The organism is Clavibacter rahimiani (genome assembly GCF_052654495.1).
Genome location: NZ_CP199790.1, coordinates 834,313 through 891,983, shown reverse-complemented (window position 1 = coordinate 891,983; position 57,671 = coordinate 834,313). Strand labels below are relative to the sequence as shown.

Below are 57,671 nucleotides of genomic sequence, written 5' to 3'. Positions count from 1 at the left end.
TGTGCAGCGACTCGATGGCCGCGTGCACCTGGCCGCGGTGCGCGCGGCCGGCGGAGACGACGAGGATCGCCCCGCCCGCGCTCTTCGAGAGGACCGCGCTGTCGGTGACGGGCAGCAGCGGCGGCGCGTCGATGAGCACGGTGTCGAACTCGGCCTCGAGCTCCTTGAGCAGGGCGACCATGGTGCGCGACCCGAGCAGCTCGCTCGGGTTCGGCGGGATCTGCCCGGCCGGCAGCACGAACATGTTCCGGTTGCCCCAGGGCTGGAGGACGTCCTTCAGCTCCGCGCGGCCGATGAGCACGTCGGTGAGGCCGACGGCGCCCTCGAGCCCGAGGTAGGACGCGAGCTTCGGGCGGCGGAGGTCGGCGTCGATGACCGCGACCCGGGCACCCGCGTCACTCAGCGCGATGGCGAGGTTGGCGCTCGTCGTGGACTTGCCCTCGGACTCCACCGCGCTCGTGATGACGAAGCTGCGCGCGCGGCCGCCGAAGTCGAGGAACTGGAGGTTGGTGCGGAGGCTGCGGAAGGACTCGGCGCGCGGGCTGCGCGGGTCCGACTGGACGATGAGCGGGCGCTCCTTGGCCTTCGGGTCGAAGGCGATGCCGCCGAGGATGGGCGCGTGCGTGACGAGGCGCAGGTCGTGCTCGCCGCGGATCCGCGTGTCGAGCGTCGAGCGCAGCACGGACACGGCGACGCCGAGGGCCAGGCCGATGAGCGCGCCGAGCGCCAGGTTGAGCGGCACGCGCGGCGACACGGGGGCCCCCGGGATGCGCGCCTCCTGCAGCGTCGTGATCTTCACCTGCGGCTGGCCGTTGGCGTCGAGCGGCGTGAGCTCGGCGACGACGTCGGTGAAGCTGCGCGCGACGGCGTTGGCGATGGTGGCGGCCGACTCGGCCACCTCGTCCTCCACGGAGATCTGGATGATGACGGTGTCGGCCGCGGCGGTGGCCGTGATCTTCGGCGCGAGGGACTCCGCGGTGACGTCGAGCCCCAGCTGCGCGATGACCGGCTCGAGCACGACGGGCGTCGCGACGACGTCGGCGTAGCTCTTCACGGCCTGCTGCGTGAACGTGCTCCCCTGGCTGAGGTCCTGCACGGTGCCCGCCGACTGCGTCGAGACGAAGACCTTGGACGAGGCCCGGTACTCCGGCGTCTGCACCAGCGAGTAGCCGGCCGCGGCACCCACGCCGAGCAGGAGCACCAGCAGGATGAGGATCCACGATCGTCGCAGGATCCGGATGTATTCACGCAGTTCCACAGGCGATCCCCCTCGTCGATGGCACGCCCCCCGGTGGCGTCCGTGCCCATGCTCCCACAGCCGCGGACCCCCTCCTGTTCCCCGGCACCGGGAACGACCTTCCGCGGACGGCGCCCCAGCATCTGGGGCGGCGGCGGGGTCGGATGGACCGGCTAGCGTGGGGCCGGGGAACGGCCACCCACCGCCCCGCTCGTGGAACCCCGCCCGACCGCTCACCCGAAGAGAAGATCCGGACCCCGATGCTCGACGTCTGCGCCGCCCTCGTGCCCCTCGCCACCCTGCTCATCACCGGCGCGCTGACCGCGTACGGCGTCCGCTTCCTGCGCGACTGACGCGACGCGGGCCGTGCGCGGCAGGATCGCCGGCCGCGCGTGTCCCGCCTGCCGGCCCGTCCGCGGATCGGGTCAGGCGAAGTCCGCGTCGGGGCCCGCGGGGTAGCCGAAGACCGTCGCGCTCGTCTCCACGGGCCGACCGCTCGTGAGCGCTCCCCCGCTCTCCGCGAGGTAGCACGCGCCGCAGAGCGACATGTAGGTGACGTCCGCGCCGTCGATGGCGACCTGGTCGCCGTCGAAGATGAAGCGGTCGCCCACCTGGCGCGCGTTGAACACGGCCTTGCGCCCGCAGCGGCAGATGGTCTTCATCTCCTCGAGGCTGTGCGCGATCTCCAGCAGGCGCCGGCTCCCGGGGAACGCGACCGTCTGGAAGTCCGTGCGGATGCCGTACGCGATGACGGGCACGTCCTGCAGGATCGCGATGCGCAGGAGGTCGTCCACCTGGGACTCGCGGAGGAACTGGGCCTCGTCCACGAGGAGGCACGCGGTCGGCCCGCCCTTGTCCTGCAGCACCCGCTCGCGGTGGATCCCGAACTCCTGCCAGACGTCCGCCTCCGGCTCGAGCAGGAAGTCGACCGGCCGGCTGACGCCCAGCCGGGAGACGATGTCGCGGTCGCCCTTGGTGTCGATGACGGGCTTCGTGAGCAGCACGTGCTGCCCGCGCTCCTCGTAGTTGTAGGCGGCCTGGAGCATCGACGTGCTCTTGCCGCTGTTCATCGCACCGAAACGGAAGTAGAGCTTGGCCATCTACCGAAGGTAGCCGTCCTCGGCGGCGCGCTCGATCAGGTCGGCCCGCCGCCCGGCGACCCGGCCGACCACGCGGTACTTCGCCCGGGCGCGGCGCAGGTAGGTCTTCGCGGTCTCGTACTGCACGTTCATCGCCTGCGCCACGTCCTGCGTGGACCGGCCCGTGACGTAGAGCCGGAGCGCCTGCTCCTCGCCCTGGCTGAGGCGCGGGCTCACGAATGCTCGGGCGGCCGCGCGGGCCGCGTCGTCCGCCGCGTCGTCCGCGCGCCGGTGGCCGGATCGCGCGCCCGCGGCGACACCGCGGACGGCGGTGACGATGTCGCCCGCCGCCATCGGGCCCGTGACCAGGGCCGCGGCGCCCGCGTCGAGCAGGCGCCGTCGGACGGCCTCCGCGCCCGAGCGCGACAGCACGACGACGGCGGCCCCGGCCGCGCGGCAGGACCGGATGCGGCCCTCGATGCTCACGGCGTCCGGGAGGTCGTGGTCGACCACGACGATGTCGGTCGGGAACCGCGGCGACCGGATCAGCTGCAGCCAGCCCGTGGTGCTGACGACCACGTCGACCTCGGGCGCCCGGGCGCGGAGGATCGCGCAGACCTCGTCGAGCGCCGACTCGTTGCCCATGAGCACGCCGACGCGCACGGGCCGCGGTGCCTGGCGCCGGGTGGCGCCGCGCGTGCCCGCCCCGGGGTCGCGCAGGGTGGTCATGTCAGAACTGTAACCAGGGGCCGGACCAGCGGGACACGCGGGTGCGTCCCCGGACAGCCGCAGCGGCGACGAGCGGGCGGCGGGCCGGAGCCCGGGTCAGAAGAGCGTGGCCTGCGTGGCGGGGCCGGCCGGCAGCGCCGCGGCGACGAGCGGGCCGGGCGCGGGGGCCTCGGTCCAGCTGCCGCGGCCGCGGCTCGTGACCGCGCGGCTGTCGGCGCCCTCCTGGCTCCAGCCGGGACGCGGCCGGCCGCCGGGGGCGCGCCCCTCGAGGCCGGGCAGGTCCGCCCGGGACAGGACGCCGCCGGTGCGGGGATCCACCCGGCCGCCGCCGAGCCCGTGCCGCCGCACCAGCGGGTCCATGCGCGCCTTCAGCCACTGCCGGTACGCCGCGGGTGCGTAGGCGCCGCGCGCGTACAGGTCGAGGTAGCGGCCCACGAGCTCCGGCCGCTCCCGCTCGAGCCACTCGAGGTACCACTCCTTGACGCCCGGCTTCAGGTAGAGCGCCGAGTAGAGGACCCGCGTGCCGCCGGCCGCGCGGATGCGGGTGAGCGCGTGGTCGAGGTGCTCGACGGAGTCGGTGAGCATGGGGAGGATCGGCATCATGAAGACGGTGCAGTCGAGGCCCGCCTCCCGGATCGCCGTGACGGTGGCGAGGCGCGCGGCGGTCGTGGGCGTCCCCGGCTCCACCGACTGCTGCAGGTCGTCGTCGAGCACGGCGATGCTCATGGCCAGGTCGACGGGCACGGCCGCCGAGGCCTCCCGGAGCAGCGGCAGGTCGCGGCGGAGGAGCGTGCCCTTCGTGAGGATCGACAGCGGGGTGCCCGACGACGCGAGCGCGGCGATGATGCCCGGCATGAGCGCGTACCGGCCCTCCGCCCGCTGGTACGGGTCGGTGTTCGTGCCGAGGGCGACCGCATCATGCGTCCAGGTGGGCTTCGCGAGCTCACGCGCGAGGACCTCCGCGACGTTGACCTTCACCACGATCTGGTCGTCGAAGTCGCGTCCGCCGTCGAGGTCGAGGTACTCGTGCGTGGGGCGGGCGAAGCAGTAGACGCAGGCGTGGGTGCACCCGCGGTAGGGGTTGATGGTCCAGCCGTACGGCATGACCTTCGACTCCCCCGGCACCCGGTTGAGCGCCGACTTCGCCAGCACCTCGTGGAACGTCACGCCCTGGAACTCCGGGGTGCGGACGCTCTGCACGAGGTTGCTGAGGCGCGCGAGCCCCGGGAGGGCGTCGGCGCTCGCGTCGGACAGCTTCTGCGCGCTCCATCTCATGCGCCCATTCGAACACACATTCGAACGGAGCGCGAACGGGTGGACGGGGCGTGCCCGCCCACCCGTCTCGTCAGTGCTGGAGCTCGAGGACCTCGGCGGTCTCGGCGACGATCCGCGGCGTCTTCCGCGGGTCGGAGGCGACGAGCGTCCCGTAGTTCGGGATCATGCGGACGAGGGGCTTCCGCCACCCGTCCATGCGGTCCGGGAAGCAGCGCTCCAGGACGTCGAGCATGATCGGCACGGCCGTGGACGCGCCCGGCGAGGCGCCCAGGAGACCCGCGATGCTGCCGTCGGCCGCGGCGACGACCTCGGTGCCGAACTGCAGCACGCCGCCCTTCTTCGCGTCCTTCTTCATGACCTGCACGCGCTGGCCCGCGGTGATCGGGTACCAGTCCTTCGGATCCGCCGTGGGCATGAACTCACGGAGCGCGTCGAACTTCGTCTCCTTGGAGGCGAGCAGCTGGCCGACCAGGTACTTGATGAGGCTCAGGTTGTCCTTCGCGACCGCGAGCATCGGGATGATGTTGTGCGGGCGGATCGACGTGAAGAGGTCGAGCAGCGAGCCCTTCTTGAGGAAGCGCGGGCTGAAGCCGGCGTACGGCCCGAACAGCAGGGACGCCTGGCCGTCGACCACGCGGGTGTCGAGGTGCGGGACCGACATGGGCGGGGATCCGACGGCGGCCTTGCCGTAGACCTTCGCCTGGTGCTGCGCCACGATCATCGGGTCGTCGGTGCGGAGGAACTCGCCGCTGATGGGGAAGCCGCCGAAGCCCTTGATCTCGGGGATGCCGGCCTTCTGCAGCAGGTGCAGGGCGCCGCCGCCCGCGCCGATGAAGACGAACTTCGCGTCGACGCGCACGGTGGAGCGGCCGACCTCCTTGCGGACGTCGAGGTGCCAGGTGCCGTCCGCGTTCCGCGAGATGCGCCGGACGTCGTGGTTGAGGTGCAGGGCCGCGCCGTGCTCGGTGAGGTAGTCGACGAGCTTGTGGGTGAGGGCGCCGAAGTCGACGTCGGTGCCGCCCTCGAAGCGCGTGGCGGCGATGACCTCGGACTTGTCGCGCTGGAGCACGAGGAGCGGGGCCCAGGAGTGGATGACCGCGGGGTCCTCCGAGTACTCCATGTCCGCGAAGAGCGGGTGCGCGCGGAGCGCGTCGAAGCGGCGGCGCAGGTACTGCGCGTTCTCCTCGCCGCGCACGAAGGTCATGTGCGGGGTGGGGTTGATGAACTCCTTGGGCTCCGGCACGGCGCCCGCGGTGACGAGGTGCGCCCAGAACTGGCGGGACAGCTGGAACTGCTCGTTGATGCGGGTCGCGGACCCGATCTCGATCTTCCCGTCCTTCTCCGGCGTGTAGTTCAGCTCGCAGAGGGCCGCGTGGCCGGTTCCCGCGTTGTTCCACGGGTTGCTCGACTCCATCGCGACCTCGCCGAGGCGCTCGAAGATCTGGATGGTCCAGTCGGGCTCGAGCTGCTTGATGAGGGTCCCGAGCGTCGCGCTCATGATCCCGCCGCCGACGAGGACGACGTCTACCGGTTCCGCTGATTCACTCACCGGATCAGTGTACGCCCGCCCTCCCGAGCCCCTCCGGAGCCGCGAGGGGTGGTACGGGCACCCTTCCGTGCGCTTGTTGGGGAGGGATCAGCGGCGGGCCGCGACGACCTCGGCGATCTGCACGGCGTTGAGCGCGGCGCCCTTGCGGAGGTTGTCGTTGCTGATGAACAGCGCGAGCCCGCGGCCCTCCGGCGCGCCCTCGTCGGCGCGGATGCGGCCGACGTAGCTCGGGTCGGTGCCGGCCGCCTGGAGGGGCGTGGGGATGTCGGAGAGCTCGACGCCGGGCGCGGTGGACAGCAGCTCGGTGGCGCGCGCGACGCTCAGCGGCGACGCGAATTCGGCGTTGACCGACAGCGAGTGGCCGGTGAACACGGGCACGCGGACGCAGGTGCCGCTGACGAGGAGCTCCGGGAGGCCGAGGATCTTGCGGCTCTCATTGCGGAGCTTCTTCTCCTCGTCCGTCTCGAACAGGCCGTCGTCGACGATGCTGCCGGCCAGCGGGATCACGTCGAACGCGATGGGACGCTGGTACACGGCGGGCTCGGGCATCTCGACGGCGCGGCCGTCGTGCACGAGGCGGCGGAGCGCATCCGGCCCCTGCGCGATCGCGGCCTCCGTCTGGCCCGCGAGCTCCTCGGCGCCGACGAGGCCGGATCCGGAGACCGCCTGGTACGTGCTCACCACGAGGCGCGTGAGGCCGGCCTCCTCGTGCAGGACCTTGAGGACCGGCATCGCGGCCATGGTGGTGCAGTTGGGGTTCGCGATGATGCCGCGGCGGGCGTCGGCGATGGCCTCGGGGTTGACCTCGGAGACGACGAGCGGGACGTCGGGGTCCATGCGCCAGGCGCTCGAGTTGTCGATGACGAGCACGCCCGCCTCGGCGAAGCGCGGCGCCTGGGCGCGGGAGGTGGTGGCGCCCGCGGAGAAGAGAGCGATGTCGAGGCCCGTGGGGTCGGCGGTGGCGGCGTCCTCCACGACGACGTCGCGGCCGGCGAACGGCAGCGTGGAGCCGGCCGAGCGCGCGGAGGCGAAGAACCGGATCTCCGCGATGGGGAACGCGCGCTCCTCGAGCAGGCGGCGCATCACGGCGCCGACCTGGCCGGTGGCGCCGACGACGCCGACGCGGAGGCCGGCTCCCTCGGCGGCGGGGGTGGCGGATCCGGTGGGGGCGGTGTCGGTCACGGGTGTCTCCTCCTGGCGGGCGTGCGGATCAGCGGCCGGTGCCGGCGTGGACGACGGCGACGTCGTCCGCGTCGAGCCCGAAGGCGTGGTGGACGACGCGGACGGCCTCGTCGATGGTGTCGGCACGGGTGACGACGGAGATGCGGATCTCGCTGGTGGAGATCATCTCGATGTTGATGCCGGCGTCGGACAGCGCGGTGAACAGCTGCGCCGAGACGCCCGCGTTGGTGCGCATGCCGGCGCCGACGAGCGCGAGCTTGCCGATCTGGTCGTCGTGCTGGAGTCCCGTGAACCCGACCTCGTCCTTCTCGGCGGCGAGGACCGTGAGGACGCGCTGCGCCTCCGATTTCGGCAGCGTGAAGGAGATGTCGGTGAGGCTCGTGGCGGCGGCCGACACGTTCTGCACGATCATGTCGATGTTCGCGCCGGTCTTGGCGACGATGGTGAAGATCTGCGCGGCCTTGCCCGGGACGTCGGGGACGCCGACGATCGTGACCTTGGCCTCGCTGAGGTCGGCGGCGACGCCGACGATGACGGGCTCTTCCACATTCTCTCCATCCGTGGGGTTGTAGACGATGGTGCCCTCGTTGTGCGTGAACGAGGAGCGGACGTGCAGCAGGACGCCGTGCCGGCGGGCGTACTCGACGGCGCGGATGTAGAGGACCTTCGCGCCGGACGCCGCGAGCTCGAGCATCTCCTCGCTCGTGATCCGGTCGATCTTGCGGGCGAGCGGGACGACGCGGGGGTCGGCGGTGAAGATGCCGTCGACGTCGGTGTAGATCTCGCAGACGTCGGCGCCGAGGGCGGCGGCGAGGGCGACGGCCGTGGTGTCGGATCCGCCGCGGCCGAGCGTGGTGATGTCGCCGGTGCCGCGGTTGAAGCCCTGGAAGCCGGCGACGATGGCGATGGCGCCCTCGCCGAGCGCGTCGCGGACGCGGCCGGGGGTGACGTCGACGATGCGGGCCGCGCCGTGCTGGGCGTCGGTGATCATGCCGGCCTGGCTGCCGGTGAAGGAGCGGGCGTCGTAGCCCATGCTCTTGATGGCCATGGCGAGCAGCGCCATGGAGATGCGCTCGCCCGCGGTGAGGAGCATGTCGAGCTCGCGCGGAGCGGGGATGGGCGTGACCTCGTGCGCCAGGTCGAGCAGCTCGTCGGTCGAGTCGCCCATGGCGGAGACCGCGACGACCACGTCGTTGCCGGCCTTGCGGGTGGCGACGATGCGCTTCGCGACGCGCTTGATGCTCTCGGCATCGGCCACCGACGATCCGCCGAACTTCTGCACGATGAGGCTCACGGGCGACTCCTGGGTCTCGGGTGGGCGCGGGCGGCCCGGATGTCGATTCTAGGGCGGGGGTCCCGGTGGGCCCGCCGTGTGACGGTGCGCGCCGGGCGGCGTGCCGCCGCGGTCACTCCCCCACGAGGCGCCGGCCCTCGAAGGCGCGGCCGAGGGTGACCTCGTCGGCGTACTCGAGGTCGCCGCCGACCGGCAGGCCGGAGGCGAGGCGCGTGACGCGGATGTCGAAGGTGGAGAGCAGCCGCGAGAGGTAGGTGGCGGTCGCCTCGCCCTCCAGGTTCGGGTCCGTGGCGATGATGACCTCGGTGACCGTGGCGTCGGCGAGGCGCTGCATGAGCTGGCGGATGCGGAGGTCGTCCGGTCCGATGCCGTCGATGGGGCTGATGGCCCCGCCGAGGACATGGTAGAGCCCGCGGAACTCCCGCGTGCGCTCGATGGCGACGACGTCCTTGGCCTCCTCTACCACGCAGATGGTGGCGGGGCTGCGGCGGGGATCGCGGCAGATGCCGCAGGTCTCCTGCTCGCTGACGTTGCCGCAGATGGCGCAGAAGCGCACCTTGTCGCGGACGACCGTGAGCACCTCCGCCAGGCGCGAGACGTCGAACGTCTCCGTCTGCAGGATGTGGAAGGCGATGCGCTGGGCGGACTTCGGGCCGATGCCCGGCAGGCGGCCGAGCTCGTCGATCAGCTCCTGGACGATTCCCTCGTACATGCGGCGCTAGTCCTGACCTGTGGGGCGGATGGTGGGGCGGGCCTTGCGCTCGACGGGCTTCTCCTCGATGAAGCTGGCCTGCAGGATCTCGCGGACGACGGACTCGCCGTAGCGCTGGGGTGCGGCGGCGGGTGCGGGCGTGGCCGGGGCGGGCGACGTGGCGGGGGCGCGGTCCGGACGGGCCGTCGGGCCGGACGCATCGGCACCGGGGGCCGATTGCCGCTGCGGGGCCGGTGCGGGGCGCGACACCGGCGGGGCCGCGTCCGGCGTCGCCTCGCCCGTGGCCCAGCCGGGCTCGGCGGGGCCGAACTCGTCGGGCTCGGGCTCCTCGAAGTCGGGGACGTGCGCGTCGGGGACGACGGCGGATCCGCGCGCGGGAGCGGCGGACGCGCGCGTCGGAGTGGGCGATGCGGCGGGGGCAGCGGGAGAGGTCGCGGCCGGGGGCGTCGCCCGCTCCGGCCGGGAGGCGGGTGCGCGGCGATCCGCAGGGGCCTCCGATGCGCCGGGGTCGGAGGTGGGGATGGCGACGGTGGCCCATCCGCCGCCCGCCGGTGCGGTCTTCGCGGGGGCCTTCGTTGCGGGCGCGGCGGCAGGTGCGGCGCCCGCGGATGCCCGGGCCGCGGGCGGGGCGGACCGCGGGGCGGGGGCGACGCCGTCGCTGCCCGTGCGCAAGCCGCCCGCGGCCGGCCGCGAGGCCGGGGCACGGGAGGCGTCCGACGGGGACGAAGCCGGGGCCGTGGGCGCGGGTCCGCCGGTGGACGGGGAAGCGGTGCCGCCGTGCGGCTCGACGCGCGCGATGAACTTCACGCGGAGGCCGAGCACGTCGAGGATCGCGGTGCGCAGGATGTCGCTGACGCCCTGACCCGGGGCGCCGCGTTCCTTGAACTTCTCGGCGTCGTTGGCGCTGATGAACCCGAGCGTGAGCACGTCGCCGGCGAGGGCGCGCGGCGTGGCCGTGACGGCGACGAGCCAGGCGCTCCGCTTGGCCTTCTCGACGGCCTCGACGACCGACGGCCAGGAGTCGCGGAGCTGCTCGAACGTGACCGGGCCGACGGGCGCCGCGGGGGCAGTGGGAGCGGCAGCCGCGGGCGCTGGGGAGGCGGGCGGGCGGGAGGGAGCGGCAGGCGGGGCGGCAGCGGCAGGAGCCTCGACGCGCGCGGCGGGCGTCGGCGCGGCGGATGCCGGAGCGGTGACGGCAGGCGCGGCGGCGGGCGCGGCGGCGGGCGCGGCGGCGGGAGCGGGCGCCGCGGCAGGAGCCGTCGCGCGGGCGGCCGGGGCCGCGGGCACCGGATCCGCTCCCGCGTCGGCCACGCCCACCCGGCGCTCGAGGCGCTCGACGCGCGCGAGGGCGCCGCGGTGCGTGTCGTCGCTGGCGGGCACGAGCACGCGGGCGACCAGGAGCTCGAGGTGGAGGCGCGGCGAGGTGGCGCCGGTCATCTCGGTGAGCGCGGCGTTGACGACGTCGGCCGCACGGGACAGCTCGACGGCGCCGAAGGCGACGGCCTGCGCGCGCATGCGCTCGAGCTCGTCCTCCGGGGTGCCGCGCAGGACGGCGGCCGCGCCCTCGGCGGAGGTGGCGCCCACGATGATGAGGTCGCGCAGGCGCTCGAGGAGGTCCTCCACGAAGCGGCGCGGATCCTGGCCGGTCTGGATGACCCGGTCGACCCCGGCGAACGCGGCGGCCGCGTCGTGCCGGGCGACCGCGTCGATGACCTCGTCGAGCAGGGCGGCGTGCGTGTAGCCGAGGAGCGCGACGGCGCGCTCGTACTCGACGCTCTCGTCCTCCGAGCCGGCGATGAGCTGGTCGAGGAGCGACAGGGTGTCGCGCACCGATCCCCCGCCGGCGCGCACGACGAGCGGCAGGACGCCCGGCGCGACCTGCACGTGCTCCTCCTTCGAGAGGTGCTCCACGTAGTCGAGCATCTGCGCGGGCGGCACGAGGCGGAACGGGTAGTGGTGCGTGCGGGAGCGGATGGTGCCGATGACCTTGTCGGGCTCGGTGGTCGCGAAGATGAACTTCACGTGCTCCGGCGGCTCCTCCACGATCTTCAGCAGCGCGTTGAAGCCCTGCGGCGTGACCATGTGCGCCTCGTCGAGGATGAAGATCTTGTAGCGGTCGCGCGCCGGGGCGAAGACCGCGCGCTCGCGGATGTCGCGCGCGTCGTCGACGCCGTTGTGGCTGGCCGCGTCGATCTCGACCACGTCGAGCGACCCGCTGCCGTCGCGGCTGAGCTCGACGCAGCTGGGGCAGACGCCGCACGGGGTGTCGGTGGGGCCCTCGGCGCAGTTGAGGCAGCGCGCGAGGATGCGGGCCGACGTGGTCTTGCCGCAGCCGCGCGGACCGCTGAAGAGGTAGGCGTGGTTGACGCGGTTGGTGCGGAGCGCCGTGCGCAGCGGATCCGTCACCTGCGTCTGGCCGATGAGCTCGGCGAAGTTCTCTGGCCGATAACGGCGATACAGGGCGGTGACCACGTTCCCGAGGATACCGGGCACCCCCGACCGTCCTGCCGCCCCGGGTCAGCCCTCGGCCGGGGCCTCGATCGACGCGGCTGGGGAGGAGCGGCGGGCGCGCGCGTCGCGCAGGCCGCGGATCCGGTCGGGGGCGCCCGTGCGCCAGCGGCCGAGCAGCACGAGCCCCTCCCGCCAGGTGGCGTCGCGCACGAACAGGAAGTCGAGCGCGATCATCGCGAGCGAGAACGGCCAGAGCCCGAGCAGGACCCCGATCATCACGTGCATGCCCGTGATGACCACGAGCGCGACGATGCGGGTGGGCCGCCACAGGATCAGCAGCGGGAAGAGGCCCTGGAACGCCATGGCGGCGAAGCTCGCGAGGACGACGCCGATGCTCGCCTGCGCGAGGAGGTCGCTGAGCCACGGCCAGGGGCGGTACCCGTCGATGACGAGCGAGTAGTAGGTGGCGGAGCCGTCCCGCCACTCCTCCCCCTGCAGCTTGAGGATCGCGGAGTTCACGTAGATGAGCATGATCTGGTACGCGCAGAGCACGAGTGCGGTGTTGTGCAGCAGCACCTTCACGAGCCTCGGGATCCGCGCGGCGACGCGTCGGGCGGCGACCACGGCGGCGGACGGACCGCGTGCTCCCGGCTCCGCCTCGCGACGGCGCCGGACGGCGTCGAGCGAGAAGTGGCGGGACAGGTCCGCGAAGAGGGCGAAGAACAGCGTGAGGCGCATGACGGTGTCGCCGCCGTTGGTCAGCAGAGTGCTGTTCGTGGAGAGGCCGATCCAGAGGAGCAGGAGGAAGGGCGTCACGATGCGCGCGCGCCAGCCGAGCGTGAAGAGGACGGCGAGCACGGCCAGCGCGAGGTACGCGAGGTCGAACAGCGTCGCGTCCGTCTTCGAGAACAGGCCCGTGAAGAAGGGGGGCCAGGCGCGGCGGGTGGACTCCGGGTCGATGAAGCGGGATCCGACGCCCCAGAGGTAGTGCCGGTCGGCGAAGCACGTGACGAGCACGAGGAGGATCACGGAGCCGAGCGTGATGCGGAGCGCGGCGAAGCTGTAGGTCGCGTGCTCGCGCTCGGTCATCCAGGTGGCGACTCCGCGGGGCCAGCCCGCCGGGCGACGGAGCGCCCGGATGAGCTCGCGGTCCTGCATCACCTGCCGGACGCGGGCCGCCGCCTGGGCCCGGGGGCCGGGTCGCGCGGAGGCGGGGACGGGGGTGTCCACGGGTCGGGTGTCGTTCGTGCGGGTGCTCATCGTGCGTACCTCTCCACCACTCCCTGGTAGGCGCTGAGCGCCTGCGGATCGATGATGTCGTCGACGTGCCGCCACCCGAAGGTGCGGGCCGACGGCGTGTACTGGCGCTCCTCGTCGAGCCGGTGGTCGTAGTCGTTCGGCCGCGTCGTGACCACGCGCCAGCGGACCCGCTCGACCTCCCGGCCGAAGTACGCGGTGCCCCAGTAGGTCGCGAACTCCTTCATCACGTAGTCGTAGCGGAGGAACGAGACGACCCGTCCGGTCGTGCCGTCGGCGAGGCCCGTGAGCTGCTCGACGAGGGACGCGGGCGTCTTGGCCGCGAAGCCGTCGTCGGTGCGGCGGATGAAGGTGTCCTGCACCACGCGGCGCTGCTCCTCGGAGAGCGCCTGGTAGCGGGTGCTGTAGGTCTTCAGCAGGTTCGCGCTCTGCTTGTTCGTGCGCGACGGCTGGACGTGGCCGTCGCCGGACTCGTACTCGGCGTCGGTGATGTCCACCCACTCGCTCTTCACCAGGGCGCCCGAGGAGTCGCGCCACTGCGCCTGCATCTGGAGGTAGCGGTTGGTCTTCTGGATCGACGGGGCGAACACGTTCCACTGCTGCCCGAAGTAGGGGCGGGCCGGAGCCGTGAGCGCGCGGGTCGTGCTGCTCTGCGGGATGACCATGAGGATCGTCGTGGCGATGTAGACCGCGACGACGAGGGCCGCGACGGCCGATCCGATGCGGGCCCCGCGGGTCAGCGGCGGACGCGCCGCCGGCTCGGTCGGAGCGGGAGGGACCGGCGGATCGCCCTGGGGATCCTGGAGGTCCGCCTCGGTGTCGTGCGGGTGGGTCGTGTCGGTCATGTTCGCCGTCCCCCTGGTGCGTCGGGTGGGTCCTGCTGGTGCGGGATGCGGGTGGTGCCCGGTGTCGTCGTGCCGGGCTGTCGTGCTGTGCGCGTCGTGCTGTCGTGCTGTCGTGCTGTCGTGCTGGTCCTGCGGGAGAGGACGGGGCGGGCGACCCGGCTGATGCCGGGGCGCCCGCCCGTCCTGTCATCCGCGGTGCGTCACGCCCGACGGCTGCGGCCGCGGTGCAGGGCACCGGCGCCCGTCAGCATCATCAGGAGCGCGATGCCGCCGAGGAGGAGCATCCCGTCGGCCTCGCCGCCCGTCACCGGGAGGATGCCGCCGCCGTAGCCGCCGTTCCCGCCGCGGATCGGGGTGCCGGGCTGGCCGGCCGGGACCGTCTGGCCGATCACCGAGAACTGCGTGTTCGGCAGGTCGGCCGGTCCGGACTGGCTGCCCGTGACGTCCACCGAGTGCTGTCCGAGCTCGAAGTCCGCGCCGATCGGGAAGGTGAAGACCACCCGTCCGTCGGTCGGCGCGATCTGCGGCGTCAGCGCCATCGGCGTGGAGTTCACCGTGGCGGAGACCGTCTCACCGGGCGTGAACCCGGTCGCGGTCACCTGCTGCACGACGCCCGTTCCGCGGACGATCTGCGTGAACAGGACCGTGGCCACGGTGGGGACGTCGCCGCCGTCGGATCCGCCGTCGGCGTCTCCGTCGGTGCCGTCGGCGTCGGCTGCGTCGGCACCGTCAGCGTCGACCGCGTCGGTGCCATCGGCGTCGACAACGTCGGCACCATCCGCATCGGCTGCATCGGCTGCATCGGTCGCGTCGGCACCGTCAGCGTCGGCTGCGTCCGTGCCATCAGCGTCGACAACGTCGGCACCATCAGCATCGGTCGCATCCGCACCATCAGCGTCGACCACGTCAGCGCCATCAACATCGGTCGCATCCGCACCATCAGCGTCGACCACGTCAGCGCCATCAACATCGGTCGCATCCGCACCATCAGCGTCGACCACGTCAGCGCCATCAACATCGGTCGCATCCGCACCATCAGCGTCGACCACGTCAGCGCCATCAACATCGGTCGCATCCGCACCATCAGCGTCGACCACGTCAGCGCCATCAACATCGGTCGCATCCGCACCATCAGCGTCGACCACGTCAGCGCCATCAACATCGGTCGCATCCGCACCATCAGCGTCGACCACGTCAGCGCCATCAACATCGGTCGCATCCGCACCATCAGCGTCGACCACGTCAGCGCCATCAACATCGGTCGCATCCGCACCATCAGCGTCGACCACGTCAGCGCCATCAGCATCGGTCGCATCCGCACCATCAGCGTCGACCACGTCAGCGCCATCAGCATCACCTGCATCGACCGCGTCCGTGCCGTCGGCATCGGCGTCGACCACGTCAGCACCATCAGCGTCGACCGCGTCGACCACGTCCGCGCCATCCGCGTCGACGGTGTCGGTGTCGGCCCCGTCGAGGTCCGTGGCGTCCACGTCGAGGGCGTCCACCACGTCGACCACGTCGGCGTCGAGGACGTCCAGGTCAGCAGCGTCCGCGTCGAGCACGTCGACCGTGCCGTCCAGGTCCAGGACATCCGCGTCGGCATCCACGAGGTCGGTGTCGACCCCGTCGAGGTCCGTCGCGTCCACGTCCAGCGCGTCCACCACGTCGACCACGTCCGCGTCCAGCACGTCGAGGTCAGCGGCATCCGCGTCCAGGACGTCCAGGCCACCGTCGATGTCGAGGACATCTCCGGCGTCGGCCACGTCCACGACCACATCGGCGTCCGTGTCCACCGCGTCGGTGTCCACGCCGTCGAGGTCCGTCGCGTCCACGTCCAGCGCGTCCACCACGTCGATCACGTCGACATCCACCGCGTCGAGGTCCGCAGCATCCGCGTCCAGCACGTCCAGCGTGCCGTCCAGGTCCAGGACATCCGCGTCAGCATCCACGAGGTCGGTGTCGACCCCGTCGAGGTCCGTCGCGTCCACGTCCAGGGCGTCCACCACGTCGATCACGTCGACATCCAGCGCGTCGAGGTCCGCAGCATCCGCGTCCAGCACGTCCAGCGTGCCGTCCAGGTCCAGGACATCCGCGTCGGCATCCACGAGGTCGGTGTCGACCCCGTCGAGGTCCGTCGCGTCGACGTCCAGCGCGTCCACCACGTCGATCACGTCGACATCCAGCGCGTCGAGGTCCGCAGCATCCGCGTCCAACACGTCCAGCGTGCCGTCCAGGTCCAGGACATCCGCGTCGGCATCCACGAGGTCGGTGTCGACCCCGTCGAGGTCCGTGGTGTCGACGTCGAGAGCATCGATCACGTCGATGACGTCGGCGTCGAGGACATCGAGGTCGGCAGCGTCGGTGTCGAGGATGTCAAGCGCACCGTCGATGTCGAGGACATCACCGGCGTCGATCACATCCGCACCGGCGTCCACGACCACGTCCGCAACGTCGACGACATCGAGGATGTCGGCGTCGGTGTCGATCGTGTCCGCATCCGTGCCGTCGAGGTCCGTCGTGTCCACGTCCAGGGCGTCGACCACATCGATCACGTCGATGTCCAGCGCGTCCAGGTCGGCCGCGTCGGTGTCGAGGATGTCGAGCGCACCGTCGATGTCCAGGACATCACCGGCGTCGATCACATCGGCACCGGCGTCCACGACCACGTCCGCCACGTCGACGACATCGAGGATGTCCGCGTCCGTGTCGATCGTGTCCGCGTCCGTGCCGTCGAGGTCGGTCGTGTCGACATCGAGCGCGTCGACCACATCCACCACGTCGATGTCGAGGGCATCCAGGTCGGCAGCGTCGGTGTCGAGGATGTCGAGCGCACCGTCGATGTCGAGGACATCACCGGCATCGATCACATCGGCACCGGCGTCCACGACCACGTCCGCAACGTCGACGGCATCGAGGATGTCCGCTCCGGTGTCGATCGTGTCCGCATCCGTGCCATCGAGGTCCGTCGTGTCCACGTCCAGCGCGTCGACCACATCGATCACGTCGATGTCGAGGGCATCCAGGTCGGCAGCGTCGGTGTCGAGGACGTCGAGCGCACCGTCGATATCCAGGACATCACCGGCATCGATCACATCCGCGCCTGCGTCCACGACCACGTCCGCCACATCGACGACATCCAGGATGTCCGCGCCCGTGTCGATCGTGTCGGCATCCGCGCCGTCCAGGTCGGTCGTGTCGACATCGAGCGCGTCGACCACATCGATCACGTCGATGTCGAGCGCATCCAGGTCGGCCGCGTCCGTGTCCAGGAGATCGAGGGCACCGTCGATGTCGAGGACATCACCCGCGTCGATCACATCCGCACCCGCGTCCACGACCACATCCGCCACGTCGACGACATCGAGGATGTCCGCTCCGGTGTCGATCGTGTCGGCATCCGTGCCGTCCAGGTCCGTGGTGTCGACATCGAGCGCGTCGACCACATCGATCACGTCGATGTCCAGCGCGTCCAGGTCAGCGGCGTCGGTGTCCAGGATGTCAAGGCCACCGTCGATGTCGAGGACATCACCGGCGTCCACCACGTCCACGCCCACATCCGCGCCGGCACCCGCGTCCACGAGGTCGGTGTCGACCCCGTCGAGGTCGGTCGCGTCCACGTCCAGCGCGTCCACGGCGTCGATCACGTCGATGTCGAGCGCGTCGAGGTCAGCCGCGTCCACGTCGAGGACGTCCAGCGTGCCGTCGAGGTCCAGGACGTCCGCGTCCGCGTCCGTCAGGTCCGCGTCCGTGCCGTCGAGGTCCGTCGTGTCCAGGTCGAGCGCGTCGATCACGTCCACCACATCGGCGTCGAGGACGTCCAGGTCCGCGGCGTCCGCGTCGAGGATGTCCAGGCCGCCGTCGATCAGGTCGAGGATGTCGGCGTCCGTCGTGTCCGCGTCGGCGGCCGGAGCTGCGACGGAGAAGGTCACCGAGGTGGGGAGGCCGACCGCGGCTCCGTCGACCGTCTGCCGCGCGGTGGCGGAGAAGGTGCCGGACGGGAGGCCCGTGAAGGCCACCGAGTAGGTGCCCGAGACCGTGTCCGCGGTGTCCGTGAGCGTCTGGTCGCCCGCGGTCACGGTGACGAGGGCGCCCGGGGTCGCGGTGCCCGAGACCGTCACCGAGGCGGTGCCGGCCGGGAACGCCTGTCCCGGGGTGGGTGCGGTGATGACGATCTGCTCATCCGGGGCCACGGCCGCGGCGTCCGCTCGGACGGTCGCGGTGGACAGGTCGAGCGTCGCGCCGTTCGCGAGCGGCAGGAGGGCCACGCGGAGGGCGCTCACGGAGAAGGATCCCGCGTCGAGGCCGTCCGGGTCGGCGAAGTCGCCCGGGGTCGACTGCGCGTTGACCGTGAGGCGCACGACCGAGTCGACCGCGGCGAGGACCGGAGCGACCGCGGTGAGGACGCCGGCCGTCGCGCCGGTCAGGCCCGTCACGACGCCGGCGCGGGTGAGGACGCCGCCGTTGTCGGTGCCGAGCTGCGGGAGGAGGCCTGCGGTGAGCCCGGAGATCAGCGGCTGCGTGAGGTTCGCCAGGTTGAGCGTGAGGAGCTGCGTGCCCGTCAGGTCGATGACCGGCGTCGAGTTGCCCGGCCCCGTGGGGTTCACCAGGTTGGCCAGCGTCGTGTCGAGGTTGATGACGACGGCGCCGAGGTCCACGGCTCCGACGAGCGGGAGCGGCGGCAGGCCGATGTTCGCCGTGATCTTCGCCTGCACGCGCGTGGAGTCGAGCACCGCCTCGAGGAGCCGGTCCGGGAGGACCTGCGTGAGGATCGTCGTGAGCGCCGCGTTCACCGCCTGGGTGAGCACGGCGGTGGTCAGGACGCGCGTGTTCGGCGCCTGGCCGTCGAGGGTCTGGATCGCGTCCAGGTCGAGCGTGATGGTGCCCGTCCGGATGTCGAGGGTGACCGGGCCGCTGACGAGCGGCGTCGCGATGGCCGCGTTCACCGCCGCCTGGGTGTCGACCGTGGCCGTGATGGTCTGCGTGGATCCGGTGACGTCGAGGAGCGGCGTGCCGAGCGCCGTCGACAGGATCCCGTCGAGGAGACCGGTCGAGGCCGGCGAGATGTTCACGCCCGTCTGGATCCCGGGGACGAGGCCGTTCACGACGGTCGTCAGGTTCGTCGTGAGTCCGCTGACGGCCGGGCTGACGATGCGCGCGCTGCCCTGGCCGACGCTGTACGCCGAGGTGGGGGTGCCCGCGCCGCCGTCCGTGGCGCTGGCGGCGATCGCGCCGAGCTCGAGATCGAGGTCGGAGAGGATCGTGGAGACCCCGGCCGCCTGGAGCGTGGGGCCGAGCTCGAGGGTCGCGCCGCGGCCCGTGCCGTCCCCGACCGAGATCACGCCCGTGTCGGAGACGGCGCCGGCGGCGGCGGTCGCGCCGTCGGTGCCGCTCGAGGAGTACTGCTGCACGGCACCGACCTGAGCCGCCTGGTCCAGGCGGAGGATCTGGCCGAGCTGCACGTTCGCGCCCACCTGGGCGGTGAGCAGCTGGTCGAGGACCGACGCCTCGAGCGGGCCGTCGAGGCTCGTCGGGTTCGGCGTGCCGCCGGGCGCGTACGCCGTGTAGGCGCCGCCCGTGTCGACGAGCGGCGCGAGGCCGGACAGCGTGATCAGACGCGCCTCCGCCTCGGACTGGTCCCCCACCGCGGCGTTCGCGGGCAGGGCGCCCCCGAACGTCACGAGGGCCGCGGTGAGCCCGAAGGCCGTCGCGGTCGCCAGGCTGCTTCTGCGCCTGGGCATGTGTAGTGCCATGAGTGATCCCCTCGATTGCATGGCCGGCCGGCGACGCCCGAAGGGCGTGCGGACGTGCGTCATCACCGAGAGGTGGCCCCCACCCGTCCCCCCGGACCCCACGAGCGTGACATCCGCGTTCCGGGGCGACAACACTGCGGGGCACTGGTCTGCGGGTCGGTGGGGACTGGGTGGCGGAACCAGTAGCGGCCCCAGTGGCGCTACCGGGTCGCATGCGCGGGAGGGTGCGCCGGAGGCCCGCGATCCGGTCGGATCGCGGGCCTCGGGGACATGCGACGGACGGCTGCGAGGCGTCCGCGGAGGGGCGGAGCGGGCCGGTCAGCCCGCCGTCGCCGCGAGCGACTGCCGGGCGATCTCGAGCTCCTCGTCCGTGGGGATCACGAGCACGGCGACGGGCGAGCCCTCGGGGCTCACGAACCGCGGCTCGGACGAGATGAGCTCGTTGCGGTCGTCATCGATCCCGATGCCCATGAACTCCAGGCCCGCCAGCGAGCGGCGGCGCACGAGCGGGTTGTTCTCGCCGACGCCCGCGGTGAACACGACCGCGTCCACGCCGCCGAGCTGCGCCGCGTACGCGCCGACGTAGTGGCGGATGCGGTGCCGGTAGACCCCGAGCGCGGTCTGCGCGGCCTCGTCGCCGTCGGCCGCGGCGCGCTGCACGTCGCGCATGTCGCCCAGCCCGGTGAGGCCGAGGAGCCCGCTCCGGCGGTTGAGCAGCGTCTCGAGGTCGTCGAGGCCGAGGTCGGTGTGGCGGGCGAGGTGGAAGAGGATCGCGGGGTCGATGTCGCCGGAGCGCGTCCCCATCACGAGGCCCTCGAGCGGCGTGAGGCCCATGGACGTGTCGATGGAGCGGCCGCCCTGCACGGCCGCGGCCGATGCCCCGTTGCCGAGGTGCAGCACGATGATCCGCGTCTCCTCGAGCGGCTTCCCGAGCAGCCGGGCGGCCTCCTCGGAGACGAACTTGTGGCTCGTGCCGTGGAACCCGTAGCGGCGGATGCGGTGCGCGGCCGCGAGCTCCCGGTCGATCGCGTACGTGTACGCCTCGGCCGGCAGCGTCTGGTGGAACGCGGTGTCGAACACGGCGACGTGCGGCACGTCGGGGAACGCGGTCTGCGCCGCCTCGATCCCCTGCAGCGCGCCGGGGTTGTGCAGCGGCGCGAGCGCGGAGAGGTCGTCGATGTCGGCCTTGACCCGGTCGGTGACCACGGTGGGCTCGACGAACACGTCCCCGCCGTGCACCACGCGGTGCCCGACCGCGACCGGCGGGTTCTCCTCGAGCGACGGCCCGTGCGCCTCGAACGCGTCGAGCATCGCCTGGAACCCGGCCGTGTGGTCGGCGATGGGCAGCTCGCGCACGGACGAGTCGCCGCCCGCCTTGTGACGGGTGGATCCGGTCCCCTCGCCGATGCGCTCCACGAGGCCGGACGCGAGCACGGACTCGGTCTCCATCTCGATCAGCTGGTACTTGAAGGACGACGATCCGGAGTTGACGACGAGGACGACGGGCACGGGGGCTCCTGACGGGTGCGGCGGACGGGGAGGACGGCGGCGAGGACGGGACGGGCTCAGCCCGCCTGGATCCCCTCGGCCTGGATGGCGGTGATGGCGACGGTGTTGACGATGTCCTGCACGAGCGCGCCGCGCGAGAGGTCGTTGATGGGCTTGCGGAGCCCCTGCAGCACGGGCCCGATGGCGACCGCGCCGGCCGAGCGCTGCACGGCCTTGTAGGTGTTGTTGCCCGTGTTGAGGTCGGGGAAGATGAACACCGTCGCGCGGCCGGCGACCTGCGAGTCGGGCATCTTCGTGGCGGCGACCGCCGCGTCCGCCGCCGCGTCGTACTGGATGGGGCCCTCGACCGCGAGGTCCGGCCGCAGCTCCCGCACGCGGGCGGTGGCCTGGCGCACCTTCTCGACGTCGGCGCCGGCGCCCGACTCCCCCGTCGAGTAGGACAGCATCGCGATGCGGGGCTCGATGCCGAACTGGGCCGCGGTCGCCGCCGACGAGATGGCGATGTCCGCGAGCTGGTCGGCCGTCGGGTCCGGGTTCACGGCGCAGTCGCCGTAGACGAGCACGCGGTCGGCGAGCGCCATGAGGAACACGCTGGAGACGACGGAGACGCCGTCCATGGTCTTGATGATCTCGAAGCCCGGCCGGATGGTGTGGGCCGTCGTGTGCGCGGCGCCCGAGACCATGCCGTCGGCGAGGCCGAGCTGCACCATCATCGTGCCGAAGTAGGAGACGTCGGTGACGGTCTCGCGCGCGATGTCGAGCACCATGCCCTTGTGCGCGCGGAGCTTCACGTACTCCTGGGCGAACCGCTCGCGGAGCACCGCGTCGAACGGGCTGAGGACGGTCGCCCGGCCGATGTCGATGCCGAGGCCGATGGCGCGCGAGCGCACCTCGATCTCCTCGCCGAGGATCGTGACGTCGGCGATCCCGCGGCGGAGGATCGTGCCGGCGGCCCGCAGCACGCGGTCGTCGGTGCCCTCGGGTAGCACGATGTGCTTGCCGGCCTTCCGGGCGCGCTCGATGAGGCCGAACTCGAACATGAGCGGCGTGACCACGTCGGAGCGGCTGACGTCGAGGAGCTCCAGCAGCCGCGCCGTGTCGACGTGCTGCTCGAACGCGGCGAGCGCCGTGTCCATCTTCCGGGCGGACTCGGGCGAGAGCCGGCCACGGGTCTGCGTGATGCGCTTCGCGGTCTCGTAGGTGCCGAGCTCCGTGGAGATGATCGGCAGGGTCTGGTCGAGGCCGGAGACCAGCGTCTCGATGGTGGGCGACAGCGCGAAGCCGCCGTTCAGCACGATGCCCGCGACCGTCGGGAACGTCTCGGAGGCGTGGGCGGTGAGCACGCCGAGGAGGACCTCGCTGCGGTCGCCGGGGATCACGACGATGGCGCCCTCGGTGAGGCGCGCGAGGACGTTCTCCATCGACATGGCGGAGACGACGACGCCGAGCGCCTCGCGACTGAGGAGGGCCGGGTCGCCCTTGACGAGCGTGCCGTCGACGGCCGCGAGCAGCTCGGCGACGGTGGGAGCGACGAGGAACGCGTCCTCGGGGATCGCCCACACGGGCACGTCCGGGTTCTGCACCTGGAGGGAGGCGGGCACCGCGGCGGGGATGGCGGCCGTGATCGCCTCGAGGGCGTCGGGGTCGGCCCGGTTCACGACGACGCCGAGGAGGCCCGCGTGCGCGGTGACGAGCTCGGGGATGGCGAGGTCGGCGATCTGGCGCATCTCGTCGGGGCTGCGGCCGCCGGACTCGTCGGTGCGCCGGCCGGTGAGCACGAGCAGCACGGGCGCCCCGAGGTTCGCGGCGATGCGCGCGTTGAAGGACAGCTCGGTGGGGCTGCCGACGTCGGTGTAGTCGCTGCCGACGATGACCACCGCGTCGCACTTGGCCTCGACGGCCTTGTAGCGCTCGACGATGCGGGAGAGGGCGGCCTCGGGATCCGCGTGCACGTCGTCGTAGGTGACGCCCACGCACTCGTCGTAGTCGAGGTCCACGCCGTCGTGGGAGAGCAGCGCCTCGAGCACGTAGTCGCGCTCGACGATGGAGCGGGCGATGGGACGGAACACGCCCACGCGCTGGATCTGGTGGGTGAGGGTGTCGAGCACGCCCAGCGCGACCGTCGACTTGCCCGAGTGCCCTTCGGCGGACGTGATGTAGATGCTCCGAGCCATGCTCGCCAGCCTATGGGCGTCGCCTGCACGACGGCCGGGTCCGGGCTGCACAGACGCGGGCGCATGCGCGTGTTAAAGGAGAAGACCCCTCGCGCACCTGCCAGAGCCCGGCTGCCCTTGCTGCGTCTCCGCCCTGGGGGAGTTCACCTGGATGGCACCACGCGAGGAGCCGTCGCCCAGTGTACCCGACGCGCGGCGCCCGGCGGTCGGGCCGCCTCCGCCCAGGAGCCGGTCACGAAGCGCGCGTACCGTGGATCCCATGCGCATAGTCATCGCCGGAGGACACGGCCAGATCGCCCGACTGCTCGAACGACGCCTCGCCGACGCGGGCCACCAGCCCGTCGGCATGGTCCGCAACCCCGACCACTCCGCCGACCTCGCCGAGGCGGGCGCGGAGGCCCTCGTGCTCGACCTCGAGAAGAGCGACGTCGGCCAGGTCGCCGAGGCGCTCCAGGGCGCCGACGCCGTGGTCTTCGCGGCGGGCGGCGGACCCGACTCGGGCCCCGAGCGCAAGCTCACCATCGACCGCGACGGCGCCATCCTGCTGGCGGACGCGGCCCAGCGGGCGGGCGTCACCCGCTACGTCATGATCTCCGCCATGGCCGTCGACGGCTTCGACCCCGACAGCGACGACACCTACGAGATCTACCAGCGCGCCAAGTCCGAGGCGGACGCCGACCTCCGGGCCCGTGACCTCGACTGGACCATCGTGCGCCCCGGCGGCCTCACCGACGACCCGGGCACCGGCCGGATCCAGGTCGGCACCTCCACGGGCCGCGGCACCATCCCCCGGGCCGACGTCGCCGAGATCGTGGCGACCTCGCTCATCGACGGCACGGGCGTCCGCGTCCAGTTCGAGGCGATCTCGGGCGAGGAGCCCGTCGCCGAGGCCATCGCGGGGCTCCGCTACTAGACCACCGACCGAGCGCCATGCGCTCGTCCTGATGACGGCCCCCTCCTCCCCGGAGGGGGCCGTCATCGCTTCCGGGCTGCTGAGGCACCCGGGTCGTGCCGCGGAGACGCCTCGGGTCGACGGCACCCGAAGCCGTCGTCCTCCCGCGCGTCACCGCATCGTGCGCCGTGGCGCACCGTCCGGAGCATCCCCATGCCCGGACGTGGTCCCACGCTAGGAGCGTCCGGACGGGTCCCCCACAGTGCCGACTACTTATTTCCGCGGGGCTTGGGATAAGTAACAGCCGGTGCGCCTGGCCCGATAGCCGGTTTCCGCGCAAGATGGACGGAACACGGTCCGTGCAGCCTCGGGGGATGCAGCACGGGACACCGCTTTCCGCGACGGGGGTCACCATGAAGCAGATGACGCGCGACCACAGCAGGTCGAGCATGCGATCCGCGAGCACCGCTCCGGGACGCGGCAGCCGCGCACGCGACCTGGAGACACTGGAGCGCTGGCTCGCGCAGGGCACGAGCGCCGTCGTCACCGGCAGCGTCGGATCCGGTCGGAGCCACGTCGCCGGCCGCGTCGCCGACGCCCTCACCCGCGGAGGGCACACCGTGATCCGGGCGCACGCGTCCACCCCCGACCTCGCGGACGTGCTCCGCCGCGTCATCGACCAGCTCCCCGGGATGCGCCTGCCGCGCCCGCTCCCGGCGGCGCGGCCCGTCGTCGTCGTCGACGACGCCCACCTCATGCCTCCCGAGCTGCGCGCCGCGCTCCTCGACGCGCGCGCGGGCGAGCGCTGCACGCTGCTCGTGACCGTGGACGACGCCGATCGCGACGCCCGCCTCGTCCGGGCCCGCGAGGCCGAGGGCGGCGGCGTGTCGCGCACGGCCCAGGCGGCCCACGAGATCCTCGGCCTCTGGCGCAACGGCTACGCGGAGCGGCTGGACCTCTCGCCCCTCGACCCGACCGAGGTCGACGCCATGATCGACTCGCTCGCCGGGTCGGTGGCGCTCGACCAGGCGACGCGCGTGCAGATCCAGCGGCGCAGCGCCGGCCGGCCGTTCCTCGTCCGGGAGCTCACCTTCGAGGCGCTCGAGTCGGGCGGGACCGCGCGCACGGTGACCGGGTACGCCTTCCCCAGCCCGCACGCGCCGCGCGCCCGGATCCTCGACCTCGTGTCCTCGCGCGTCTCCGTGCTCGGGGACGATGAGCGGAGCACGCTGATCCTCCTGGCCCGCCTCGACGGCGTGCCGTACCAGCGGGCCGCCCGCCTGTTCGGCGAGACGATCCTGCGCGTGCTCGGCGCCCGCGGGCTCGCCCGCGTGCAGGGGCAGGGCGACATGATCCTCCGCGCCGACCTCCTCGAGGCCGAGGCGGCGCTCGCCCGCACGGACCCGGACGCCGTCGACGCCCTCACCCGCCGCGTCGTCCGCGCGCTCCTCCAGGAGGCCGCGCTCGGCGTGCCGCTCAGCCCGAAGGAGAGCCTGCTCATCGCGCGCACGCTCACGGACGAGGAGCGCCGCGAGGCCGTGGAGCGCTTCGGCGCGGGCACGCTCGCGGCCGTGCACCTGGTGGCCGCGCGCCTCGCCAACGACGTCGGCATGACGCACGACGCGCTGGCGTTCGCGGAGATCGCGGGCGACGGCGGATCCGCGGCCTACGCCGCGTGCGAGCGCGCGCGGTCGCTCACCGTCCTCGGCAACCCGACCCGCGCCATGGAGCTGCTCGACGCGCTGGACCCCGCGGAGCTCACGGCGGCCGAGAGCGTGGAGACGCTGCACTGGCGCGTCCTGTCGACGCACGCCGCGCTGCCGGGGACCGGCGGCGTCCGCCGACTGCTCGAGGCCGCCCTCGCCGGATCCGATCCCGACGCGCGCGCGATGGCCGGCGTGGTCCGCGCCGGCATGTCGCTCGGGTCGATGGAGTGGGAGGCCGCGCTCGCGTCCGCCCGCGATGCCGCCGGCCTGGCGACGAGCTGCCTGGTCCGCCTGCGGGCCCAGCGCGCGGTCGTCCTCGCGCTCGGCCACCTCGGCCGCGGCGCCGAGCTCGGCGACGCCGTCGACGCGGGCCTCGGCATGGTCAGCGGGCACGCCGACCGTCTCGGCACCTACGACGACATCCTCCTCGAGGAGGCCCGGCTCGAGATGCTGTCGGCGAGCGCCTTCAGCCGACGCCTCTGCCGCCTGGACCTGCCCGACCTCGAGCGCGAGCTCGACGCCTGGGTCGAGTCGGCGGTCGCGCAGGACGCGCAGTGGTTCATCCCGGTCCTCGGCGCCATCACGGGCGGCGTCGCCCTCGACCTGGGACGGCTCGACCGCGCGGAGGCCGAGCTCGCCCTCGCCGACGACCGCCTCATCGGCCCGGACATCGGCACCTGGCGGCTCTGGATCCGGATGCAGCGCGCACGCGTGCTCGCGCTCCGCGGCCGCGCCGACGAGGCCGAGCGCATCGCCGCGGGCATCGCGCAGCGCGCCGACCCGCGCTACCCGTACCAGCGCTTCCTCGCCGAGGGCGTGCGGGTCGAGATCCTCGTGGCCCGCGGACGTCCGGACGAGGCCGCGAAGCTCCTGCTCGATCTCGGCGACCTCAGCGGCGAGGCCCACGCCCTCCAGGCCGGCATGCTGTTCCGGGCGTGGATGCTCGGATCCACGGACCCGCGCCTCGTCACCGGCGCCCGCCTCGTGCGCGAGCACACGGACGTCCCGGCGCTCCACGGGATGGCCGAGGTCGTGGAGGGCTCCCGCACGGGCGACCCGTGCCTCGTGGAGCAGGGCGCGCGCACCCTCGAGGAGGCCGGGCTGCATCAGCAGGCCCGCACCGCGTGGGAGGACCTCGTGCGGATGCGGGCCGGCGACGAGTCCACGGCCGCCCTGGCGCACGCGCGGGCCGCCCTCGCGCGGATCCAGGGGCGCATCGACCGCGGACAGGCGGCGGCCCCGGCCCCGGCCGTGACCCCGGTGGCGCCCGCGCTCGACGTGAGCTCGCTGACCCGCCGGGAGCTCGAGATCGGCGTGCTGGCGGCCCAGGGGCTGAGCAACCGGGAGATCGCCGGGCGCCTGTTCCTGTCCGTCCGCACGGTGGAGTCGCACCTCTACCAGGCGCGCGCGAAGCTCGGCGCACCCTCCCGGCGGGCCCTCGCGGGGCTCCTCGACACCCCGGGTGCATCGAGCCTGCTCGCGGGCAGGTAGTATCGACGGGTGCCGCCGCGTTCCTGACGCCTGCGGCACGCGTCCTGGAGGATTCGCCTAGTGGCCTATGGCGCACGCTTGGAAAGCGTGTTGGGTGAAAGCCCTCAGGGGTTCGAATCCCCTATCCTCCGCCAGACAGACGAGAGCCCCGACGGACCCCGGTCCGGCGGGGCTCTCCTCGTCTCCGGCCGCACCCGAGCCTGTACCCCGGCCGGCGCGCAGGTGTCCCCCATAGCGCCGCTGCCCGTCGGCGGGCGACGCGCCTAGGCTGGACCGGTCCTCCCGCGCGCACCCGCGGCACCGCACGCCGCGCGACGCGGCAGCGGATCGGACGACGACCGGAGGCGACGTGCACCACGACGGCGATGCGCCCGGCGACGGCGATGCGCCTGCCGACGGCGGTCGCGCAGGCGGGAGCACGCTCATCCGCCCCCGCCCCGCCCTCCTGCGCCAGCTCGCCCTCGCGGGCCTCGCGCTCGTCGTGCCCCTGGGCGCCGCCCTCCTCGTGCTCGCCATCCCCACCGGGAACGCCGCGGCCGTGATCCTCGGCGTCGGCGTCGTGATCCTGCTCGGCGCCCTGCTCGCCGCCCTCTACGTCACCTCGTACGTGCGCATCTCGCACGCGACGGGCGACGTGGAGTCCCGTTTCCTGGGGCGGCGCACGCACGTCCGCCGCAGCGCCGTGCACGACCTCCTCGTCGTGCAGGTGTACCAGGGGCTCACGCTCGACACGCAGCCGCGCCTGTTCGTCCTCGACGCCGAGGGCCGGCTCCTCCTCCACCTCAGCGGGCACGTCTACGACCTGTGGACCATGCGGTCGATGGCGGCCGACCTCGACCTCCCCCTCACCGAGCACGCGAAGGTCCTGACGATGGCGGAGCTGCGCGGGACGCGCCGCGGGATCCTGCCCTGGTACGAGCGGTCGCGCACGTCGCTCGCCGCTGTGCTCGTGCTCCTCGGGGTCGGCGTGATCGGCGCGGTCGTCGGGATCATGGTCCTCACGGACGTGCCGCTGGCCGTCCGGCTCTGATGAATCCCGCCGCCGGGCTCGCCCCGCTCCTCACGCGGTGGGACCTGGACCCGGACGGCCCGCCCTTCGCGACGGCGAGCAGCCTGCTGGCACCGGTGCGCCGCAACGGCGCGCGGCTGATGCTCAAGGTCCCGCTCGTGGAGGAGGAGCGCCGCGGCGGTCGGTTGATGGCCGCGTGGGCCGGGCGCGGCGCCGCGCCCGTGGTCGCCTCCGATCCCGACGGCGCGATCCTCATGGCGCGAGCCGACGACCCGGGGATCCTCGTGCGCGAGGCGTCGGCGGACGGCCCGGACTCGGACGCGCGCGACGACGACGCCACCCGCATCCTCGCCCGCACGGCCCGGCGCCTCCACCGCGTCCCGCTGGATCCGCCGATGCTCGCCGACGCCGTGCCCCTCGACGCGTGGTTCCGCGGGCTCCTCGAGCCCACGCGGCCGCTCCCCCGCTCCCTCGCGCGCGGCGCGGCCGTGGCCCGCGAGCTGCTCGCCCACCCGGGACGCCGCGTCGTCCTGCACGGCGACGTCCACCACGGGAACGTCCTCCGCTTCGCCTGCGCGCCCGGTGACGGGCAGGCGGACGGGGACGACGACGGCTGGCGCGCGATCGACCCGAAGGCGCTCGTGGGCGACCCCGGCTTCGACACCGCGAACGTCCTCTGCAACCCGAGCCCGGAGATCGCGCTGCGGCCGGGGCGCCTCGGACGGCGTGCCCGCGTGCTCGCCGAGGAGACGGGGATGGACCTCGACGCCGTGCTGGCCTGGGCCGAGGCCTGGTGCGCGCTGTCTGCGGCGCGGGACGTCGGGGACCCCGCCCGGCGCGCGCGGGTCTCGGGCGTGGGCCGGATCGGGGCGGCCGCCCGCGATGCTCGGGGCGCGGCCGGCAGCCGCGGTCGCAGCGGGACCTAGCGCGCGACCGCGCCCTCGGGATCCCGGGAGCCGCTCCCCGAGCCGCGCGGCGCGGGGTCGGCCGCCCGTCCAGCGACGACCCCGAGCGCGCGCTCCAGCGGACCGCGCCCGAGGATCCGCGTCCAGAGCAGGCAGAGCACGACCGTCACGACCGCGAACGCCAGGTACACCCCGTCGTCCGCGATGAGGTCGCCCTCCGGCGCGATCAGGTCGATGAGCACGATGTGCGTCGCGTAGACGGTGAGCGCGAGCGTCCCCACCGCCTCGAGCGGCCGGAGGACCGCGGGCAGGAGCGCCGCGAGGCGGAGGCACAGGCCGATCACGGCGATCGCGAACCCGCCGGATCCCACGACCTCGAACGGCGACCCCTCGTGGGGCGTCGTCGAGAGGATGAACTCCCACCCGGGCGGCGGTGCCGCGACCGCGCCCTCGAGGAGCGCCGAGCCGCCGTACGCGAGCACGGCGAGCCCCGCGCCGACGGTCACGAGGAGCAGCTGGACGCGCGCGGATCCGAGCGCCAGGCGGCCGATCCCGAGCCCGGCTATCGCGAAGACCACCCAGGTGAGGGCCGGGTAGTGGCCCGTGATCACGAGCACGACGAACGGGTCCGGGCGCATGGCGGCGCCGTCGAAGTGGATCGCGAGGGCGGTCGTCGCGACGGGCAGCGCGACGGCGGCCACCGCGGCGAGCGCCAGCAGTCGGGACGCCCGCCAGCGCAGCAGCGGCAGCACGGCGACGAACAGCACGGCGTAGACCTCGAGGATCACGGCGATGTACGTCTGCAGGGCCGCCAGGAGCCCGCCGAGGAGGAACAGGCAGGCGGCCCGCACGAGGATCCGCAGCCGCACGCGCACGAGGTCGCTCCCGTCGACCGGCCGCTCGCGCCCGGACATGAGGGCGATGGACACCCCCGCGAGCGTCGCGAAGAGGATGGAGGAGCGGCCGTCCGTGATCGCGAGCCACGACGCCGGGTCCCCGAGCTCGAGGGTCCGCGGGACGGCGACGTGCGCGGCCATCATCCCGAGGACCGCGAGACCGCGCGCCGCGTCGATCCCCCGGAGTCGTCTCGGGTCCGGAGCGGGGCGCATGGCCTCACCCTACCCAGCGTTCCCGGAGGATCCGGGGCGTCAGTTGGTGAGCGCCGGCACCGTCCGCGGCTGCACGATGAGCCACATCGAGAGGATGGAGACGACCGCGCACGCGCCCATGACGGAGGCCATCGGCACGCCCGACGTGATGCCGAGGACGCCCACGATGGGCGAGATCGCCCCGGCCAGGCCGAAGTTCACGGCACCGAGGAGCGACGCCGCCGTGCCCGCCTCGTGGCCGTGGTTGACGAGCCCGAGCACCTGCACGCAGGGGAAGCCGAAGCCGCAGGCGAGGATGAAGAAGAACAGCGGGATGAGCGTGCCGAGGAGCCCGACGTCCGTGAACGTGCCGAGCAGCACGATCGTCGCGGACGACACGAACTGCACCACGACCACGCCCGCGAGGATCCACTGCGGCCCGATGACCTTCGTGAGACGCGCCGCGATCTGGTTGCCGATCACGACGCCGAGCGAGTTCACGCCGAAGAGGATGCCGAACTGCTGCGCGTCGAACCCGTACACGTCCTGGAACAGGAACGACGAGCTCGAGAGGTAGGAGAACAGGCCCGCGAACTGCATGCCGCCGATGATCGCGACGCCGACGAAGACGCGGTCCTTGAGGACGTTGCGGTAGCGGCGCAGCAGCGTGCCCTTCTGCTCGACGACGACGTCCTCGCGGGGCAGGGTCTCGACGATGAGGAACACCACGGCGATCACGACGGCGACGGCGTACGCGGCGAGCGCGTAGAAGACGCCCCGCCAGTCGACGATGCGCAGCAGCTGCGATCCGATGACGGGCGCGAGGATCGGCGCGAGCCCCGTGACGAGCGCGAGCCGCGAGAGCATGCGCACGAGCGGACGGCCGCCGAAGAGGTCGCGCACCATCGCCATCGCGACGACGGCACCGGCCGCGGCGCCCGCGCCCTGGAGCACGCGGAAGACGAGCAGCATCGTCACGTCGGTGGAGAGCGCGGCGCCGAGCGACGCGAGGATGTGGCCGCTCGAGGCGACGATGAGCGGCAGGCGACGGCCCACCCGGTCGCTCCACGGGCCCACCACGAGCTGTCCGAGCGCGAAGCCGACGGTCGTGCCCGTGAGCGTCAGCTGGATGGCCGCGTCCGAGACGCCGAACTCGTCCTTGAGCACCGGGAAGGCGGGGAGGTAGAGGTCGATCGTGAACGGCCCGAGGCCGACGAGGGCACCCAGCACGATGATGTAGACGATGCGCTCACGGCGGGAGAGGGCGTCTCCGGGATGGACGACGGCAGACGACACGGGGCGTTCCTTCGGTGGGGCGTGGCGCGCGGGGGCGCCGAGGGCGGAGGGCGGGGCAGGCACGAGCTGCCTGGAGGTCCAACGGACGCGCCCCCGGCTTATTCCCAGGTGGAAGAATTTCGTTCGTCAGCCGCGGAGGGCTGCCACCACGCGCTCCACGTCGTCCTCGTCGTTCCAGACGTGGAACGCGATCCGCGCGCGTCCCGCCCGTCCGGACGCGACGATCCCGGCGGCTCCGAGGCGCGCCAGGTCCGTCCCGTCGGCGTCCGGCCAGGTCACGATCGCCTGGCCGCGCGGCTCGATCCCGAGGCCCGCGCTCACGAGGTCGCCGAGCTCGACGTTCCGGCGGTGCACGGCCTCGAGGTCGAGCCGCGCGAAGAGGGCGATCGCCGGGGCGGCGCCCACCCACGCGCCGAAGGCGGGCGAGACGTCGAACGCGCGCGCGTCCTCGGCGAGCGCCATCGCCGGTCCGTAGCAGGACGCCCACACGTCGGCGCCCGCGTACCAGTTGGCCTGCACGGGCACGAGCGTCGCGCGGTAGCGGTCCGACAGCGTGAGGAACGCCGCGCCCCGCGGTGCGCAGAGCCACTTGTAGGCGTGGCAGGCGGTGGCGTCGAAGAGGCTCGCGTCGATCGGCATGGCCCCGACCGCCTGGGTGGTGTCGCACAGGGTGAAGGCGTCGTGGATCCGGGCGGCCTCGCGGATGGCGGTCACGTCGGCGACCCGGCCGGACGCGGACTGCACGAGGGAGAAGGCCACGAGGTGCGTGCGCGGGCCGATCTCGGCCGCGAGCTCCTCGAGCGGCACGTGGCGCACGACGACCCCGCGCGCCTCCGCGACGACGAACGGGTAGGTGAGCGAGCTGAAGTCGCCGGTCACGCACAGCACCTCCGCCCCCGCGGGGACGGCCGCGGCGAGCACGCTCACGAAGGAGGCGGTCTGCGAGCCGACGGCGACGGATCCGACGGGGACGCCCACGAGCGACGCGTACGACGCCCGCACCCCCTCGACGATGCCGGCGTAGCCGTGCGCGGTGGATCCGCCGGCCGACCAGGTCGTGAGGTCGGCACGCAGGCGCTCCACCGTCTCGCGCGTGGGCAGGCCCATCGTGCAGGCCGAGAGGTACCCGGGCCCGGCCTCGAACAGGTCGCGGAGGTCCGCGGGGAGCGGGGCGAGGGCGGATGTCGGGGTCATGCGTCCAGCGTGACGACCGCGGGTGGGCGGAGCAAGCCCCTTCCCGGCATGCGACCCATAAGCACGCGTTATGCTCCGCGCATGACGGATGCACCGGCCACGGCCCGCGACCTCGACTCGGCGTCGCTGGCGGCCGTGCACGCGCTGGCCGTGCGCGGATCCGTCACGGCGGCCGCGGCGTCGCTCGGCGTCACCCAGCCCGCCCTGTCGCAGACGCTGCGCCGCCTCGAGGCCCGGATCGGGGTGCCCGTGACGGCGCGCGCGGGCCGCGGCGTCGTGCTCACGGAGGCCGGTCGGGTGCTCGCGCGCCACGCCGAGACCGTGGTCCACGCCATCGACGCCGCCGCCGACGAGCTCGACGGCCTGCGCGGCCTCCGCGCGGGGACCGTGCGCCTCGCCGCCTTCCCGTCCGCGTCGTCCACCGTCGTGCCGCGGCTGCTCGGCGGGCTCGCGGCCGCGCATCCGGGCCTCGGCTTCGGGTACCTGGAGGCCGAGCCGCCGGAGGCCGTCCAGGCGGTCCGGGCGCGCGAGGCCGACGTCGCCGTCACCTTCGCCTACCCGGACGACCCCGACGATCCCGCCGCCCGCGCCCTCGACGGGCTCGACGTGCGTCCCCTCTGGCGCGAGACGCTCTGGGCGGTCCTGCCCGAGTCCCGGGCGCTCCGGCACCGCGGTCCGCTCGCGCTCCGCGACCTCGCGGGCGACCGCTGGATCGCAGGCTGCGTCCGGTGCCGCCGCCACCTCGTCAGCGCGTGCGCGCGCAGCGGCTTCGCGCCGGAGGCGTCGTTCGAGACGGACAACGCGGCGGCGGCCGTCGGCATGGTGCACGCGGGCCTCGGGGTGGCGCTCCTCCCCTCGCTGGCGCTCGCGACCGCGCCCCTCCCCCGCGGCGTCGTCCGGCGCCGGATCTCGGGGGTCGGCGAGCGCGTCGTCCACGTCGTGACCGCGCCCGGCGGGTCCGGATCGGCCGCCGTGCACGCCGCGGTGACGGCGCTCGCCCGGCTGCGGGTGGGCGACTGGGAGCTCCGCCGGGCCTGACGGGCGTGAGGCCGCGCAGCGTGTCGCAGGGCGCGCTCCTGGCGGATTGTCGGTCGTGATCCGTAATGTCTGAGGGGTATGCCTCCGGTGCCCACCGGCGGCTCCCGGACGCAGAAGGACGAGGACGCATGTCCGACCAGCACGGCGATGAGCTCCAGGACGAGCTCCAGGACGAGGTCCAGGCCTCCAGCGGATCCACGGAGCGCCTGAACCGCCACCTGCAGCGCAGCGGCTCCGAGCAGGCCAGGTACCTCTCCGCGTACTTCGGCTGGAGCCTGCACGGCGACCTCATCCGCTCCCAGGGCACGACGGTCGCGATGTTCGTCGAGGACCTGGCCGACGCCATGGTCGCGCTCGGCTGGCTCGACGCCTCCGGCATCATCTGGAGCGCCGTCCCGGTGGACGCCGACAGCGCCGTCGAGGTCGTCCGCCGGCACCAGATGGAGCAGGGCTGGATGCCGCCCGGCACCGTCTGATCCGCTGAGCCTCCGCGCCCGCTGTGCGTGCGGCCGCCCGCCGCGACGCTCCTCGATCTCGGGAGTAGCGTCCGAAGGGATCAGGCCACCGGGGATTCGTCCCGCAGGCGGTCAGGAGGACACATGACGGACCACGACGGAGCGCTGCTCGACCGCGACATGGGGCTGCTGCTGGCAGCAGCGTCCCGAGCGGTGATCTCGCTCTATCGGCCGTTGCTGAAGCCCTTCCACCTGACCCACCCGCAGTACCTCGTGATGCTGGCCCTGCATGAGGAGGACCCGCGTCGCGCCGGCGACCTGAGCGACGCCGTGCAGCTCACCCCCGGCACGCTGTCCCCGCTCTTCAAGCGCCTGGAGCTCCTCGGCTACGTCACGCGCCAGCGCGACCAGGCCGACGAGCGCCGCCTCCTCATCGCGTTGACGGACCGCGGGCGGAGCATCCTGCCCGATCTCCTGCGCGTCGCCGAGCAGGTGCGCGACGACGTCGTCACCCGCAGCGGCACGGACTCCAGCGCGCAGGCGCGCCTGCGCAGCATGACCGACCTGCTGCTCGACGTCTGACGCGCGCCGGGGCCGCCGTCGGGACCGTCGGCGGTCGCCTCAGGGCGCGCCGTCGACCACGCGCTGCCACAGCGTGTGGTCGCTCCACGCGCCGTCGATCCGGAGGTACGCGGGCGCGACGCCGATCGCGGTGAAGCCGGCCCGCGTGAGCACCGCCTCGGATCCGAGGTTGCCCACGAGCGTCGACGCCTCCAGCCGGTGCAGCCCGGCGGCGCGGGCGATGCGGACCGCCTGCTTCGCCGCCGCCGTCGCGAGGCCCGCGCCCTGCCGCTCCCGGTCGATCCAGTAGCCGAGGCTCGCGCTCAGCGCCGCGCCCCGCTTCACCGCGAAGAGGTCGCAGCGGCCGATGATCCGGTCCCCCTCCACGACGAGGTACGGCAGGCCGGATCCGGCTGCGCGCTCGGCCACCCGCCCCGCGAGCTGCGCGCGCTGGCCGGCGGCCGTGAAGAACGCGTCGGTCCGCGCCGGCTCGAACGGGCGGAGATGCTCCCGGTTCGCGCGGTAGGCCGCCGCGAGCGCGGCCGCGTCGGTGATCCGCGCGGGCCGCATCACGACGCCGTCGGCGAGGACCGCGCGCTCGTCCGTGCCGGGGAGGGGTCCGCTCACGCCCCGGGGCGCACGTCGCGCTCGGGCCGGGCGTCGGGGGCCGGGATGACGCGGTCGGCGATGAGCCGGGCGTACCAGAGCGCGCTGTCCTTCGGCGTGCGCTCCTGGGTGTCGTAGTCGACGTGGACGATCCCGAACCGCTTCGAGTAGCCGAACGACCACTCGAAGTTGTCGAGCAGCGACCACACCTGGTAGCCGCGGAGGTCGACGCCGCGCTCGATCGCCCGGTGCGCGGCCGCGAAGTGCCGCGTGAGGTAGTCGATCCGCTCCGCGTCGTGGACGGCGCGCGTGCCGTCCTCGCCGACCGTCACCTCGTCGTCGAAGGCCGCGCCGTTCTCGGTCACCATGAGCGGCAGGCCGGGGAACTCCTCGTGCAGCGACACGAGCAGGTCCTCGAGCCCCTGGGGCTCGATGTTCCAGCCCATCGCCGTGTACGGGCCGGGCTGCTCGAGGAAGTCGACGTCGTCCGTGCCCGGGAAGGGCGTCGCGGCGACGTCGCCGTGGATGGAGGTGCCGCCGCCCGCGGAGGAGCCGTCGCGCATCCGCACCCGGCTGGTGTTGTAGTAGTTGACGCCCAGCAGGTCGAGCGGCTGGTGGATGAGCTCCGTGTCGCCGGGCAGCACGAACGACCAGTCGGTGATCGCCGCGGTGTCCTCGAGCACGTCCGCGGGGTACGCGCCGTGCAGCAGCGGGTCGAGGAACACGCGGTTGCCGACGCCGTCGACGCGGCGCACGGCCTCGGAGCCGGTGTCGCCCTCGCCGCGGATCACGTGCAGGTTGAGCGTGATGGAGAAGCGGGCGTCCGCGGGGACGACCTCCTTGAGCGCGGCGACCGCGAGGCCGTGCGCGAGGTTCAGGTGGTGCACCGCGCGGAACGACTCCTCCGCGTCGGTGCGCCCCGGCGCGTGCACGCCGGCCGCGTAGCCGAGGTAGGCCGAGCACCACGGCTCGTTGAGGGTGGTCCAGGTGCCGATGCGGTCGCCGAGCGCCTCGCCCATGATCCGGGCGTAGTCGGCGAACGCGTACGCCGTCTCGCGGTTCGTCCAGCCGCCCTCGTCCTCGAGCGTCTGCGGCAGGTCCCAGTGGTAGAGCGTCGCGATGGGCGTGATCCCCCGCGCCACGAGGCCGTCGACGAGCCGCCCGTAGAAGGCGAGCCCCTCGGCGTTCGCGGGTCCGCGACCGGTCGGCTGGATCCGCGGCCACGCGATCGAGAAGCGGTACGCCTCGAGGCCCAGCTCCTGCATCAGGTCGAGGTCGGACTCGAGCCGGTGGTAGTGGTCGTCGGCGACGTCGCCGGTGTCGCCGTCGAGCACCTTGCCGGGGGTGCGGCTGAAGGTGTCCCAGATGGAGGCGCCGCGCCCGCCCTCGTCGACCGCGCCCTCGATCTGGTACGAGGCGGTGGCGGAGCCGAAGAGGAAGCCGGGCGGGAAGGCGAGCCCCGTGCCCCGGTCGTCGGCGGCGGATGCGCCGGATGCGGCGGGCGATGCGTCGGTCATGGCGTGCGGGGACCTCTCCGTCGGGGTGAGGGCCGGCATCCCGCGCTCGCGCGCATCCGGACCCGGCCTCCCGCCATCCTGCCCGGGCCGTGACGCACGCGTCCAGCCGGACGGCCACCCGGCCGTCATCTCCCCCCTCCCCGCGACCCGGTCGACGTTGTGCCCGCGCCTCCGTCCGGTTAGGTTGTAGCTAGCAACAAATCATCGACGACGCTGACAGGAGACACCATGGCGCTCACCCCCACCCGCGAGGACAAGTTCTCGTTCGGACTCTGGACCATCGGATACACCGGGGCCGACCCCTTCGGCGGACCCACCCGCGCCGACCTCGACGTCGTCGAGGCCGTCGAGCGCATCTCGGAGCTGGGCGCCTACGGCCTCACCTTCCACGACGACGACCTCTTCGCCTTCGGCTCCACCGACGCCGAGCGCCAGACGCAGATCGACCGCCTCAAGGGCGCGCTCAGCGACACCGGCATCGAGGTGCCGATGGTCACCACGAACCTCTTCTCCGCCCCCGTCTTCAAGGACGGCGGCTTCACCTCCAACGACCGCGCCGTCCGCCGGTTCGCGATCCGCAAGGTCCTCCGCAACATCGACCTCGCCGCCGAGCTCGGCGCGAAGACGTTCGTCATGTGGGGCGGCCGCGAGGGCGCCGAGTACGACTCCGCCAAGGACGTCCGCGGCGCGCTCGAGCGCTACCGCGAGGCCGTCAACCTCCTCGGCGACTACGTCACCGACAAGGGCTACGACATCCGCTTCGCGATCGAGCCGAAGCCCAATGAGCCCCGCGGCGACATCCTGCTGCCGACGCTCGGCCACGCGCTCGCCTTCATCGAGACCCTCGAGCGCCCCGAGCTCGTCGGCGTGAACCCCGAGGTTGGCCACGAGCAGATGGCGGGCCTCAACTTCACCGCCGGCATCATGCAGGCGCTGTACCAGGGAAAGCTCTTCCACATCGACCTCAACGGCCAGCGCGGCATCAAGTACGACCAGGATCTGGTCTTCGGCCACGGCGACCTGCAGAACGCGTTCTCGCTCGTCGACCTGCTGGAGAACGGCGGCGTGGGCGGCGGCCGCTCGTACGACGGCCCCCGTCACTTCGACTACAAGCCCAGCCGCACCGAGGACATCACGGGCGTGTGGGACTCCGCCGCCGCCAACATGCGCATGTACCTGCTCCTCAAGGAGCGCGCGCAGGCCTTCCGCGCCGACCCCGAGGTCCAGGAGGCGCTCGCCGCCGCCAAGGTCCCCGAGATCGACACCCCGACGCTCAACGAGGGCGAGTCCTACGACGACATCCTCGCCGACCGCTCCGCCTACGAGGACTTCCCGGCCGACGAGTACTTCGACGGCAAGGGCTTCGGCTTCGTCCGCCTCAACCAGCTGGCGCTCGAGCACCTGATGGGCGCGCGCTCCTAGCTCGCACCTCGCACGATCGAAGGGCCCGGCATCCACGTGGATGCCGGGCCCTTCCGTCGTCGGCCCTCCTGCTCCGCGGGGAGCGGGGGACGAGCGAGGGGCCCGGCATCCTCTCGGATGCCGGGCCCCTCGTCCGCGCCGGAGCGCAGGTGGTGCGTGGATCAGCTCGCGGACTTGGACCCGCGGCTCTTGTTGAACACGTCGAACGCGACGGCCAGCAGGAGCACGAGGCCCTTGATGAGCGACTGGTACTCCGTGCCGAGGCCGAGCAGCGACATGCCGTTGTTGAGCACGCCCATGATCAGACCGCCGATCATGGCGCCGATCACGGTGCCGATGCCGCCCGTGACGGCCGCGCCGCCGATGAACACCGCGGCGATGGCGTCGAGCTCGAAGCCGTTGCCGGCGCCGGGGAGCGCCGAGTTGCTGCGGGCGGTGAAGGCGATGCCCGCGAGCGCGGCCAGGACGCCCATGTTCACGAAGAGCAGGAAATCGACGCGCTTCGTGTTGATGCCGGACAGCTGGGCCGCGTTGAGGTTGCCGCCTCGGGCGTAGATGTGACGGCCGAAGATGCTGCGGTTCATCACCGCCGTGTACACGAGCACCAGCACGGCGAGGATCACGAGCACGATCGGGGTGCCCTGGTAGCTCGCGAGCAGGTAGGTGATGCCGAGCACGAGGATCGCGATGGTCGCGAGCTTCGTCACGAACCAGGCGAAGGGCTCGTCCTCGAGGTTCAGCCTCACGCGGGCACGGCGCTCGCGCAGCTGCTGGGCCACGAGGAACACCGCCGCGAGCACACCGAGCGTGACGGTGACCCACTCGAGGTAGGACGTGCCGCCGGAGGGGTCGGGCAGGAAGCCGGCGCCGACGGCGACGTAGCCCTCGGGGAACGGGGTGATGGGGCGGTTGTCGAGCACGATCTGGGCGAGGCCGCGGAACGTGAGCATGCCCGCGAGGGTCACGATGAACGCGGGGATCCCGACGTACGCCACCCAGAAGCCCTGCCACGCGCCGATGAGGCCGCCGACCACGAGGCTCGCGATGATGGACGCCCACCAGGGCCAGCCCCAGTTGACGGCGAACACGCCCGAGAGGGCGCCGATGAGCGCGACGACGGATCCGACCGACAGGTCGATGTGGCCGGCGATGATGATCATCACCATGCCGATCGCGAGGATCAGGATGTACGCGTTCTGGACGACGATGCTCGTGACGTTGCGGGGCTCGAGGAGCGTCCCGTCGGTGAGGATCTGGAACAGCACCACGATCGCGATCAGCGCGATGAAGATGCCGATCTGCCTGAGGCGACTGACGAGGAAACCCGCCACACTGCTGAGACTGGACATGGTGACTATTCCTTTTCCTTGGTCATGTAGGTCATGAGGCTCTCGGGGGTCGCCTCGGAGATCGGGAGCTGGCCCGTGATCCTGCCGGCCGAGAGGGCGTAGATGCGGTCGCAGATGCCGAGGAGCTCGGGCAGCTCGCTGGAGATGACGATGACCGCCTTCCCCTGCGCGGCGAGCGCGTTGATGATCGTGTAGATCTCGTACTTGGCGCCGACGTCGATGCCGCGCGTGGGCTCGTCGAGGATCAGCACGTCCGGGTCGGAGAACATCCACTTGGAGAGGACGACCTTCTGCTGGTTGCCGCCGGAAAGCTTCCCGGTGATGGCGCCCACGCTCGGGGCCTTGATGTTCATCGACTTGCGGTAGCCGTCGGCCACCACGTACTCCTGGTTGGCGTCGACCCAGCCGGCCTTCGACAGCTTCTCGAGCGCGGCGCCGGAGACGTTGCGCTTGATGTCGTCGATGAGGTTCAGGCCGTAGTGCTTGCGGTCCTCGGTGGCGTACGCGAGGCCGTTCTTGATCGCCTCGCCCACCGTGCGGGCGGTGATCTCCTTGCCGCGCTTGTAGAGCTTGCCCGAGATGTTCGCGCCGTACGAGCGGCCGAAGACGCTCATCGCGAGCTCGGTGCGCCCGGCGCCCATGAGGCCGGCGATGCCGACGACCTCGCCCGCGCGGACGTTGAGGTTGGCGTGGTCGACGACGACGCGGGAGTGCTCCTGCGGGTGGTGGACCGTCCAGTCCTCGATGCGGAGGATCTCCTCGCCGATGTCCGGCGTGCGGTCGGGGTAGCGGCTCTGGAGGTCGCGACCGACCATGCCCTTGATGATGCGCTCCTCGCTGATGGAGTCGCGCTCGAGGTCGAGCGTCTCGATGGTCTTGCCGTCGCGGATGATCGTCACGGCGTCGGCGATCGCCTTGATCTCGTTCAGCTTGTGGCTGATGATGATACTCGTGATGCCCTGGCCCTTGAGGTGCTTGATCAGGTCGAGCAGGTGGGCGGAGTCCTCGTCGTTCAGCGCCGCGGTGGGCTCGTCGAGGATGAGGAGCTTCACCTCCTTGGACAGCGCCTTCGCGATCTCCACGAGCTGCTGCTTGCCCACGCCGATGTCGGCGATCTTGGTGGCCGGGTTGTCGCTCAGCCCGACGCGGGCGAGGAGCTTGGCGGCCTCGACGTTCGTGGCGTTCCAGTCGATGAAGCCGCCGCGCGAGATCTCGTTGCCGAGGAAGATGTTCTCCGCGATGGAGAGGAAGGGGCTCAGCGCGAGCTCCTGGTGGATGATCACCACGCCCGACTTCTCGCTGTCGCGGATGCTGGAGAACTTGACGACCTCGTCCTCGAGGACGATGTCGCCGTCGTAGGAGCCGGCCGGGTAGACGCCGGAGAGGACCTTCATCAGGGTCGACTTGCCCGCGCCGTTCTCGCCGCAGATCGCGTGGCACGTGCCGCGCGTGACCTCGAGGCTGACGTCCTGCAGCGCCTTGACGCCGGGGAACGTCTTGGTGATGCCGCGCATCTCGAGAATGTGGTTGGCCATGGCCTGCCTCACTTGTGTGGATGGTGGTGCCGGGTGCCCGGCGGTGGTGCTGCGGGGGCGGTGAGCGCCTCGCGGGCCCGGCCGGCCGCGCATCGCGGCCGGCCCGACCGGTGGAGGCCGGTCGGCGCGCGAGCGCCGACCGGCCGGTGCGCCGCCGGAGCGGTGCGGGTGAGGACTACTCGCCCTTGTCGATCTCTTCCTGCGTGTAGTAGCCGCTGTCCACGATGACCTCGACGAGGTTGTCCTTCGTCACGGTGACCGGGGGGAACTGCTTGGTCGGGACGTCCTTCACCTTGTTGTTGTAGGTGTCGGGCGCGTCCGGGGTCTCGCCCTTGAGCAGGTCGTCGACCATCGTGACGGCCTCCTTGCCGAGCAGGCGCGTGTCCTTGAAGATCGTCGAGTACTGGACGCCGTCGAGGATGAGCTTGTCGGACGCCTTCTCGCCGTCCTGGCCGGTGATGATCGGCATGGCGTCGCTGGCGACGCCGGCCGAGGTCAGGGCCTGGATGATGCCGCGGGACAGGCCGTCGTACGGCGAGAGGACGCCGTCCGGCTTGGCGCCGCCGGGGTACGAGCCCGAGAGCAGGTTCTCCATGCGGGCCTGCGCGCCCTCCTGCTTCCACTGCTGGATCGCGACCTGGCTGAAGTCCTGCTGGCCGGAGCCGATGGTGACCTGGCCGGACTCGAGGAACGGCTTGAGGGTCTCCATGGCGCCGTCGTAGAAGAACTGCGCGTTGTTGTCGTCCGGGCTGCCCGCGAAGATCTCGATGGTCTTCTTCTCGGTGCTGCCGGTCGCCTTGCCGTCCGCGTCCACGAGGCCGAGGCCCTGGAGGAGGGAGTTGCCCTGGAGCACGCCGACCTGCTGGTTGTCGAACGTCGTGTAGTAGTCGACGTCCTCGGTGCCGTTGATCAGGCGGTCGTACGCGATGACCTTGACGCCGTCGTCGGCCGCGGTCTTGAGGACCTGGGTCAGCGCGGTGCCGTCGATCGACGCGACGATGAGGGCCTTGGCGCCCTTGTTGAGCATGGTCTCGATCTGCGAGATCTGGTCCTGCACCTTGTCGTTCGCGTACTGCAGGTCGACCTGGTAGCCCAGGTCGGTGAGCTGCTTCTCGACGTTGTTGCCGTCGTCGACCCAGCGCTCGCTGGTCTTGGTCGGCATGGCGACACCCACCAGGGTGTCCTCGGGCTTGATCTCGCCCTCGGCGCCGGCGCCTCCGCGGCCTCCGCCGCCGGAGCAGGCTGCGAGGGAGAGGGCGATGCTCGTGGCGGCGATGCCGACGAGGACCTTCTTCATCTTCACGGTCGTGTCCTTTCGTACTGCTGCTGTGAGACGCGGTCCCGGCATCTGCGCCGGCTCCGCACCCCTGGTGTGGGTGTTACAGGCCCTGGGCCAGGCGGTGGTACGCCTGGTTCCAGCGGACTTCCTTGGTGAAACCCTTGAGGGTCGTGTCCTCGTCGATGACGAGGAGCTCCGTGCGCGCGATCTCGGCGAAGTCCTCGAAGACGTCGACGCCGATCTGCGTGCTCATGACCGTGTGGTGGGCGGCGCCGGCCGTGAGCCAGGCCGCGGCGCTCGTCGCGAGGTCCGGCGCGGGCTTCCACACGGCACGGGCGACGGGCAGGTTCGGGAGCGGCTCGTCGAGCGGCACGACCTCCACGACGTTCGCGACGATGCGGAAGCGGTCGCGCATGTCCGACATCGCGACGACCACGGCGGGGCCGGGATCGGTGTCGAAGACCAGGCGGACCGGGTCCTCGCGGCCCCCGATGCCGAGCGGGTGGATCTCGAGGCTCGGCCGTCCGGTGGTGAGGGTGGGGCAGATCTCGAGCATGTGCGCGCCGAGGATCTTCTCCTCGCCGGGGACGAGGTGGTACGTGTAGTCCTCCATGAGGCTCGCGCCCCCGGGGAGGCCGGCACCCATGACCTTGGCGGCGCGGATCAGGACGGCCGTCTTCCAGTCGCCCTCGGCGCCGAAGCCGTAGCCCTCGGCCATGAGGCGCTGGACCGCGAGGCCGGGGAGCTGGCGGAGGCCGCCGAGGTCCTCGAAGCTCGTGGTGAAGGCGCCGAAGCCGCCCTCCTCGAGGAAGGAGCGGAGGCCCACCTCGATGGCCGCGCCGTACCGGAGCGACTCGTGGCGCTCGGCGCCGCGCTGCAGCTCGGGGGCGATGTCGTAGAGCCGCTCGTACTCGTCGACCAGCGCGTCGATCTCGGCGTCGGTCGCCGCGTCCACGCGCTCGACGAGGTCGTTGACGCCCCAGGTGTTGACGGAGACGCCGAACTTGAGCTCGGCCTCCGTCTTGTCGCCCTCGGTGACCGCGACGTTGCGCATGTTGTCGCCGAAGCGCGCGACCTTGAGCTCGTGGACGGCGGCCCAGCCGGCGGCGGCGCGCATCCAGGTGGCGATGCCCGCGCGGACGGCCTCCGTGCTGACGTGGCCGACGACGGTCTTGCGGACGACGCCGAGGCGCGACTGGATGTAGCCGAACTCGCGGTCGCCGTGCGCGGCCTGGTTCAGGTTCATGAAGTCCATGTCGATGGTGCTCCACGGGAGCGCGACGTTGGCCTGGGTGTGCAGGTGGAGGAAGGGCTTCTGCAGGGCGTCGAGGCCCTGGATCCACATCTTCGCGGGGCTGAACGTGTGCATCCACGCGATGAGGCCGATGGTGCGGTCGCTCGCGTTGGCCTCGAGGGCCATGCGGCGGATGCTGTCGGAGTCCTTGAGGACGGGCTTCCACACGACGCGGACGGGGACGTCGGACGCCTCCTCGAGCTGCCGGGCGATCTCCTGCGACTGCTCGGCGACCTGCTGGAGCGTCTCCTCGCCGTAGAGGTTCTGGCTGCCGGTGAGGAACCAGACCTCGTAGTGGTCGAGGGACGTGGTGATGCGGCTCACTTCAGGGCTCCTTGGGGTGCTTGTCCGTAGACGTTCTGGTAGCGGTCGAACAGGGAGTCGACGGCCTCGACGGGGAGGGGCGCGGGCTCGCCGAGCTGGCGGGAGATGTGCACGGTGCGCGCCACGTCCTCGACCATGACGGCCGCCTTCACGGCGTCCTTCGCGTCCTTGCCGATGGTGAAGGGGCCGTGGCCGGCCATGAGCACGGCGCGCGAGCGGTGCCCGGTGAGGGTCTCGACGATGCCGCGGCCGATGGAGTCGTCGCCGATGATCGCGAACGGGCCGACGGGGATCTCCCCGCCGAACTCGTCGGCCATCGCGGTGATGACGCACGGGATGGGCTCGCGTCGGGCCGCCCACGCGACCGCGTAGGTGGAGTGCGTGTGGACCACGCCGCCGACCTCGGGCATGTTGCGGTACACGTAGGCGTGCGCCGCGGTGTCGCTCGAGGGGGCGTTGCGGGAGCCGGGGGTGTCCGGGATCACGTTGCCGTCGAGGTCGCAGAGGATCATGTTCTCGGGGCTCAGGTCGTCGTAGCTCACGCCGGACGGCTTGATGACGAAGAGGTCGGCGCCGGGGACGCGGCCGGAGACGTTGCCGCCGGTCCAGACCACGAGGCCGTAGCGCACGAGCTCGCCGTGCAGGCGGGAGACCTCGGAGCGGACGCGGGCGACCGCGACCTCGATCTCGGGTGCGTAGGTGCTCACGCGCGGGCCTCCCTCTTCAGCGACTTGAGCCGCTTCATGACGTCGTTGGCGCCGCGACCGAAGTAGTCGTGCAGCGTCGAGTACTCCTCGTAGAGGCGGTCGTACGCGAGGGCGCGCGTCTCGTCGGGCTGGTAGCGGCCGCGCTCGACCTTGCCCATGGCGTCGCCCGCGACGCGCACGTCGGGGTAGGCGCCGGCGGCGACGGCCGCGTGGATCGCGGATCCGAGGGCCGGGCCCTGCTCGCTCGTGATGACCGAGATGGGGAGGCGCAGGATGTCGCTGTACGCCTGCATGAGGAACGCGTTCTTCAGCAGGCCGCCCGCGACGATGAACTCGGTGACGGGCACGCCCGACGCGTTGAACGTCTCGACGATCTTGCGCGTGCCGAACGCGGTGGCCTCGAGCAGCGCCCGGTAGACCTCCTCGGTGCGCGTGGTGAGCGTGGTGCCGACGACGAGGCCGGAGAGCTCGTGGTCGACGAGCACCGAGCGGTTGCCGGAGTGCCAGTCGAGCGCGACGAGGCCGTGACCGCCCACGGGCTGGTCGGCCGCGAGGTCGGTGAGGTGCTGGTGGACGCTCTTGCCGGCGGCCGCGGCCTCCTCGGCGTAGCGCGCGGGCACCTGGTTCTTGACGTACCAGGCGAAGATGTCGCCGACGCCGGACTGGCCGGCCTCGTAGCCGTAGAGGCCGGAGACGATGCCGCCGTCGACGACGCCGCACATGCCGGGGACCTCGGTGAGCACGTCGCTGTTCATGACGTGGCAGGTGCTCGTGCCCATGATCGCGACCATCTGGCCGGGCTCGACGGCGCGGGCGACCGGGGCGGTGACGTGCGCGTCGACGTTGCCGACCGCGACGGCGATGCCCTCGGGCAGGCCCGTCCAGGCGGCGGCCTCGGCGGAGAGCGTGCCGGCCGCGGACCCGAGCTGGCCGATCTCGTGCGCGACCTTGTCCTCGGCGAAGGAGGCGAAGCCGGGGTTCAGCGCGCCCAGGAACTCGGACGTCGGGTACTCGCCGTCCTGGAGGATGCCCTTGTAGCCGGCGGTGCAGGCGTTGCGGACGTAGCTGCCGGTGAGCTGCCAGACGATCCAGTCGGCCGCCTCGACCCAGTGGTCCATGAGGCCGTAGAGCTCGGGGTCCTCCTCGAGGAGCTGGAGGCCCTTGGCGAACTCCCACTCGCTGGAGATGAGGCCGCCGTAGCGCGCGAGCCACTTCTCGCCGCGCTCCTCGGCCAGCGCGTTGATGCGGTCGGCGTGCGACTGCGCGGCGTGGTGCTTCCAGAGCTTGACGTACGCGTGGGGACGGTCGGCGTAGCCCTCGACCTCGTTGAGCGGCGTGCCGTCGGCGAGCGTGGGGACCATGGTGCACGCGGTGAAGTCGGTGCCGATGCCGATGACCTGCGCGGGGTCGATGCCGGCCTCGCGGATGGCGGCGGGCACGGCCTGCTTGAGCACGTCCACGTAGTCGCTCGGGACCTGGAGGGCCCACTCGGGCGGGAGCTGCGCGCCGGTGGCGGCGAGCGTGTCGTCCATCACCGCGTGCGGGTAGTCGAGGACGCCGGAGCCGAGCTCGACGCCGTCCGAGACGCGCACGACGACGGCGCGGCCGGAGAGGGTGCCGTAGTCGACCCCGATGACGTACTGCTCGGAACGGGCGTCGGGCTCGGTGGCTCCGGACGCGGTGCTCACGGGGGCGCTGGGCACGGGATCGACTCCTTCGTCTGATGCATCGCGATCCGGGAAGACCGCGCGGGATGTGAACGGTCACATCGGCGGATGTCACTCTACACACGCGCGGGATCGCCCTGTCAAGCCGAGACGCCCGACCCCCTCGAAGTGGGGCGTGCGCGACCTCCGGGGAGGAGCGGCCGCCGGTGCATCGGGTCAGTACGAGGGCGCTCCGGTGGACGCACGGACCACGAGCTCCGGCGTGATCGTGCCGCGGTACCGCTCCCCCGTGCCGTCCATGCCGTCGAGCAGCAGCGCCACGCACCGGCGGCCCACCTCGGCGAAGTCCTGGCGCACGGTGGTGAGCGGCGGCCAGAAGTGCGCGGCCTCCGGGATGTCGTCGAAGCCGACGATGCTGACGTCGCGCGGCACATCGAGCCCGGCGTCGCGGACCGCGTGGATGAGGCCGAGGGCCATCTGGTCGTTGCTGGAGAAGATCGCGGTGAAGTCGCGGAGGCGCAGCATCTCCCGGCCGGCGTAGAACCCGAACTCCGCGGTCCAGTCGCCGAGGATGGGCGCGGTCGTGGGCACGTCGGCGGCGGACATCGCGTCGAGGAACCCGCGCATGCGGGCCTCCGCCTCGATCCAGTCCTGCGGGCCCGCCAGGTGGTAGATGTCGCGGTGCCCGAGGTCGAGGAGGTGCCGGGTGGCGAGCCGGGCGCCCGCGATCTGGTCGACGGACAGGTCGTGCGCGTCCCCGCGGCCGTCGCTCTGCATGGTCACGTACGGCACGTCGAGCGACATGCTCGCGATCACCTCGCGCACGCGCACCTGCGGCGCCACGACGACGAGCCCCTCGACGGCCTGCTCGACCAGGTGCCCGAGGGCGACCGTGATCGCGGCCTCGTCGGAGGACGCGAGGTTCGTGGTGGTGACGAGGTAGCCGGCCTCGCGCGCCGCGGCCTCGATGGCGGCGATGGAGGACGCGGGGCCGTACTGCGAGCTCTGCGACGTGAGCACACCGATGGTGCGGGACCGGCTCGTGACGAGCGCGCGCGCCGCGCGGTTGGGGCGGTACTGCACCTGCTCCATGACGTCGAGCACGCGCTGCCGGGTCTCGGCGCGGAGCGAGGGCGAGTCGTTGAGGACGCGGGACACGGTCTGGTGCGAGACCCCGGCGAGGCGCGCGACGTCGCGGATGCTCGGCGCCCTCCCCCGCGGCGTGTCCGTCATCGTCGACCCCGTCCTCGTGCGGGCCGCGGCCCGTCCGCGCCGTCCGGCGCAGGTGTCACATTGTCACATGTGACTGTCACACGGGCCAGGATCCCCGGACGGGCCACGCGCGGCACCCGGCGTCGGACCGCTGCGGCAGACTGGTCCCCCATGCACGACGAGAGGCACCACCTGTGACGATCACCGCCGCGGCAGACGGATCCGCGCTCGGCAACCCCGGCCCCGCCGGCTGGGCCTGGTACGTGGACGACGACCACTGGGGCGCGGGCGGCTGGCCGCACGCGACGAACAACCAGGGCGAGCTGAAGGCGGTCCTCGAGCTGTTCCGCGCGACCGCGCACCTCGACGACGACCTGCTCGTCCTCTGCGACAGCCAGTACGTCATCAACTCGGTCACCAAGTGGATGCCCGGCTGGAAGCGCAAGGGCTGGCGGAAGGGCGACGGCAAGCCCGTGCTCAACGTCGAGCTGCTCAAGGAGATCGACGCCGAGATCCAGGGCCGCCGCTACCGCTTCGAGTGGGTGAAGGGGCACGCGGCCCACCCGCTCAACGAGGCCGCCGACGACCGCGCGCGCGCCGTGGCGACCGCGTTCCAGGGACGCCGCCCCATCCCCGAGGGACCGGGCTGGGCGGGGCACGCGGCCGACGCCTCGTCGCCCGTGCGGGAGGACGAGGAGCGCGCCGCCGTCGAGGCCGACGCCGGGCTCGCCGCGGATCCCGTGGTCGCGGAGGCGGAGGCCGTCGAGGCCGAGGCCCCCGCGCAGCCGGGCCTGTTCGACTTCGACGCGTTCGACGAGGAGGTCGCGCCGGATCCCGGCGACACCACCCTCACGATCGCGCTCGACCGCGACGCCATGGCGCGCCTCAGCGCCCACGCGCGTGACCGCGGGGTCAGCGTCGACGAGGCCGTGCGGCTCCTGCTGCCCTGATCGACGCGCGGCGGACCCGCGGGGCGGGCCCTCGCCGGCCCGCCGCGCGGATCACCCCTAGTGCTTGCCCTGCTTGAGGGCCTTGCCGAGCGCGCGCTCGAGGTCGACGACGAGGTCCTCGACGGCCTCGATGCCGACCGACAGGCGCACCAGGTCGTCCGGCACCTCGAGCGGCGTGCCCTTGACCGACGCGTGCGTCATCTCGGACGGGTAGCTGATGAGCGACTCGACGCCGCCGAGCGACTCCGCGAGCTGGAACACGCGGGTCGACTCGACCACGCGGCGCGCGGCCTTGGCTCCGCCGCGCACCTGGAACGAGATCATGCCGCCGAAGCCCGTCATCTGCGCCTTCGCGATGTCGTGGCCCGGGTGCTCCGGGAGGCCCGGGTAATGCACGGCCGTGACGTCGGGGTGGCTCTGCAGGAAGGCCGCGATCTCCTCGGCGTTCGAGGAGTGGCGCTCGACGCGCACCGCGAGCGTCTTGATGCCGCGGGTGGTGAGCCAGGCGTCCATGGGGCCCGAGACGGCGCCGATCGCGAACTGCAGGAAGCCCACCTTCTCCGCCATCGCGTCGTCTTTGAGGATCACGGCTCCGCCGAGCACGTCCGAGTGCCCGCCGAGGTACTTCGTGGTCGAGTGCACGACGACGTCGGCGCCGAGCGTGAGCGGCTGCTGCAGGTACGGCGAGGCGAAGGTGTTGTCCACGACGACGACGGCCCCCGCGGCGTGGCCGAGGTCGGCGAGCGCGCGGATGTCGCTGATCTTCATGAGCGGGTTGCTGGGCGTCTCGACCCAGAGGACCTTCGCGGGGCCGGATCCGAGGACCCGCTCGACCGCGGCGAGGTCGCTCATGTCGACCGTCTCGACGACGATCCCCCAGTCGCCGAGCACGCGGGTGAGGAGGCGGTAGGTGCCGCCGTACACGTCGTCGCTGAGGACGATGCGGTCGCCGGGCCGGGTGATGGCGCGCAGCAGCGTGTCCTCGGCGGCGAGGCCGGACGCGAACGAGAACGCGTGGCGGCCCTGCTCGAGCGACGCGAGCAGCGCCTGCAGGCCCGTGCGGGTGGGGTTCGCGCTGCGGGCGTACTCGTAGCCGCCGCGGAGGCCGCCGACGCCGTCCTGCACGAAGGTGCTCGTGAGGTAGAGGGGCGGGATGACGGCGCCCGTGGTGGGGTCCGGGTCCTGGCCGGCGTGGATCGCGCGGGTGTCGAAGTCGTGCTTGTCGCTCACGGTTCTCGTCTCTGTGGGTCGGGAGGGGATGCGCGGGCCGGAGCCGGCCGGCGGATCAGTCGGTGAGGTAGGTGAGGAGGTCGTGCCGCGTGAGCACGCCCACGGGCTTGCCGCCATCGCTCACCATGAGCGCGTCGGCGGACCCGAGCGCGCGCCACGCCTCGGGCACGGTCTCGTTGACGCCGATGAGCTCGAAGGCGGATCCGACGAACGGCCCGACCTGGTCGGACAGCTGCGCGCGCCCGCTGAAGACGAGCTCGAGGAGGCTGCGCTCGTCGACCGCGCCCGCGACCTCGCCCATGACCACGGGCGGCTCGGCGGAGAGGACGGGGAGCTGCGACACGTCGTACTCGGTCATGATGCGGATCGCGTCGCGGATGGTGTCGCTCGGGTGCGCGTGCACGAGGTCGGGGAGGCTGCCGGTCTTGGCGCTCATCACGTCGGCGACCGTGCGCTGGCCGTTGACCCGGGCGAAGCCGTAGGACTGCATCCACTTCTCGTTGAAGATCTTGCCGAGGTAGCCGCGGCCGCCGTCGGGCAGGAGGATCACCATCACGTCGTCGGGGCCGAGGTGCGTCGCGGCCTTGAGGGCGGAGACCACGGCCATGCCGCTGGATCCACCGACGAGCAGGCCCTCCTCGCGGGCGAGCCGCAGGGTCATGTCGAACGACTCCTGGTCGCTCGAGGCGATGACCTCGTCGACCACGTCGGGGTCGTAGGCGGCCGGCCAGAAGTCCTCGCCGACGCCCTCGACGAGGTAGGGGCGACCCGTGCCGCCGGAGTAGACCGAGCCCTCGGGGTCGGCGCCGATGATGCGCACGCGGCCCTCCGACACCTCCTTGAGGTACCGGCCGACGCCGCTGATGGTGCCGCCCGTGCCGACGCCCGCGACGAAATGCGTGATCTCGCCCTCGGTGTCGCGCCAGATCTCGGGACCCGTGGTCTCGTAGTGGCTGAGCGGCCCGTTGGGGTTGGAGTACTGGTCGGGCTTGAAGGCGCCGGGGATCTCGCGCGCCAGTCGGTCGCTCACCGAGTAGTAGGAGTCGGGGTGGTCGGGCGCGACGGAGGTGGGCGTGACCACGACCTCGGCGCCGTACGCGGTGAGGACGTTGCGCTTGTCCTCGCCGACCTTGTCGGGCAGCACGAAGACGCAGCGGTAGCCGCGCTGCTGGGCGACGAGCGCGAGGCCGACGCCCGTGTTGCCGGAGGTGGGCTCGACGATGGTGCCGCCCGGCTGCAGCTTCCCGTCGCGCTCGGCCGCGTCGATGATGCGCGTCGCGATGCGGTCCTTGGCGCTGCCGCCCGGGTTCAGGTACTCGACCTTCACGAGCACGGTCGCCGAGATGCCCTCGACCACCCGGTTCAGCTTGACGAGCGGGGTGTTCCCGATGAGGTCGAGGATCGTGTCGGCGTACTTCACGTGAGGTGGCGCTCCCGGTATCAGGTGTGCGGTCCGGTGGGCCCCGCTCCGCCAGTCTAAGCGCGCCTCCGGCCCGTGTTACGGGGGCGGCGGGGCGCCCGCGGGCAGGGTCCGCCCAGCCCGACCGGGTACCCTGGGCGCACATTCCCCCAGCAGAGAAGGACCCTCCGTGGCGCGACGCGACGACACCACGCCCTCCGGCGACACGAGCGGACGGCCCGTCCCGCCGACCGCCAAGCAGGCCCAGAAGGACCTCACGGTCAAGCAGCAGCGCGAGGCCCGCCGCGCCGAGAAGGTGGCGGCGCTCAAGAAGCAGCAGGACCGCGCGCGCCGGAACCGCCTCATCGGGATCATCACGGCGGCCGTGGCCGCCGTCGCGGTCGTGGCCATCGTGATCGGCGTGGTCGTCTCGAGCGGCACGCCGAAGCAGGACCCGGACGACATCTCGATCCAGGGCCTCCGGACGTGGGACTCGCTCCCCAGCACGCACGTGGAGGGCACGGTCGACTACGCCGCGAAGTACGACGGCATGAGCCCGCCCGCGGGCGGCGAGCACAACGCCATGTGGCTCAACTGCGGCGTCTACGACCAGCCGCAGCCGAGCGAGAACGCGGTGCACGACCTCGAGCACGGCGCCGTGTGGATCACCTACGACGCCGCCCGGGTCACCGGCGACGACCTGTCGGACCTGCAGAAGTACGCGGAGTCGTTCGGCGGCTACGTCACCATGTCGCCCTACGAGGGCCTCGACAGCGCCATCGCGCTCTCCGCGTGGGGCGCGCAGGTGAAGGTCGAGTCGGTCGACGACCAGCGCATCAAGGACTTCATGGCCAAGTACTGGAAGAGCCCGAACGCCCCCGAGGCCGGCGCCGCGTGCACCGGCGCGCTCGAGGGCGAGGGCCGGGTCGGCTGACCGTGACCGATCGCGGCTCCGGCCCCTCCGGCACGGGCTCCTCCGGCCGGCCCGTCGGCGACGTCGCGGTCGACCACGTCCCCGACGACGACATCCGCGAGGAGGAGCTCGAGGGCCTGGTCGCGCACGGCGAGGAGTCGCGCGCCCGCGGGCGCCGGATCCGCATCGGCCTGGCCGCCGGCGTCGTCGCGGTCGCGCTCGTGGTCGCGGGGCTCCTGGTGGGCCGTGTCACCGCGCCCGTCTCCGCCCTCACGCCCAGCACCAACAGCGCCGAGGCCGGCTTCTCCCGCGACATGCAGGTGCACCACGAGCAGGCCGTGCAGATGTCGCTCATGGTCATCGACCGCACGGACGATCCCGAGGTGAAGCTGATCGCGCAGGACATCGCGCAGGCGCAGTCCCAGCAGGCCGGCCAGATGTACGCGTTCCTCACCTCCTGGGGCCTCGACCAGGCGCCGTCGCAGGCGCGCATGACCTGGATGATGCTCCCGACCCTCGACGGGAGGACCGACCACGCCTCGATGGACATGACCCCCGGCGCCCGGATGCCGGGCCTCGCCTCGCAGGCCGACCTCGACGAGCTCGGCGGCCTGACGGGCGTCGCCGCGGAGCGGAAGTACCTCACGCTGATGATCGCCCACCACCGCGGCGGCGTGGAGATGGCCCAGGCGCTCCTCGAGCGCTCGCGGAACCCCCTCGTCACCGATCTCGCCACCGGCATGGTGGCGGTGCAGGACAAGGAGATCCTCTACATGCAGCAGCTCCTGGACGCCCGGTCCTGAGCCGCACCCCCGGCGCGCCGGGACGGGGACCCTCGGGTCAGGCCGCCTCGGTGCGCTGGTCGCTGTAGAGGCGCGCGTACTCGCCGCGACGGGCGAGCAGCTCCGCGTGCGTGCCCTGCTCGACGATGCGGCCGGCGACGACCACGAAGATCACGTCGGCGTCGACCACGGTCGAGAGCCGGTGCGCGATCGCGATGGTGGTGCGCCCGCGCGACGCCGTGTCGAGCGCCTGCTGCACGACGCGCTCGGAGATGGCGTCGAGCGCGCTCGTGGCCTCGTCGAGGATCAGCACGGCCGGGTCCTTGAGGAGCACGCGCGCGATGGCGATGCGCTGCTTCTCGCCGCCCGAGAGCCGGTAGCCCCGCTCCCCCACGAGCGTGTCGTAGCCGTCGGGGAAGGACTCGATGGTCTGGTGGATGTTCGCCGCCCGCGCCGCCTGCTCGATCTGCTCCTGCGTGGCGTCGGGCCGGGCGTAGCGGAGGTTGTCGCCGATGGTCGCGTGGAAGAGGTACGTCTCCTGGCTGACGATGCCGATGTTCTCCAAGAGCGACTCCTGCTCGAGGTCGCGCACGTCCTCGCCCGCGAACAGCACGCGTCCGCCCGTCACGTCGTGGAAGCGCGGGATCAGGTAGGACACGGTCGTCTTGCCCGCTCCGGAGGGGCCCACGAAGGCCGCGAACTGGCCGGGCTGGATGTCGAAGGACATGCCGTCGAGCGTGGGCCGCTCGCCGGGCCGGGTGTCGGGGTAGGAGAAGCGCACGTCGTCGAACGCGACGCGGCCGAGCGCGGGACCCGCGGCCACGGGACGCGCGTCGTGCCGATCGCGGATGGCGGGCTCGAGGTCGAGGTACTCGAAGATGCGGGCGAACAGCGCGCCCGAGGTCTGCAGGTCGAGGGCCACGCGCATCAGGCCGATGAGCGGCCACATGAGGCGCGCCTGCACGGTCGTGAACGCGACGATGGTGCCCGCCGTGACCTCGATCCCGCCCGTGATGAGGAAGCCCGCGACCACGTAGACGATCGCGGGGATGATCGAGAGGAAGATCTGCACGAGCGCGAAGAACCACTGCCCGCTCATCTGCTGGCTCACCTGCAGCCGGATCTGCGTGCGGTTCTCGTCCTCGTAGCGCGCGGTCTCCGCGCCCTGCCGGTTGAAGCTCTTCGACAGCAGGATGCCGGAGACGGACAGCGTCTCCTGCGTGATCGCCGTCATGTCCGACAGCGACTCCTGCGTCTTCGACGCGATCCGCGCCCGCACCTGGCCGACGCGCCGCTGCGCGATCACGAGCACGGGCATGAGCACGACGGCCACGAGCGTGAGCTGCCAGTTGAGCACGAGCATCGCGACGAGGGCCGCGATCACGGTGACGGTGTTGCCGAGCACGCTCGAGACGGTGTTGGTGAGGACCGCCGCCACGCCGCCCACGTCGTTCTGCAGGCGGGACTGGATCACGCCGGTCTTGGTGCGCGTGAAGAAGCCGAGCTCCATGCTCTGCAGGTGCCGGAAGAGGTCGACCCGCATGGATCCCATGACCCGGTTGCCCACGGTCGCCGTGAGGAAGGTCTGCCAGACGCCGAGGCCCGCGCCGACGACCCAGATGGCGATCATGATGGCGACGAGCTCGACGAGCACCGGGATGTCGGGGCCGCCCGTGGGCGGGAAGAGGCCGCGGTCGAAGGCCTGCTGCGTGAGCAGCGGCGGCACCACGGTGAGGCCCGCGCCGACCAGCACGAGCACGATCGTGAGGATCAGGGCCCGGCGGTGCGGCTGGAACAGCTCCGTGATCCGGCCCAGCAGGTTCTCGACGCGCGGCGCCTCGGCGTTGGCCTTGCGCTGGCTCTCGGCGTCGGCCGCGCTCACGCGTCCGCCGCGCCCGCCGCCCCCGCGCATGCCGCCGCCCGCGGCGATGTCGCCCATCCTCGTCATTCCGGCGATTTTACGCCCGTGGGGGATCGCTCCCGACCACAGCGGGCACGCGCACGACGACGGCCCGGCCGCCCGCGGAGGCGGGCGACCGGGCCGGGGTCGGGAGGAGGCGGGTCAGCCCTTCGTGGAGCCGGCCAGGAGGCCGCGCACGAAGTAGCGCTGCAGGCTGAAGAACACGATGAGCGGCACGATGAGCGAGACGAACGCCGCCGCCGTGAGCCGCTGCCAGTCCTGCCCGCGCGTCCCCGTGAGCTCCGCGAGGCGCTGCGTGAGCGGCGCGACGTCGGCCGTGCCGCCGGAGAAGATCAGCGCCACCAGCAGGTCGTTCCAGACCCAGAGGAACTGGAAGATCGCGAACGACGCGATGGCCGGGAGCGCCAGCGGGAGCACGATCCGGAAGAAGACCTGGCCGTGGCTCGCGCCGTCGACCCGGGCCGCCTCGATGACCTCGCCTGGGATCTCCGAGATGAAGTTGTGCAGCAGGAAGATCGCGAGCGGCAGGGCGAAGATCGTGTGCGCCACCCACACCGGCAGGTAGCCCTGCTCGGGGATGAGCGGGATGACGCCGTGGATCGCCTCCTGCAGCGGGCGCAGGGTGCGCGTGAACATCTGCAGCAGCGGGATGAGCGCCATCTGCAGCGGCACGATCTGCAGCGCGAAGATCAGCACGAACAGGAAGTTCGAGCCCTTGAACTTGATCCACGCGAACGCGTACGCCGCCATGGAGGCGATGACGAGCGGGAACAGGGTCGCGGGGATCGCGATGGCCAGCGAGTTGACGAAGTACGAGCCGAGCTGCGGCGACGACTGCGACGTCGAGAGCAGCACCTCCTGGTAGTTGTCCAGCGTGAAGCCCGGGTTCTGGAAGATCGTCCACCAGCCCGTGGTCTGGATGAGGCCGGCGGGGCGGAACGACGAGACGAACAGGCCGAAGGTCGGCAGCGTCCACAGCACCGCGATGATCAGGGCGGCGACCGTGGCGCGGCGCGAGGTCAGGCGGTTCTTGACGCGACGGCTCTTCGCGCCGACCGATGCGGCCTGCTCGATGGCCCCGCGGCGGGTCCCCCGGTCGGCGACCGGAAGGTCGGGGGGTGCGACGCTCATCGGATCTCCTTCTGCTTGCTCATGACGCGGACGTTGTAGATGACGATCGGCAGCACCATGAGGAACAGCACGATCGCGAGCGCGGAGCCGCGGCCCTGCTCGCCGGCGCGGAACGCCTGCGTGTACATCTCGTTGGCGATGACGCTCGTCTCGAAGTTGCCGGCGGTCATGGTGCGGACGATGTCGAACACCTTGAGCGTCGCGATGGAGATGGTGGTGACCACCACGACGAGCGACCCGCGGATGCCGGGGAGCGTGACGTTGACGAACCGCTCCCAGGCGTTCGTGCCGTCGAGCTGCGCCGCCTCGAGCTGCTCGGTGGGCACGCCCTTGATGCTCGCGGAGAGCACGACCATGGCGAAGCCGGTCTGGATCCAGATCATCACGATGATGAGCAGCGCCGTGTTGATGGGCGAGGTCTGCAGCCACTGCACGGGCTGCTGGCCCATCCAGACGAGGATCTGGTTGAGGAGGCCGATCTGCTCGTTGTCGCCCGACTTGTAGTCGTAGACGAAGCGCCAGATGATGCCGGCGCCGACGAAGGAGATCGCCATCGGCATGAATACGAGCGCCTTGAAGTACTTCTCGCCGCGCGACTTGTCGATGAAGACCGCGTACGCGAGGCCGATGGCCGTCGACAGCAGCGGGACGAAGATGACCCAGATGACCGTGTTGAGCAGCGTCCGGAGCGCGGACGGCTGGGTGAACATCCAGACGAAGTTGTCGAGGCCCGCCCACTCGCCCGTGTTGTCGCGGAACGCGAGCAGGGTCGTGCGGAACGCGGGGTAGATGAGGCCGACGGCCAGCAGGATCAGCGCGGGGAGCACGAAGGCCGCGAGCTGCACCCAGTCCTTGCCGCGCTTCGGCGCCTTGTCGATGAGGAAGAGGATCAGCCCGATCACCACGGCGAAGACGGCCAGCGCGGCCACCACCTGGAGGATCTTGCCGATCAGATCAGCGGTCGTCATGGACGTCTCGCCCTTCGGGTCGGGGGATGTGGGAGCGGGGCCGCCGCGTGCGCGGCGGCCCCGCATGGCCCGGCACGGATGCCGGTGCCGGTGCCGACCCGGTCAGGGTCGGCGGTGGATCAGGACGTGGGCCAGCTCGACTCGATGGCGTCGACCGTCTTCTGGGTCGAGTCGCCGCTCAGCCAGCCGACGATCCCCTTCCAGAAGGAGTCGGTGCCGACCGCGCCGGGCATGAGGTCCGAGCCGTCGAAGCGGAACGTCGCGTTCGGGTCCTGGAGGATCTCGATGCTCTGCTTCAGGATGTCGCTCGACGCGTTCGCGGGGTCGAGCCCCGTGTTCGCGCTGATGACGCCGCCGAGCTCCACGCGGTTGTTCGCCCAGGTGTCGCTCGAGAGGTAGGAGAGCACCGCGGTGATCTCGTCGCTCGTCTTGAACGCGCCGACGAGCTCGCCGCCGCCGGTGACGGTCGTCGCGTCGCCCTCGTTCGTGGGCGGCAGGAGGAACGCGTAGACGTCGCCGTCGGGCGAGACCTTCGCATCGGTGCCGTCCGCCTTCTTCCAGAAGCCCTCGTAGAAGGAGGCCTGGTGGTGCAGCGAGCACTCGCCCTCGAGGATCGGGAGGCCGGCGTCGCCGAACTCGGTGGAGATGATCGACGAGACGTCGCCCAGGCCGCCGTTGACGTAGTCCGGGTTCTTGATGATGTCGCCGACGCCGTCGAAGGCCGCCGCGATCGCGGGGTCGTTGAACGGGATCTCGTGCTTCACCCACTTGTCGTAGGTCTCCG

The 57,671-nt window shown here is 72.2% G+C and carries 43 protein-coding genes, 1 tRNA gene and 1 other RNA gene (2 of these 45 only partly in view); 12 read left to right on the top strand and 33 right to left on the bottom strand.

Translation table 11 applies throughout. The annotated features are described in order from the left end of the window. The 15 genes from ACT7CP_RS04340 to ffs form a co-directional block, all read right to left on the bottom strand. Positions 1–1,258, bottom strand: the 5' portion of a protein-coding gene (locus ACT7CP_RS04340) for a tyrosine-protein kinase domain-containing protein (RefSeq protein ID WP_445443512.1). It extends 137 nt beyond the left edge of the window; only the first 1,258 of its 1,395 coding nucleotides appear in the window; the start codon lies at positions 1,256–1,258; the stop codon falls past the left edge of the window. A 404-nt stretch (positions 1,259–1,662) separates the two neighbouring features. After that, complete coding sequence (locus ACT7CP_RS04335) at positions 1,663–2,337, bottom strand: thymidine kinase (RefSeq protein WP_413963777.1); 675 nt, start codon at positions 2,335–2,337, stop codon at positions 1,663–1,665. After that, on the bottom strand, positions 2,338–3,045 hold the full coding sequence (locus ACT7CP_RS04330; protein ID WP_413963776.1) for a sigma factor-like helix-turn-helix DNA-binding protein: 708 nt from the start codon (positions 3,043–3,045) through the stop codon (positions 2,338–2,340). A gap of 96 nt (positions 3,046–3,141) precedes the next feature. Further along, positions 3,142–4,320: an Rv2578c family radical SAM protein gene (locus ACT7CP_RS04325; RefSeq protein WP_445443511.1), complete on the bottom strand. Its 1,179-nt coding sequence runs from the start codon at positions 4,318–4,320 to the stop codon at positions 3,142–3,144. A gap of 70 nt (positions 4,321–4,390) precedes the next feature. Beyond that, positions 4,391–5,869 carry a malate:quinone oxidoreductase gene (locus tag ACT7CP_RS04320; protein ID WP_445443510.1) on the bottom strand — a complete coding sequence of 493 codons (1,479 nt, stop codon included), beginning with the start codon at positions 5,867–5,869 and terminating at the stop codon, positions 4,391–4,393. A gap of 87 nt (positions 5,870–5,956) precedes the next feature. Continuing rightward, positions 5,957–7,051, bottom strand: coding sequence for an aspartate-semialdehyde dehydrogenase (locus ACT7CP_RS04315; RefSeq protein WP_445443509.1), 1,095 nt, complete (start codon positions 7,049–7,051; stop codon positions 5,957–5,959). 28 nt (positions 7,052–7,079) lie between these two features. After that, entirely contained in the window at positions 7,080–8,345 is a 1,266-nt protein-coding gene (locus tag ACT7CP_RS04310) for an aspartate kinase (protein WP_160469838.1), read from the bottom strand. A 112-nt stretch (positions 8,346–8,457) separates the two neighbouring features. After that, entirely contained in the window at positions 8,458–9,057 is a 600-nt protein-coding gene (gene recR / locus ACT7CP_RS04305) for a recombination mediator RecR (protein WP_307503041.1), read from the bottom strand. A gap of 6 nt (positions 9,058–9,063) precedes the next feature. Next, positions 9,064–11,529, bottom strand: coding sequence for a DNA polymerase III subunit gamma and tau (locus ACT7CP_RS04300; RefSeq protein ID WP_445443508.1), 2,466 nt, complete (start codon positions 11,527–11,529; stop codon positions 9,064–9,066). A gap of 45 nt (positions 11,530–11,574) precedes the next feature. Beyond that, positions 11,575–12,768, bottom strand: a complete 1,194-nt coding sequence (locus ACT7CP_RS04295; RefSeq protein ID WP_445443507.1) for an HTTM domain-containing protein — start codon at positions 12,766–12,768, stop codon at positions 11,575–11,577. Further along, positions 12,765–13,610, bottom strand: a complete 846-nt coding sequence (locus ACT7CP_RS04290) for a DUF5819 family protein (protein ID WP_445443506.1) — start codon at positions 13,608–13,610, stop codon at positions 12,765–12,767. Before ACT7CP_RS04290 ends, ACT7CP_RS04295 begins: the two co-directional genes overlap by 4 nt. Positions 13,611–13,810: 200 nt before the next feature. After that, the gene (locus tag ACT7CP_RS04285) at positions 13,811–19,351 is read right to left on the bottom strand and encodes a hypothetical protein (RefSeq protein WP_445443505.1); all 5,541 of its coding nucleotides are present in this window, start codon (positions 19,349–19,351) and stop codon (positions 13,811–13,813) included. Positions 19,352–19,681: 330 nt separating this feature from the next. Then, positions 19,682–20,872 (bottom strand): acetate/propionate family kinase, encoded by a 1,191-nt coding sequence (locus ACT7CP_RS04280; protein ID WP_445443504.1) that lies wholly within the window; start codon positions 20,870–20,872, stop codon positions 19,682–19,684. Between the two features lie 56 nt (positions 20,873–20,928). Next, positions 20,929–23,046 (bottom strand): phosphate acetyltransferase, encoded by a 2,118-nt coding sequence (gene pta / locus ACT7CP_RS04275; protein ID WP_445443503.1) that lies wholly within the window; start codon positions 23,044–23,046, stop codon positions 20,929–20,931. 77 nt (positions 23,047–23,123) lie between these two features. After that, positions 23,124–23,220, bottom strand: an RNA gene (gene ffs / locus ACT7CP_RS04270) — signal recognition particle sRNA small type. 85 nt (positions 23,221–23,305) lie between these two features. Here ffs and ACT7CP_RS04265 point away from each other — a divergent pair. From ACT7CP_RS04265 to ACT7CP_RS04245, 5 genes are all read left to right on the top strand, one after another. Continuing rightward, entirely contained in the window at positions 23,306–23,959 is a 654-nt protein-coding gene (locus ACT7CP_RS04265) for an SDR family oxidoreductase (protein ID WP_445443502.1), read from the top strand. A 392-nt stretch (positions 23,960–24,351) separates the two neighbouring features. Next, positions 24,352–27,135, top strand: a complete 2,784-nt coding sequence (locus tag ACT7CP_RS04260) for a helix-turn-helix transcriptional regulator (protein ID WP_445443501.1) — start codon at positions 24,352–24,354, stop codon at positions 27,133–27,135. A 46-nt stretch (positions 27,136–27,181) separates the two neighbouring features. Further along, a tRNA-Ser gene (locus ACT7CP_RS04255) sits at positions 27,182–27,269 on the top strand. Between the two features lie 215 nt (positions 27,270–27,484). After that, a complete protein-coding gene (locus tag ACT7CP_RS04250) occupies positions 27,485–28,165 on the top strand; it encodes a hypothetical protein (RefSeq protein ID WP_445443500.1) in 681 nt (226 codons plus the stop codon). After that, positions 28,165–29,070, top strand: coding sequence for an aminoglycoside phosphotransferase family protein (locus ACT7CP_RS04245; protein ID WP_445443499.1), 906 nt, complete (start codon positions 28,165–28,167; stop codon positions 29,068–29,070). The genes ACT7CP_RS04250 and ACT7CP_RS04245 overlap by 1 nt, the downstream gene beginning before the upstream one ends. Here the strand turns inward: ACT7CP_RS04245 and ACT7CP_RS04240 are convergent. The 3 genes from ACT7CP_RS04240 to ACT7CP_RS04230 form a co-directional block, all read right to left on the bottom strand. After that, the gene (locus ACT7CP_RS04240) at positions 29,067–30,158 is read right to left on the bottom strand and encodes a heparan-alpha-glucosaminide N-acetyltransferase domain-containing protein (RefSeq protein WP_445443498.1); all 1,092 of its coding nucleotides are present in this window, start codon (positions 30,156–30,158) and stop codon (positions 29,067–29,069) included. The genes ACT7CP_RS04245 and ACT7CP_RS04240 overlap by 4 nt on opposite strands. A 39-nt stretch (positions 30,159–30,197) precedes the next feature. Continuing rightward, positions 30,198–31,433 (bottom strand): multidrug effflux MFS transporter, encoded by a 1,236-nt coding sequence (locus tag ACT7CP_RS04235; protein WP_413964289.1) that lies wholly within the window; start codon positions 31,431–31,433, stop codon positions 30,198–30,200. Positions 31,434–31,559: 126 nt separating this feature from the next. Next, positions 31,560–32,627 carry an aminotransferase class V-fold PLP-dependent enzyme gene (locus ACT7CP_RS04230; RefSeq protein WP_445443497.1) on the bottom strand — a complete coding sequence of 356 codons (1,068 nt, stop codon included), beginning with the start codon at positions 32,625–32,627 and terminating at the stop codon, positions 31,560–31,562. Between the two features lie 81 nt (positions 32,628–32,708). Between ACT7CP_RS04230 and ACT7CP_RS04225 the strand changes: the two genes are divergently transcribed. From ACT7CP_RS04225 to ACT7CP_RS04215, 3 genes are all read left to right on the top strand, one after another. Next, positions 32,709–33,665, top strand: coding sequence for a LysR family transcriptional regulator (locus tag ACT7CP_RS04225; protein ID WP_445443496.1), 957 nt, complete (start codon positions 32,709–32,711; stop codon positions 33,663–33,665). A gap of 128 nt (positions 33,666–33,793) precedes the next feature. Then, the gene (locus ACT7CP_RS04220) at positions 33,794–34,141 is read left to right on the top strand and encodes a hypothetical protein (RefSeq protein ID WP_445443495.1); all 348 of its coding nucleotides are present in this window, start codon (positions 33,794–33,796) and stop codon (positions 34,139–34,141) included. A gap of 123 nt (positions 34,142–34,264) precedes the next feature. Next, the gene (locus ACT7CP_RS04215) at positions 34,265–34,702 is read left to right on the top strand and encodes a MarR family winged helix-turn-helix transcriptional regulator (protein ID WP_445443494.1); all 438 of its coding nucleotides are present in this window, start codon (positions 34,265–34,267) and stop codon (positions 34,700–34,702) included. Positions 34,703–34,741: 39 nt separating this feature from the next. Here the strand turns inward: ACT7CP_RS04215 and ACT7CP_RS04210 are convergent, their stop codons facing one another. Continuing rightward, positions 34,742–35,308, bottom strand: a complete 567-nt coding sequence (locus tag ACT7CP_RS04210; RefSeq protein WP_445443493.1) for a GNAT family N-acetyltransferase — start codon at positions 35,306–35,308, stop codon at positions 34,742–34,744. Then, entirely contained in the window at positions 35,305–36,804 is a 1,500-nt protein-coding gene (locus tag ACT7CP_RS04205; protein WP_445443492.1) for a GH1 family beta-glucosidase, read from the bottom strand. The genes ACT7CP_RS04210 and ACT7CP_RS04205 overlap by 4 nt, the downstream gene beginning before the upstream one ends. A gap of 228 nt (positions 36,805–37,032) precedes the next feature. Between ACT7CP_RS04205 and xylA the strand changes: the two genes are divergently transcribed. After that, positions 37,033–38,226 (top strand): xylose isomerase, encoded by a 1,194-nt coding sequence (gene xylA, locus ACT7CP_RS04200; RefSeq protein WP_445443491.1) that lies wholly within the window; start codon positions 37,033–37,035, stop codon positions 38,224–38,226. A 161-nt stretch (positions 38,227–38,387) separates the two neighbouring features. Here xylA and mmsB read toward each other — a convergent pair whose 3' ends face one another. The 7 genes from mmsB to ACT7CP_RS04165 all read right to left on the bottom strand — a co-directional run bounded on the left by mmsB (position 38,388) and on the right by ACT7CP_RS04165 (position 47,614). Continuing rightward, complete coding sequence (mmsB, locus tag ACT7CP_RS04195) at positions 38,388–39,575, bottom strand: multiple monosaccharide ABC transporter permease (protein ID WP_445443490.1); 1,188 nt, start codon at positions 39,573–39,575, stop codon at positions 38,388–38,390. Positions 39,576–39,580: 5 nt separating this feature from the next. Continuing rightward, positions 39,581–41,110 carry a multiple monosaccharide ABC transporter ATP-binding protein gene (gene mmsA / locus ACT7CP_RS04190; RefSeq protein WP_413964277.1) on the bottom strand — a complete coding sequence of 510 codons (1,530 nt, stop codon included), beginning with the start codon at positions 41,108–41,110 and terminating at the stop codon, positions 39,581–39,583. A 175-nt stretch (positions 41,111–41,285) separates the two neighbouring features. Then, positions 41,286–42,413: a substrate-binding domain-containing protein gene (locus tag ACT7CP_RS04185; protein ID WP_413964276.1), complete on the bottom strand. Its 1,128-nt coding sequence runs from the start codon at positions 42,411–42,413 to the stop codon at positions 41,286–41,288. A 76-nt stretch (positions 42,414–42,489) separates the two neighbouring features. Then, positions 42,490–44,007: an L-arabinose isomerase gene (gene araA / locus ACT7CP_RS04180; RefSeq protein WP_445443489.1), complete on the bottom strand. Its 1,518-nt coding sequence runs from the start codon at positions 44,005–44,007 to the stop codon at positions 42,490–42,492. Then, positions 44,004–44,714 (bottom strand): L-ribulose-5-phosphate 4-epimerase, encoded by a 711-nt coding sequence (locus ACT7CP_RS04175; protein ID WP_191148436.1) that lies wholly within the window; start codon positions 44,712–44,714, stop codon positions 44,004–44,006. Before ACT7CP_RS04175 ends, araA begins: the two co-directional genes overlap by 4 nt. Further along, the gene (araB, locus tag ACT7CP_RS04170) at positions 44,711–46,417 is read right to left on the bottom strand and encodes a ribulokinase (protein ID WP_445443488.1); all 1,707 of its coding nucleotides are present in this window, start codon (positions 46,415–46,417) and stop codon (positions 44,711–44,713) included. Before araB ends, ACT7CP_RS04175 begins: the two co-directional genes overlap by 4 nt. A gap of 180 nt (positions 46,418–46,597) precedes the next feature. Then, positions 46,598–47,614, bottom strand: coding sequence for a LacI family DNA-binding transcriptional regulator (locus ACT7CP_RS04165; RefSeq protein ID WP_307503134.1), 1,017 nt, complete (start codon positions 47,612–47,614; stop codon positions 46,598–46,600). A gap of 173 nt (positions 47,615–47,787) precedes the next feature. Here ACT7CP_RS04165 and ACT7CP_RS04160 point away from each other — a divergent pair, with 173 nt between their 5' ends. Further along, the gene (locus ACT7CP_RS04160) at positions 47,788–48,543 is read left to right on the top strand and encodes an RNase H family protein (protein WP_445443487.1); all 756 of its coding nucleotides are present in this window, start codon (positions 47,788–47,790) and stop codon (positions 48,541–48,543) included. 57 nt (positions 48,544–48,600) lie between these two features. Here the strand turns inward: ACT7CP_RS04160 and ACT7CP_RS04155 are convergent, their stop codons facing one another. Both ACT7CP_RS04155 and ACT7CP_RS04150 read right to left on the bottom strand, forming a co-directional pair. Continuing rightward, positions 48,601–49,773: a cystathionine gamma-synthase gene (locus ACT7CP_RS04155; protein WP_445443486.1), complete on the bottom strand. Its 1,173-nt coding sequence runs from the start codon at positions 49,771–49,773 to the stop codon at positions 48,601–48,603. A gap of 55 nt (positions 49,774–49,828) precedes the next feature. Next, positions 49,829–51,193: a cystathionine beta-synthase gene (locus ACT7CP_RS04150; protein ID WP_413964271.1), complete on the bottom strand. Its 1,365-nt coding sequence runs from the start codon at positions 51,191–51,193 to the stop codon at positions 49,829–49,831. Positions 51,194–51,362: 169 nt separating this feature from the next. Here ACT7CP_RS04150 and ACT7CP_RS04145 point away from each other — a divergent pair, with 169 nt between their 5' ends. Continuing rightward, entirely contained in the window at positions 51,363–52,106 is a 744-nt protein-coding gene (locus tag ACT7CP_RS04145; protein ID WP_445443485.1) for a thioredoxin-like domain-containing protein, read from the top strand. Positions 52,107–52,108: 2 nt separating this feature from the next. After that, positions 52,109–52,888, top strand: a complete 780-nt coding sequence (locus tag ACT7CP_RS04140; RefSeq protein ID WP_445443484.1) for a DUF305 domain-containing protein — start codon at positions 52,109–52,111, stop codon at positions 52,886–52,888. A gap of 37 nt (positions 52,889–52,925) precedes the next feature. Here the strand turns inward: ACT7CP_RS04140 and ACT7CP_RS04135 are convergent, their stop codons facing one another. The 4 genes from ACT7CP_RS04135 to ACT7CP_RS04120 all read right to left on the bottom strand — a co-directional run. After that, a complete protein-coding gene (locus ACT7CP_RS04135; protein ID WP_445444012.1) occupies positions 52,926–54,806 on the bottom strand; it encodes an ABC transporter ATP-binding protein in 1,881 nt (626 codons plus the stop codon). Positions 54,807–54,929: 123 nt separating this feature from the next. Continuing rightward, positions 54,930–55,919, bottom strand: a complete 990-nt coding sequence (locus ACT7CP_RS04130) for a carbohydrate ABC transporter permease (RefSeq protein WP_307503153.1) — start codon at positions 55,917–55,919, stop codon at positions 54,930–54,932. Further along, on the bottom strand, positions 55,916–56,887 hold the full coding sequence (locus ACT7CP_RS04125) for a carbohydrate ABC transporter permease (RefSeq protein WP_413964268.1): 972 nt from the start codon (positions 56,885–56,887) through the stop codon (positions 55,916–55,918). The genes ACT7CP_RS04130 and ACT7CP_RS04125 overlap by 4 nt, the downstream gene beginning before the upstream one ends. Before the next feature lie 119 nt (positions 56,888–57,006). Next, a protein-coding gene (locus tag ACT7CP_RS04120; RefSeq protein WP_413964267.1) for an ABC transporter substrate-binding protein crosses the window boundary here: on the bottom strand, positions 57,007–57,671 show its 3' portion. 700 nt of this gene lie beyond the right edge of the window; the window shows 665 of its 1,365 coding nt (coding positions 701–1,365); the start codon falls outside the window, past its right edge; its stop codon occupies positions 57,007–57,009.

What these genes read in the sequence shown, in the direction of transcription:
- ACT7CP_RS04335 (WP_413963777.1), bottom strand. Translation starts at nt 2,337, where the DNA reads ATGGCCAAGCTCTACTTCCGTTTCGGTGCGATGAACAGCGGCAAGAGC.
- pta (WP_445443503.1), bottom strand. Translation starts at nt 23,046, where the DNA reads ATGGCTCGGAGCATCTACATCACGTCCGCCGAAGGGCACTCGGGCAAG.
- ACT7CP_RS04205 (WP_445443492.1), bottom strand. Translation starts at nt 36,804, where the DNA reads ATGACCGACGCATCGCCCGCCGCATCCGGCGCATCCGCCGCCGACGAC.
- ACT7CP_RS04230 (WP_445443497.1), bottom strand. Translation starts at nt 32,627, where the DNA reads ATGACCCCGACATCCGCCCTCGCCCCGCTCCCCGCGGACCTCCGCGAC.
- recR (WP_307503041.1), bottom strand. Translation starts at nt 9,057, where the DNA reads ATGTACGAGGGAATCGTCCAGGAGCTGATCGACGAGCTCGGCCGCCTG.
- ACT7CP_RS04325 (WP_445443511.1), bottom strand. Translation starts at nt 4,320, where the DNA reads ATGAGATGGAGCGCGCAGAAGCTGTCCGACGCGAGCGCCGACGCCCTC.
- ACT7CP_RS04215 (WP_445443494.1), top strand. Translation starts at nt 34,265, where the DNA reads ATGACGGACCACGACGGAGCGCTGCTCGACCGCGACATGGGGCTGCTG.
- ACT7CP_RS04245 (WP_445443499.1), top strand. Translation starts at nt 28,165, where the DNA reads ATGAATCCCGCCGCCGGGCTCGCCCCGCTCCTCACGCGGTGGGACCTG.
- ACT7CP_RS04240 (WP_445443498.1), bottom strand. Translation starts at nt 30,158, where the DNA reads ATGCGCCCCGCTCCGGACCCGAGACGACTCCGGGGGATCGACGCGGCG.
- ACT7CP_RS04330 (WP_413963776.1), bottom strand. Translation starts at nt 3,045, where the DNA reads ATGACCACCCTGCGCGACCCCGGGGCGGGCACGCGCGGCGCCACCCGG.
- ACT7CP_RS04285 (WP_445443505.1), bottom strand. Translation starts at nt 19,351, where the DNA reads ATGCCCAGGCGCAGAAGCAGCCTGGCGACCGCGACGGCCTTCGGGCTC.
- mmsB (WP_445443490.1), bottom strand. Translation starts at nt 39,575, where the DNA reads ATGTCCAGTCTCAGCAGTGTGGCGGGTTTCCTCGTCAGTCGCCTCAGG.
- ACT7CP_RS04265 (WP_445443502.1), top strand. Translation starts at nt 23,306, where the DNA reads ATGCGCATAGTCATCGCCGGAGGACACGGCCAGATCGCCCGACTGCTC.
- ACT7CP_RS04220 (WP_445443495.1), top strand. Translation starts at nt 33,794, where the DNA reads ATGTCCGACCAGCACGGCGATGAGCTCCAGGACGAGCTCCAGGACGAG.
- ACT7CP_RS04260 (WP_445443501.1), top strand. Translation starts at nt 24,352, where the DNA reads ATGAAGCAGATGACGCGCGACCACAGCAGGTCGAGCATGCGATCCGCG.
- ACT7CP_RS04135 (WP_445444012.1), bottom strand. Translation starts at nt 54,806, where the DNA reads ATGGGCGACATCGCCGCGGGCGGCGGCATGCGCGGGGGCGGCGGGCGC.
- ACT7CP_RS04290 (WP_445443506.1), bottom strand. Translation starts at nt 13,610, where the DNA reads ATGACCGACACGACCCACCCGCACGACACCGAGGCGGACCTCCAGGAT.
- mmsA (WP_413964277.1), bottom strand. Translation starts at nt 41,110, where the DNA reads ATGGCCAACCACATTCTCGAGATGCGCGGCATCACCAAGACGTTCCCC.
- ACT7CP_RS04165 (WP_307503134.1), bottom strand. Translation starts at nt 47,614, where the DNA reads ATGACGGACACGCCGCGGGGGAGGGCGCCGAGCATCCGCGACGTCGCG.
- ACT7CP_RS04130 (WP_307503153.1), bottom strand. Translation starts at nt 55,919, where the DNA reads ATGAGCGTCGCACCCCCCGACCTTCCGGTCGCCGACCGGGGGACCCGC.
- ACT7CP_RS04225 (WP_445443496.1), top strand. Translation starts at nt 32,709, where the DNA reads ATGACGGATGCACCGGCCACGGCCCGCGACCTCGACTCGGCGTCGCTG.
- ACT7CP_RS04125 (WP_413964268.1), bottom strand. Translation starts at nt 56,887, where the DNA reads ATGACGACCGCTGATCTGATCGGCAAGATCCTCCAGGTGGTGGCCGCG.
- ACT7CP_RS04295 (WP_445443507.1), bottom strand. Translation starts at nt 12,768, where the DNA reads ATGAGCACCCGCACGAACGACACCCGACCCGTGGACACCCCCGTCCCC.
- xylA (WP_445443491.1), top strand. Translation starts at nt 37,033, where the DNA reads ATGGCGCTCACCCCCACCCGCGAGGACAAGTTCTCGTTCGGACTCTGG.